The sequence below is a fragment of the Streptomyces sp. NPDC001450 genome (assembly GCF_053597295.1).
The window spans coordinates 1-57,157 of record NZ_JBSFHY010000050.1 but is presented as its reverse complement, the minus strand read 5'-3'; the positions used below and the strand labels follow the sequence as shown (position 1 = coordinate 57,157).

The window sequence follows — 57,157 nt, the reverse complement described above, 5'->3', positions numbered from 1 at the left end:
TCGGCCTGTGGCTGGCCCGCGCGCTGGCGGCCCGCCTGACCGGCATCGACATCTCCCCTTCGGCCGTCAGTCTGGCCACCGACCGAGTCACGCAGTTCGCCGTCCCGGCCGAGCGCGCCACGTTCCGGGTGGGGTCGCTGGCCGAGACGGGTCTTCCGGACTGCTACGCCCACGGCCTGATCTGCGTGGACGCCCTCGGCTTCGAGCGCGACCGGGAGAAGGCGCTGCGCGAGATCCGGCGCGTCCTGCTCCCCGGCGCTCGTGCCGCCGTCACGTCCGGCCGGTCACGGACACAACCAGCCCTGCCTCCCTGGTCCGAGCAGGCAGCAGCAGCCGGGCTGATCCTCGAAGCAGAACACGAGCGCCCTGATGAACCGCGGATGTGGCAGCGCCTCTACGAGCTATGGATCGCACACGAGACCCAACTGCGCAAGCAGCTCGGCGACGACCAGGCCGACAGCATGCTCACCGAGGCGCGCACACGCGCGCCGATGCTCGAAGACCGCAGCGCCCTCGTCGTTACATTGAGGCGCCCCGAGGACTGAACACCCTCGTGACCAGCGCCAGTTCCCCGGTACTCGGGGCCGAATCTGCAAGGAGAGCCACCGCATGTCACGTCGTGTCGCCGTCTACGGAGCCGGTTCCTGGGGGACCGCGTTCTCCCTCATCCTCGCCGATGCCGGATCCGAAGTGACGCTGTGGGGGCGGCGCCCGGCGCTGGTCGACGCGATCAACGAAACCCGCTGCAACCCTGACTACCTCCCCGACGTGAAGCTGCCGACGAACGTGCGAGCGACGTCCGACCCGGCCGAAGCCGCGCGCGGCGCCGACATCACCGTCCTCGCGGTCAGCGCCCAGAGCACACGCCTGCTGCTGGAGACCTTCACGGATCTGCTGGAGCCCCGCACCATGCTCGTATCCCTGATGAAGGGCGTCGAGCTGGGCACCGGCAAGTTGATGAGCGAGGTCATCGCTGACGCAACCGGCGCCTGGCCCGACCGGATCGCCGTGGTGTCCGGCCCCAACCTCGCCGGGGAGATCGTCGCCAGAAAGCCCGCCGCGAGCGTCGTCGCCTGCGCAGACGCGGCCACCGCGGCAGCCATCCAAGCCGCCTGCCACACGACGTACTTCAGGCCGTACACGAACACAGACGTCATCGGATGTGAACTCGGCGGCGCCATCAAAAACGTCATCGCCCTGGCGGTCGGCGTCACCGACGGCATGGCACTCGGCGACAACACAAAAGCGGCACTGGTCACCCGCGGCCTCGCCGAGGCGACCCGGCTCGGCGTCGCGATGGGCGCAGACCCTCTCACCCTCGCCGGGCTGGCCGGCATGGGAGACCTCGTCGCGACGTGCTCCTCCACACTGTCGCGCAACCACACCTTCGGCGCCCACCTCGGCAGGGGCCTGAGCATCGAAGAAGCCCGAGTACAGACCAAGCAGACAGCCGAAGGCGTCGCCTCCTGCAAGGCCATCAGCGACCTCGGGCAACGCCACGGTGTCGAACTGCCCATCACCAAAACCGTGGTCGACATCATCCACAACGGCCGCAACCCCGAGGAAGCCGTACAGGCCCTGATGTCGCGCGCCACCAAACCCGAGCGCGGGCAAGAGCCGCCCCATCCGGGCTGGTGAGCCGTCAGCACTTGGACGGTTGCGCTCGGTATGGGCGCCCAGGTCGGCTGCGCAGCAGCAATGCGCTCTGAGCCGCTCGATCACTCCGCTGATCAACTCTCATGGAGGGGGTCGATCGAACGCTTCACCGATTCGTCAAGATATCTTGACGGCTACTGATTCGTCAAGATATCTTGACGAAATCTGCTGGCCTTTTCGAGGGGGCGCACATGGGTTGGCTGCACCAAGACGATGACGGTTCGCACGAGGGGTGGGTGGTGGCCGTCCTCTCCGACGGGGCTAACGGGGTCAGGGACACCTTCGGGGACGAGGAGTTCTGGGAGGACAGGGCGTGGGCCTGGAGCGTCAAGTACGACGGCGCTCATGGGTACCCGCGCGCGGCGGCTGTCCGGGCCATCTGCCACTGCGGTTGGAGCAGTGGTCGGCAGCGGCCGACCTGGGATGCCCCGGAGGAAGTCGAGGAGCGGCTGCGCCGGCAGTGGCATCACCACACGGAAGTCGCCATGTCGCGGACCCTGCCGCCGCGCATCCAGCAGTTGATGAACGACTTGGAGGAGGCCGTCACCGGCATGATGATGCCTCCGAGGAACGAGGAGGAGCTGGACGACACCCGCCCGCTGGTCGCCGTGTATGCCGCCACGCTCCTGCGCGGCATGGCTGACACCTGGCAGGACGAGGCGGTGCGCGCTGCCAAGGCCGACTACTCGTGGGAAGAGATCGCGCGCCCCCTCGGCGTTTCGAAGCAGGCCGCGCACGAACGCTTCCGCTGAACCTTCCGCAGCAACGGCGCACAAGACGGCGATGACCCGGACACCCCTGAGCGAGACGCGATTGCCGCCGCACCCGGCGAGCCACGGTGAATCAGACAAGCACGGAGAGGGATGCTCGATGAGCGAGTTCGAGGCGATCGACGCACTGCTCGCGGCCGCGCCGGAGCCGACCGCCCTGCCGCCTGTGGAACGGCGTCGGCAGTTGCGTGAGGAAGTCGGCTTGTCGCGTGCGCAGGTGGCCCGAGCTCTGGGGGTGAGCCCGTCCACCCTTGGTGGCTGGGAGTCGGGCCGCGATCCGAGCGGCGAACCCCGTGCGAAGTACGCGTACTTCCTCGAGCAGGCCGACATGAAGGTCCGCGCCCGCGGCCCCGAGCCTCAGGACACCGGCGTCGACGAACACCCGGATGCCGAACCCGATGGGTCAGGCCCTGACGACAGCGACGCGGACCAGGAGCTCGCCGTTCCCAGCCCGTGCGTCTTGTGCGGGCAACCTGCCCGCCATCAGGTGGCCGGCTACCCACAGCACCTCGACCCGGCCGAGTGCGCCGCAGCTGTCACGGGCAACTCCGCAACGCCTACCGAGTCCGTCACGCCGTCGCCGCCGCCCGCAGAGCCGGCCGCGCCGAGCCCTGCCCGCCGCACCGCGCAGGGCTCGGTACGTGCCCCCGGACAGGGCGTGAAGATCGTCCCCACGGGCAGGCGTGTACAGGCCGCCTCTGAGATGCCCGATCTGATCGGCGACGCGGTGGCCGCCGCGCTCGCGGAGCATTCCGGCGACGTCGAGGCGGCTGCCGCCGCCCTGATCAAGCGAGCCATCCCGGACGCGATGGCGCTGCTGGACGCCACCCGCAAGGGCGGCCGCTACGACATCGTGGCCCACCCGTGGATGCCCGACATCCTGCGCAAACAGAGCGCGCGCGGCTCAGATCAGGTCTGGGAGGCACGCCCGAAGTGGACCCGCTCCGAACTGCCTCCTGGCGCCCATGAGGTGACCGCACTCGACATCAACGGCGCCTATTTGTCCGCGCTCAAGACTCATCTGCCACTCGGCCAGCTGGAACACTCCACGGGCTTCGACCACGACCGCCGCCGCGCCGGTGTCCACCTGATCACGCCACCCGTATGGCAGCACGATGCGTACCTGCCCAACCCGATCGGCAGCCGCGACGAACCCGGCCCGCTGTGGGTCACGGAACCCACCCTGCGCCTGTTGCTGCGCCTGTCGGGCCCGCAGTACCGCCTGTGTGACCCGCCGGAGATCCACGAGTCGTTCACCTCGGGCGCGACCGAGAACCTCCTGGAGAAGTTCCGTATCGCCCTCAAGGACGCCCGGGACAGGGCGATCGCCGAGGACGACGAGGTGACGCTGGAGTACGTCAAGGCCATGTACTCGAAGTTCGTCTCGACGCTCGGGGAGTCCAACTACAACCGCGAGATCTATCGCACGGACTGGATGCACCTCATCCGTTCGCAGGCCTTCGCCAACCTCTGGATGAAGGCGTACAAGGCGCACGATGAGGGCCTCACGGTCGTACGAGCCATGGGTACCGACGAGCTGCATGTGATCGGCGACTGGCGACGTGTCTTCGCCGAGGGCCGTGGGGTTACCGAGGTGAAGGTCAAGGATGTCTACGCCGTCGGGGCTGCCCTCGAGCCAGCCGAGAGGCCGGACGATCAGCCGGCGTAAATTCCCTCACCGGATGGGGAGATCGGCGTCACGAGCCATGCAAAGATCTTGGAGAATGATGTGACTGACCTCGACGCGCTGGCCGACTCCCTGCGCTCGCAGTTGGAGCCTGCCGAACGCGCTCGCCTGGCGCAGAAACTCGTCAGCACCAGGGAACCCGAAGCCCGGGTCGGCTACCTCGTGCCCGACGACGTCGACTGGAGCGCCCACGAGTCGTCGTCACTGTACGGAGACGGAGACCGCGATGCCTGAGCGGAACATCGAGTTCGGAAAGTTCGGTGCCAGGGGCATCAAAGGGCACCTGGCCGTTGCCCGGAAACTCGACAGCCTCGCCGGCTACATCGCCACCCCTATCACTGCCCGGCGCGGTCTGATGGCCCGCTTGCACTACCTCACCCGTACCGAGCACGCCCGCCAGGCCGCGCGCGAAGCCGGCCTGACGGTCACCGACCGCACCCTGAAGGCGTGGCAGGACGGCAAGCGGAGCCCCTCCAAGAAGAATCTGGAGCGCATCGAGAAGGCCTACCGGACCGTCCGCCGCCACAACGTGGCCCGTTACCTCCTCGGCCGCCTCAACCGCGAGGGCCGCGGCACGCGTGTAGAGATCCACCCCTTGAACCAGTCCCAAGTGACCCGGCCTCACCAGCGCGTTATCGAGTACCGCACGCTGAACGTCCGCCACTGGGACGACGTCGTCCAGGCCTGGGCCGACGATGACGACCAGGCGCTGGACGACGCCTGGGTCGAGCAGATCGTGGACCTCGGAAGCCAGTGGGGCCAGTACGAGTACGTGACCAACGTGGGGTTCGCTGCCTGACATGCGTGCTCGCTCCCGTCGCACGTGGGAGTGATCAACCCGGCAGGCCCGTGACTTGGAACGAGGTTTGTCGGGTTGGGCCGGTATGCGAGAGTTGATCTCTGTGGCCGTGATGGCGGCCGCCCTTACCGGAGGCCTGGCTGCCCCGCAGGCCTCGGCCGCTGCCGCGCCCTCGGCGGCCAGTCACCCCGTGGCCAGGAAGTGCACCAAAGTGCAGGTCACCGGGAAAACGGTGGCGGTACGCCGGCCGCCCGACAGTGCCCCGAATCCGGTCGCCAAGCCGGACTCGCCAGTGGTGCGCTACATCCACAGGGGCGACATCCTGACGACCTGCGTCACCGCGATCGCCCGCACCGACAATGGCCGCCCGGCCTACACCAAGTGCGGCAGGGGCGGGTGGACGTGGCATGTCGTGCAGGGCGGGCAGATTCCCGCCACCTGCACGAAGCGGCTGTGAGGCCCCGGCGGCGCACGGCTGTCGTGACCGTGGCCCTGGCGATCGTCGGGATGACGGCGACCGCGACCCCCGCCGTGGCGGACAGCAGCGCGTGCACGCACCACTGGTCCGGGCCGCAGATCTGTATCCGGCTGGAGGGCCGCAACGAGTGGAACACGGTGACCGGAATCTGGACGAACCCGCCGACGAGCGTCAAGAAGAGGACCGTGACGCTGTACATGAACGGCCGGCGCTTCGACTCCGAGACCGCGACCCGAGTGGGGAAGACCCTCAGCTACACGTGGTCGGGTTTTGACACCGGCACCGACACCAGGTTGTGCGTGAAGTTCAAGGGGAGCCAGCGGATGGCCTGCGACAAGACGAAGTACATCGGCAACCGCGCCAGTCTTTGAAGGCTCCCCTCCCTGAAGGGAGGAGATTCTCCACCCTCGAGGGCTGATGTGGGATTCACGGCTCAGGCTGCCTCTTGGTCTAGCGGACCAGGAGGTCTTACGCCCTCAGCACCGTCCGGGTTCCAACCTGCCCGGACCAGCATCACGCGGGCGGAGTTCTTGTCCCTGGGGGATACGGCTCCGCACGCGGTGCAGGCATAGGTTCGTTCTGAAAGTGGTAGTGCGTGCTTGGTTCTCGCTCCGCACTGCGCACAGCCCATCGTGGTGTGCGCGGGGTGTACGAGACGGACGTCCCGTGCGTGCTTGCGGCCCATGTCGATCAGGGCGCGTTTGGTCGCGGCGATGGCGGCGTCGGCGGCTTTGCGGGCCATGGTGGTCTTGGCGAGGAACTTCGGCCGGAAGTCCTCCACCGCCACCCCGTCGTGATCGCGCATGACGGACTTGGCCCACTTGCGGCCGGTGTCCTCACGCTGCCGTGCGATCTTCCTGTGCAGCTTCGCCGTCTGTGCCTGCGCCTTCCGGTAGCCCTTGGATGCGGGCTGTCCCTTCGGCCGGCGGCGCCGGGCCATCATCCGCTGGTAGCGGGCGAGCCCATGCGCGGCCCGCTTGCCGTGCTCGGGGTGCGGAAGGTCGTAGGCGTCGTCGGTGGTGGTGGCCGTCTCGATCACGCCCCAGTCCACTCCCAGGACGCGGCCGGTCTCCGGCAGCGGCTCAACTCGGGCCGGGGCGACGAAGGACGCGTACCAGTGTCCGAGCGTGTCCTGGTATACGCGCACGCTCGACGGGTCGGCCGGAAGGTCCCGCGACCACACCACCGTCACCACGATCCCACCCGCAAGGTGCAGACGACCGCCCCTGAGCCGGAAACCCCGCTTCGTGTAGTTCAGGCTCGGCCGCGCCTCCCGCTTGCGCTTGAAGCGGGGCATCCCCGCCCGGCGGTGCATCGGCAACCGATCCTTGATGTCCTTCAGCGCCTTCGCCCTCGACGTGGCGAAGTCCCGAATCACCTGCTGCTGCGGCACGCTCGCCCCCTCGGCCAGCCACGGCGTCACCCCGCGTGCCTCGGTCAGCATCCTGTCCAAATGGGCTGGACCACACGTCAGCTTCTCGCCCGTGGCCTTGCCGAGTTGGTACGTCTGCTTCGACTTGGCCACGCATTCATTCCACAGCCACCGGCAGCGATCCCACTCCGCTTCGAGTGCGCGCCGCGCGGTAGACGACAGGCGCACACGGAAGGTGTACCGGGCATGCCCGGCCCCCTCCGTGATCGCGTCTGTCGTCATGCATCCGAACCTACCCGGGAGCACTGAAAGTTGAGTCCACTTGATCGCCACGGGCTCGCTCACCTCGTCGCGGGGTGGACGGTCTTTCGCCCCTGGGGGCGAAACCCCTATTTCCAGTCCTGCTCCGCAGGAGTCCGATTCCTCCCCGGCCTGAAGGCCGGGGCATCCTCGGAGGAACCCGGTGACGCTGCTCCGGGCGGCGCGCGTCGGCCCCGCGGAGGCAGCCGCCTTGGCGGCGGTCTCCGCGGAACCCGTGTGACCGTCTACGCTGGCGCGCGCGGAACGGTCTCCCGCACCGTGGGACGCCGCATGCCGTGGCGGGGTACCTGCTTGACACTGCGAACCACCGTCGGCGGCCTCAGACGTCGGATGCTCTGGGCAGCCTCTCGCTCCCGCGGTGACAGCACGTGAGGCTGGTCCCCAGGGATCACACCGGCCTTCGATTCGGCCTCGCCGTATTCACTGCTGTGGAGCCAGACGGCGGTGGGCTGCTGTCGGACCGCCCTGGAGCCGCCCAGTCGCCGCTCCTCCGCCCGGTCCCACGCCTGCCCCCATTCGTCGAGGGCGACCCCCTTCAGCCCGCACGCAGCCGCGAACGCGAGGACGAACTGGCGCGTGGGTCGCCCGGTCTTGCCGCTGATCAGACGCCCGACCGTGGCGTGCGCGAGGACTCCTGCACTGTCTCGCTCCAGCTCCTCGTACGGGCGCGAGCCGTCCTTTTGGTACAGGTCGACCAGGGCCTCGCGCAGTTCGAAGAAGTCGCGCGCGTAGCGCACGTGCGGCACGGGGTCGGACTTGCTGCGAGCGGCCAGGCTCTGCCGGTAGCGGGCCCGTTTCCACAGCCGTTCGCCCTCGCGCCGGTCGGCTCCGCAGGCAGCGGCATAGGTCAGGACCGTCTGCAGCCTGGGCATCACCGCGCCGGATGCGGCCCGGGACAGGGTGTCCGCGCTGCACCGGGCCGACACGGCGCCGACCTCGACCATGCTCGCGGTGAGCGCGGCGAGCTCGTCGTAACTCAGCCCCGCCTCGGCTCGCTGGACGCGCAGCCAGCGCGCCAGTGACTCCAACGCCTTGTCACAGGAGGCGATGGGATTCTCCCGCCGGCCCATGGTCACCCCCGACCTGCCGGAAGGGGCTTGGCACCGCGCAGACGGCCGACCAGGCGAAGACCCGTATCTGCCGATTCGGCCAGCAGCACCAGCACGGACAGGGACGGCATCCCCGCCAGGGCGAGGACGGCGGCGAGGACCAGGACGACCACGACGATCGTCACCTCGGGAACGGTCAGCGGCAGCTCACCGGACGTCACGCACGCGGCGTGACCAACAGCAGAGTGGGGCACGTGAACTCCATCGGTTGTGGCTCCAACTTGCGTGCACTCAGGGGTGGTTGCCGTCACCCCATCGAGCGGCACCCCTCGATGTTGGCGCACGCCCGTACCACCGCTGTCTCGCATCACCACAACAACGGGGGTTTAGCCGCACCCGCGTCTCGCACTGGGCGCAACGAGTCCCGCTCACGGACACCAGCGTTCCCGCAGGTGAGAGCCATGGTCCGCCAGCCTTTTCCGCATCCCCCGCTCAATTGCCGTTGAAGCACCACTTCCATGCCGTGATGCTGGGAACCACTCACCGTCCTGGAACTGCCTGGGACGTGCATCCCGTCGGTCTGTGGCTCCACCGCGACTTCGGGAAAACCAGCGGGCGGCCGCGTTGCCGCGAGGGCCCCCGCAGGACTGCCGATGCTTCGCGCACCGGCGCGCTTGTTGAGGGGGCCGGCGATGCACTCTCCGGCCCCTTCGCCGTAGTTGCCCGAGCCGCTGGAGGACAAGAACCAGTTCTTCGCCTGGCTGGTCGCGGAGGTGTTCCTGAACACCAACGGCCACTACATGCACTACGAGCCGGAGGAAGCCTGTCCCTCGTCATGCGTGCCAAGCACAAGGGCGCCGGTGTCCAGGAGATCGCCGCCCAGCTCCGCGCCTGGGCCACGAGCTGAACACCCCTCCCACAGGATGCGCGCAGGACCGAGGCATGTTGGCAGCGCTAGGTGGCGGGCCGCTCTGAAGGCGGCCCGCCGACGGGTCAAGGGGCCGTTGCTGCAATATCAGCCAGCAGGCGCGCGGCGTCCTGGGTGCGCAAGAGGCGCGAGACGTGTGATGCGTACCAGCGGGGTCCTCCTCCAGGAGTAGGTGTGCCGGACTTGTTCAAGTCAGCAGCGATGTCGATCAGCTTCATGCCGCAGGCGCGGGCGACAACCACTCGCGACAGCACCGTGTCGGGGCATGACCGTGGCCTTCCCAGCCGAACGCCCGCGGCGCGTTTGACGGCCAAGGCCTCGATGGTGGGGCTACCGACGGAATGGCTTGACCTGCGGTTTTGCAGTTCTTCGTGTGTGATGGTCCCGTGACGGCATGAGGAGATTCCCGGGCGCTTCAGCTCTCGGTCGTGGTCGCTGATTCGGGTGGATCAGGGCGGGTCCCAGATTGGGAGTCGGCGCGGAGCGCAGCCTTCTGGCGTGGTGGCACAGTCGAAGAAGCCGCGTCCGAAGCGGCCTGCGATCCGGCTCGGTGAGATCAACACGGTCGCCCTCGTAGACCGGCTCCGGGAGCTGTACCAGGCGGGCGGCGATCCGGAGTTCGAACGCTTCCCTGCCTCCGACGAGCTGCTGCTCGTGCTGCGGCACGCGGAGCGGACGGCCAGCCAGCTGCGTGTCGAAACCGCCAAGGTCGACCCGAAGGACGTCATGGGCGAGGCCGCGGTCATCCGCACGAAGCTGTGGCAGTACCTGCGGGAACAGGCAGATGCCGGACAGCTGAAGGCCTCGAGGCGGGACGGGTGGTCGGCATCCCCTGGCACCGGTTCAACGAGGCGCTGTGCGTGAACACCAAGCACGGCGCCCAGCAGAAGGCCCAGAGGCTGAAGGCCGAGCAGGTAAGGCGTCCTGATGAGCGACGGGCTCCCGAGACAGCGCGTGCTCACGAGCTGGTGGACGCCGCCGAGGAGGTGGAGCGGCTGGGCAGGATCGCCCGGAACCTGCCGCACTTCCCGATCGCCCATCGACTGTGCCACGAGCTCCTGGCGCACAGAGACGGTCTTGTTGTCGACGGCATGGCGGAGTGGTGGCTCGACGACATCGCCGAGGTCGTTGACAACCGCACGACCGACCTGGAGAAGGCCAACCTGACGGATCTGCTGGTGAGCTTCGTACGAGAGATCCACAAGCTGGCCCGGGAACGGAACCAGCCCGCAACGACGACAGACGAGGCCCGCCAAGCCTTCACCGCGGCCACCGATTTCATCCACCGCCCAGGGTCGGCGATCCCACGGCAGCGACCACGCTCCCAAACTGGGACCCCCGCACGGCGCTCGCGCCGCCGGACGCGAGGAGGGCGGCCCGGCAGTTGACGCTCGCCTCATTCCGTCATCCCGCAAACCGCATTTCGTTGGTAGCTCAAAGGACTGAGGAAAGGACGCCCAGCGGTGCCCGGTCCCCGAGAACCGGGCACCGCGGCAGGCTCAGCGCCGGCAGCTTCGGGGGACTGTCGTCCATCGCGGCTCTGGCAAGATCATGTGCCTATGGCATCCGGCTGGGGCCACACGACCCAGCGCGGTATCGGTCAACGGGGAGCGAGGAAGTATGCGGACGCGTGCCATCTCGGCATCGGCGGGCGCCCTGGCGCTGGTAGTGATACTGGCCGGCTGTAACGGCGTGGGCTCGGGAAGTTCCGGCGCCCAGCCGTCGGCGGGATCGACGGCGGCCAGGACAACCTTCAGCCTGGGCGAGACCAGCCCGGTGCAGGACAGCGACATGAAGACGTCCGACGGCGCCAAGTACACAGTCACCGTGACGCAAGTACAGACGGGGACCAAGGCCGACATGGACAACTCCGGCCTGGAACAGGACTCGACCGACAGGCCCACTGTCCCGGTCTATGTGTGGACAACCCTCGCCCACAAGAGTGGCCCGCCCATGCGGGTCGGCGACATGACCAAGAACCTGTTGATCAACCACACCATGTCCCTGATGGTGATCGGTGAGCCGAAGTGGCCAAACTGCCCGCTATTCGATCCCGATACGAAGCTGCGCGCGGGCCAGTTGAAGAAGGTCTGCCAGGTCTTCCTGATCCCTGCAGGTGAGCAGCCTGCCTCCGTGCAACTCTTCCAGGGCTTCAGCCGCGATCCGCTGCGGTGGATGGTCCCTGCGAAACAGCCTGCGGGGTGATCCCGACCTGTCTGAGAACTGCGAGAGGCCGCAGATATCGCCGGCAATCCCACGGCAGCGACCACGCTCCCAAACTGGGACCCCCGCACGGCGCTCGCGCCGCCGGATGTCTGTTGACAGCCAACTCAGTCCGGTCGAAGTCTCCGACCTGCGCGGACTGGGTTGGCTGTCACAGCCTGTCGTGCCGATCGCGGCGACTCAGACCCGGCTGATCTGGGACGACTCGGTTGGATGGCAAGGATCGACGTCGACTGGATTCGATGGCAGCGGACACCGGAGGCGAGGAGGGCGCCCCGGAAGCTGATGCCCGCCTCATTCCGTCACCCCGCAAACCGCATTTCGTCGGTAGCTCTGGTGCGGAGGGAGATGAGTTCGTGCCTGCTGCGTGGTGGACGGCGGCTCATGAGCCACCGCCTTCCGCGCCTCCCGCAGGGGTGGTGGCGTCGGCAGGTGCGCCCGGCGCCGGTGCGGACAGTGGGCCTGGCTGGCGGCGGGGAATGAGGACTGCCCACTCGCGCGGGCTGAAGGCCCGGGCAACAGAGGGCGTGGCTTTCAGCCCTTCGACGCCATACCACTTGGCGATGATGAGATTGAACAGCAACCAGGACGCCCACGCCATGAGAACGAGGAGCACTGGTACTGCAAGGACGAGGGTCCAGCGAGGATCCATGAACGTGCTCCGCTTCAGAGACTCAACAGAAGGTGTGTGATCCCTGAAGCCGCCGCGTGTGGCTGGGTTGCCACCGCTGCGCGCACACCGGTCGTGCTCTTTTACCTTTACCTACGGGCGGTGTCCTCCCGCAGAACGGACCACGTGCTGCGCGGCCCGACTGGGCTCAATGCCCCAGCAGTTGACTTCCATGAGGGCATGCTGGCATGGCTGCTCGCCGTTTTCGCTAATCGGTGCGATGTGCAGGAACGACCGGTGAAACCGCTGGGCCGCTGGGGTGCAGCCACCACAAGGCCCTCCATCGGGATTCGCCAGACCCTCGTCCGGGCGGCGGTCTACGGTACGGGCATGCCGCGCTGCCCGCTGCGGTCGTATGAGGAGGAGTCCCGTGTCATCGCCCTGTGACCCCGAGTACGCTCCCGTCGGCGATGTGGGCGCAGCGCTGATGATGATCGACTCTCGGCTCACAGCCGTCTACGACAGCAAGACTGAGGCCGATCCCGAACAGCAGCAGATGGTCGACCAGTTCGCCGCATCCTTGGGTCCTGGGGGAGTCGATGCGCTGCTGGACGGCGCGTGCACGCTCATTTACATGTTCATGGAGTGGCTGCGGACGGCCTGCGAGGACCACGACAAGGACGTCATCGAGTACGTGGTGCCCACCCTCGTGGCCACGATGCGCATGATGCCCAAGACCTTCCGTCCCGAGGTCATCCCCACCATGGCCGGCCTGCTCGTCGCCGCAGGCACCGGCCTGAGCCCCAATTTGTGGCGCGCGCAGTACGGACGCTGGACCGATGCCGAGATGAATCCCCTGGAAGCCACGGCCGTCCTGCTCGCTGAGCACATCAACCGGATTTCCGGCGACCACGACTTCGCCACCCGCTTGATCACCGAGGCTTTGTCCAGGTCGGACCAGGGCTGACGTGCAGCATCTGCGCGCGAGCGTGGGACAACGACCGATTTGCCCTGAAGGTGCGCCTGCCGCACCCGAGTGGCCTTCGGTGTGGGGCTTCTGGCTGGCGAAAGTTCAGTGTCACCAGACGCAGTCACAGCAGGTGTGACTGAGCTCGCTACTTGGCCATTCTGTGCATCACAACTGGCCACGCCCGCTGAACCGCGCACGCAGACTCCCTGGCATACGCTCGGGCGAGCACGATACCGTCCGTCAGCGTCGCTTTGCCGTGCAACATGGCGGGGCATCGACCTGTGAAAACGGCCCTGCAAATTCAGGCCAGGCACCCGGGAACAGGCGCCCCTTCCAGGCACCTTCGTGGACCGTCGTTTTGCTTCCGGACAAGAGGCGTGGCCCCTATCGTGAGCAGAGTGTCCATAGCGCCCGCGCCCCCGTCTGGCGGCCCCCCGCTGCCTGGTCGGTGGCAACGGTTGCGGGCGCAGTGGGCCGACCGGCATGCCCTGCCCCGGTTCAGCTACTGGCTGCTCAGCCGCGGCGCCGTTGTGCTGACGGTGTGCGGGGCGCTGTACGTGCTCGACGGGTTTCTGATCGGCTGGGCGAACGCCTACAACGTGATGACCGGGATCGTCTCCCCCGCCGATGTCCACCCTCAGTGGTGCACATGGCCACTGTCCCTGATCGGCTGGGCCGCAATCCCCGCCATTGTTGGAGCAGCGGCTGGCTACGTCATTACCGAGCAGATCCAGGACCACCATGCGCGCGAGTTGGGCGAGGTCATCCAGGAACTGCGTCGCGTGGCTGAGCAGTCCGATCCACCCCCCTCATCCGGAGGCGGCGTGTGATCTCCCTGCATGATGTGTACGAACAGGGCAGTGATGCCGTCAAGGCCGCGGTCTTAGCCTTCGGCGCCCGCCATCGCCCGGACGGCGCCTCTCCGGACGCCGAACCGGACTGGAAATGTGCAGAGATGCACTTCACGTACCTGATCGAGGTCATCATGGGAACGGCAGCACCCCCGCAGAGCGGCGCCGCAGCCGCCGTACGCCAGGCCGAGAACGCAGCCATCGACTTCCTACTGGCCGTCAACAACCGCCCCGACTACCGCTGTCCCATCTGCGTCAAGCGACAGCGCCGGCCGCGATGAGCCCCCGGACTACCCTGGAGACGTGGTGACGGATGCCGAACGCTCGCAGCGTGCAGCCGCCCTACGCGGACTGCTCTTCCTCGCGTGCCCCGACGCGAGCCGCACTGCAATCATCATGACCGCTGAGGCCATCGCGCAGCGCGCAGACGAAACACCCCGACAAGCAGTTCCCGAAGCCCAAGGGCTCAGGAAACGCCACTCGCCTAAGGACTGGGATTCTGTCATGGACCTGGTCGGCGCAGACCTGGTCGGTGCAGACCTGCGCGGCGCGGACCTGATCTGGGCGAGCCTCACCCGCGCGTTCCTGATCGAGGCGGACCTGGCCAACGCGAACCTGCGCAGCGCGAACCTGACCGACGCCAACCTGACCGACGCCAACCTGACCGACGCGAACCTGGGCGGCGCCGACTTGACCAACGCGAACCTGGGCGGCGCGAACCTGACCGACGCCAACCTGACCGATGCGAACCTCACAGGCGCATGGCTCATCGGCGCCTTCAGCATGCGTCTTCCGCCAGGAGCAATCTGGAACCGGGAAACTCGGTGGCCTGCCGAGTTGGTATCGGATGTTGTCGAGCAGTCCGACGAGGTGAGCCCCGGCGTGTACAGGGTGCGTAGCAGGCCGGCGCCAGACCGATCAGGCGCGTTTCGGGTCTGAGGAACGTCTGCACAGCACCTGCGGCGCCACCCTCGTCTGCTACTGGAGGCGGGTTGTGCGGCTGGCGGTGTGCGCCACTCTGCCGCTGACGAAGTCCTCAAGCTACCAGGGGCTACTTGCCCCCGGTGTCTGAGCCAAGAATCCGGTCAAAACGTCGCGCTCAACCAGCCAACTGAAACGCGCAGCGGCCAAGTAGCGCGCTCAGTCACAGCAGGTGAGCAGGTAATTCGCGGCACGCCGACTTGATTCGTTCGAACGAATGCTCGAATATCGTCCCATGGGTGCAAGACCGGTGGCGAGCGTGCGAGCAGGTGGCGTCGCCGCCGAGTCGGCGTACGCGTCGCCGCTCGGAACCGTGCTGCCGGAGGGACGCATCCGTCCCGGAACCGCGGTCAGCGTGAGTGGGGACATGCCGCTGCTGCTGGCGCTCGCCGCGCAGGCTGCCGCCGGCACCAGCGGCTGGGCGGCCGTGGGGCTGCCGCACATGGGGGCGCTCGCGGCCCAGGCCGCGGGCTTGGACCTCGCCTGCGGGATGCGCATCGACGACCCCGGCCGTCAATGGGCGCAGGTGCTGGCCACCGTGGCCGAAGCCGTCCCGGTGGTCCTGGTGGGTCCGCTCGGCACCGTGCCCGATCGGGTCGCCCGACGGTTGTCCGCCGTGTTGCGGCGCAGCGGATCGGTGCTGTTGGCCGCCGACTCCTGGCAGGGAGCCGAGGTCCGGCTGCGCGTCGTCTCCGCGGCCTGGGAGGGCGTCGGCGCCGGACACGGTCTGCTGCAGGGACGGCGTGTGAAGGTGGCGGCCGCCGGCCGCGGCGCGGCGGCCGCACCGCGGTACGCCGAGATGTGGCTGCCCGGGCCCGGCGGGGCGATCGCACCGATCCACCCCGAAGCGCCCCCGTTGGAGGGCCTGGAGCCGGCCGCCGCGGACGGCGCCCCGCATCAGGGGCGTGCCGTCCTGCGCGTGGTGGGGTGACCCACGGTGGGCGATACCAGACGCATCGTGGGTTGGATTCCCGACTTCCCGGTCATCGTGGCCGGCACCCTTGGCGACGAGCCGGTCGCGGTGATCCACCGCGACGCCGTGGTGGCGTGCTCGGCGGCCGCACGCCAAGCCGGGGTACGACGGCGCATGCGCGCCCGCGCGGCGCAGGCCCGCTGCCCGCAGCTGCGCGTCGTCGAGCGGGACCTCGCCGCAGAGATGCGGGCCTTCGAACCCGCCGTCCGGCATGTCGAAGGCACGGTCATGCCGCGCTTGGAAGTGATCCGCCCCGGGCTGATCGCCGCGCCCGCCCGTGGTCCGTCCCGCTACTGGGGCGGCGAGCAGCAGCTTGTCGACCACCTGGTCGCCGCCTTGGCCGAGCTGCACCTGCCCGCCCGGGCAGGCATCGCCGACACGGTCTTCACCGCGGCGCTCGCCGCCCGGAGCGGACAGATTGTCCCGGCCGGCGGCGACGCGGCCTGGCTGGCCCCCTTCCCGGTGGGCGTCCTGGGTGTGCCGCGGTTGGCGGAGCTGCTGGAGCGCCTGGGCATCCGCACGGTCGGCGCGTACGCGGCGCTGCCCGAGAACAAGGTGCTGGCCCGCTTCGGCAGCGACGGCATTGCTGCCCATCGCATCGCCCTCGGCCAGTACGACCGCCCGCTGTCCGTGCGCACGACCACCGGCGAGCACACCGTGGCGTACGCCTTCGAACCGGCCGCCCACCTCCTCGAACCCGTCACGTTCGCCGCCAAGGCGAGCGCCGAGCAGCTCCACGAGCGGCTAGCCGCAGCCGGGGCCGTGTGCGCCCGGATCGAGGCCGCCGTGCACCTTGCGGACGGCCGCACCCTGTCGCGCACCTTCCGCCACGAGGGTCGGCTGTCTGCGCTGGCCGTCGCCGAGCGCGTGCGCGGCCTCCTGCAGGCCTGGGCTGATGCCGGCCTGCTCGATGCCGGAGGCGAGCAGGGCATCGTCCGCCTGGTGCTGCGCCCCGAGGACCTCACTGCGGCCACGGGTCGCCAGCGTGCCCTGTTCGGAGAGCGCCACACCCCGGAGGAGATCGAACGGGCGGCCGCCCGCGTGCAGGCGATCCTCGGCCATCAGGCGGTCGTGCGCGTCGAGCTCGGCGGCGGCCGCGGGCCCGCCGACCAGGTCCGCCTCATCCCGTACGGCGACCTGGACACCGGCTCGCGCCCACCCGACGGCCCCTGGCCGGGCCACCTCCCCGCCCCGCATCCGGCCACCGTCTTCCCCCGCTGGCTGCCGGCCCAGCTCACCGACACCAGCAGGCAGGACGTGACCGTCTCCGGACGCCTCGCCCTGTCCGCCCGCCCGGCCCGCGTCGCCGTCGAGGGCTACGGCGAGGCCGCGGTCGACGGGTGGGCCGGCCCCTGGCCGGTACTGGAGCAGTGGTGGGACCGCGAGCGCGCCCGCCGGATCGCCCGCATGCAGATCGCGGCCGCCGACGGCCGCGCCTGGCTGCTGGTCATCGAACACGGCCGCTGGTGGGCGGAGGCCCACTATGGGTGATCACCGCGGCCGCGTGCTCCATCTGCCCACCGCCCGCCGGACGCACCCCCAGCGGCAGGAGGAGGACGAGCCGGGCTGGGCCGAACTCCACGTCCACAGCGCTTTCTCCTTCCTGCAGGGTGCCTGCCAGCCGGACGAACTCGTCGCCGAAGCGAGCCGCCTTGGCATCAAGGTGCTGTCCGTCACCGACCGGGACGGCCTGTACGCCGCCCGCCGTCTGGCCGAGGCCGCACGCCCGGCAGGGATCGGCACCGTGTACGGCGCCGAACTCACCCTGGGCGATCCCGAACTGGGCACCCCCGTGGTGCTCGCCCGCAGCCTGGAGGGCTTCCGGCTGCTGTCGGCGACGATCAGCGCCGCCCAGCTGGCCGGCGCCAAGAACGCCCCGGTGTACGACGTGGGCGCACTGTCCGCGGCCGCGAGCAGCGGGCAGTGGGCGGTACTTCCCGGCTGCCCGGCACCGGACGCCGAGCGGCGCGACGTCGCCACGGTCGCCCACCGGCTTCAGCGGCTGACCGACGTCTTCGGCACCGGCAGCGTGTACGCCGAGCTCGTCGACCACGCACTGCCGGAGGACTCCGTCGCCAACGACGTCACCCTCGTCGCCGCCCGCCGGGCCGGTGTCCCCGTCGTAGCGAGTGGCGCCGTCCACTACGCCGCCCCACGCCAGGCCTGCCTCGCCCAAGCGCTCGCCGCGCTGCGCCGCCGCGAAACCCTCGACCGCGCCGCCGGCCACCTCATGCCCGCCCCGACCGCGCACCTGCGCAGTCACGCGGAGATGCAGCGCGCCCTGGCCCGCTACCCCGGCGCCGCGGAGACCACCCTCGACCTGGGCCGCACCTGCGTCATCGACCTCGACGAACTCAGGCCCGAGCTGCCCGGCTTCCCCACCCCGGCCGGGTTCACGGAGGACACGTGGCTGCGCTACCTCGCCGAGCGGGCCTGCACCGCCAGGTACGGAGACTGCGACGAGACGGATCCCCAGACGCGCGCGGCCTGGCGGCAGATCGACCACGAACTCGGCATCATCAGCGACCTCGGGATGGCCGGCTACTTCCTGATCGTCCACGACATCGTGCAGTTCGCCGTCGGCCGCGGCATCTGGTGCCAGGGCCGCGGGTCGGCCGCCAGCAGCGTGGTCTGCTACGTCCTGGGGATCACCTCCGTCGACGCCCTGCGCTACGGACTGCTCCTCGAGCGCTTCCTGAGCATGGAGAAGGCCGGCCCGCCGGACATCGACATCGACTTCGAAGCCGGCCGCCGGGAAGAGGTCATCCAGTACGTCTACCAGCGCTACGGCCGCCAGCACGCGGCGCAGGTCGCCAACGTGATCACCTATCAGCCCAGACTGTCGGTACACGACGCGGCCAGAGTGCACGGCTACCCGGCAGCGCAGATCCGGGAGATGACCCGACACATCCATCACACACCGCCCGGGCCCGACGTCGATCTGCCGACCGAGGTGCGCGAACTCGCCTCCCAGCTCCACACCCTGCCCCGCCACCTGGGCATCCACGTCGGCGGCATGGTCCTCACCCGCCAGCCGCTGGGCGAGATCATGCCGCTGGAGTGGGCCACAGCCGAAGGCCGCTCCGTACTGCAGGGCGACAAGGACGACGTCGCCGCGGCCGGCCTGATCAAGATCGACCTGTTGGGGCTGGGCATGCTCTCCGCCCTGCACACCGCCTGCGACCTCATCCACCAGCACCACGGCGTCCGGCTCGACCTCGCCTCGATCCCACCCGACGACCCCGACGTCTACCGCATGATCGCCCGCGGCGACACCATCGGCGTCTTCCAGGTCGAATCCCGCGCCCAGATCTCCACCCTCCCTCAGCTGCGTCCCCAGACATTCGACGACCTGGCCATCGCCGCCTCGATTATCAGGCCAGGCCCGATTCAGGCTGGCTCCAAACACCCCCTGCTGCGCCGCCGGCGCGGCGAGGAACCGGTCATCTACCCCCACCCGCTCGCCAAGCGCGCCCTGGAGAAGACCCTCGGGGTCGCGTTGTGGCAGGAGCAGGCGATGCAACTTGCTATCGACTGCGCGAACTTCACCCCGGGCGAGGCGGACCGGCTACGCAAGGCCATGGCCGCCAAGCACGCCCCCGACCAGGTCGCCCAGCTCCGCGACCGCCTGATGCAGGGCATGGCCGCCAACGGAATCCCGCCCGCACCCGCCAAGCAGATCGTGGCCATGATCGAGGCGTTCTCCGACTACGGCTTCCCCGAAAGCCACGCCCAGTCCATGGCACACATCATCTACGCCAGCGCCTGGATCAAGCATCACTACCCAGCCGCCCTGATCGCCGGGATCCTGGCGCACCAGCCCATGGGCTTCTACGACTCCCAGACCCTCATCGGCGACGCCGAACGGCACGGCATCACCGTACGACCCGCCGACATCCACACCTCCGCCGAGCACGCCACCCTCGAACCCAACGGCCCGACCGGGCAGATGGCGATCCGCCGCGGGCTGACCAGCATCAGCGGCCTGAGCGAGCAGGCCGCCCAGACGATCGTCACCGCCCGCCGAGAGCAACCCTTCACGGACCTGGAGGACTTCGCCTGCCGCACCCAGCTGCCCGCGAAGCTGATGGAACAGCTCGCCACCGCCGGCGCATTCGACGGCTTCGAAGGCCACCGCCGCACCGCCCTGTGGACGGCCAGCGCCTTCCCCCGCAGCACCCAGCCCTACCTGCCTGGACTCGGCGCCCTGGCGCCCGCCCCCGACCTTGCGCCCATGACCCCCGCCGAGCAGACGGCCGCGGACATCGCGGTCACCGGCGCCAGCACCACCACCCACCCCGTCCGCCACGCCCGCCCCTACCTCGAGCGCCGCGGCGCGCTGACCGCCGCCGTCGCACGCGGCCTAGCCGACCAGACCCGCGTCCGGCTCGGCGGTCTGGCCAAGTACCTGCAGCGCCCGCCCACCGCCAACGGGGTGGCCTTCGGCGCGCTGGAGGACGAGACCGGCATGGTCAACCTGATCTTCTCCCCGCCGGTGTGGGAGCGCTGCCGCCGCACCCTGCTCGAAGCCCCCGCAGTGCTGCTGGACGGCCACGTCGAACGCGCCCACGACGCCGTCAACGTCCTCGTCCACCAGGCCGAAGCCCTGGCCGTACCCGCGCCAGCCGTCCGACGCCGCCAGTACGGTCGGTGAGCGGCCAGGCGACCCGCGGTCCCTCCTAGCCCGGCCAGGAGAAGCGACTCCCGAACTCACCGACATTGATCACGCCATGCTCCGCGAGCCCGCGGCGAAATAGCCAGCCGGGGTTGTCAGTGGGGCAGTGCACACTGGACGGCGTGACAACACCCGACGTCCAGGGACTAGAGCAGCTTGAGCACGCCGTTCTGGACGACACCACCTCCCTCGCCACTGCCCTCCGGCGGTGCCTCATGCTGGGTGGCTACGCCCACCATGAGGAACTGCGCGCCTGGGCGTTGAAGGAGCTCGAGGGGTACGCGTCGGCCGATGAGCTGCCCTCGTACCGGGAGGTACCGGCCGCGCTCGAAGTCACGGTGGATCTCAACCTTCCGGGCCAGATCATCCAGGGCAACACCCGGCGGATCAGCCCGCACCTACTGCCCCAGGACGCTCGCGACCGCGGCATCGGGGAGCGTGCGCCGATCCGGCAAGGAGTCCGGGAGCTCGAAGCTCTGGTCGCCGCCAGCGACCGGATGGTGCAGCTCAGCCCACCGGGATCAGCCGAGTACGTCCTACAGATGACACGCCAGCAACAGGAGCTCGGCAACGACGTCGCGGACATCACGTCCCTGCACTGGGCGATCGCCGTACCCAGCATCCAGGGCGTCCTCGATCACATCAGAACACGTCTGACCCAGTTCGTCGCGGAAGTGAGAGCAGCCATGCCCCCCGGCCAGCAAAACCCCAACCCCGACCAGATCGACTCGGCCGCGCAGCAGGCCCTCAACATCACGGGAGGCGACGGCTCCACCTTCCACATCGTCGCGCCGAATGCGAAGGCGGACCGCGGCGGCACCGCCAGCGCCAACGTCAACGAACCCGCGCCGGCAACTCCTCAGCCCTGGTGGCACCGCACCTCGGTCATCTGGACCGCCATCGCGGCCGTCGCGACGATCGCCGGTGTCATCGCCACCGTTGCCGTGGCGAAGTGACACTCCGCCGAAGCCGCCTCGACCGGCTGGAGCGCGACGTCCTCAACGAGAGCCGCCCGCTCGCCCCGATCCTGCGCCAGGTGATCGCTCTGGGCGGGCACGCTCACTCCGAACCCCTGCGCACCTGGGCACTGCGGGAACTCCAGGGCTACGAAGGCACTGACGTACCGATCCCCGACTACCGAAAAGTCCCGGCACCCCTGGTGATGGACGGCCTCGCAGGGATGTACCAGTTCCGGGAGCAGCCGGTCAGCATGTTCGACCTGCCGGACTTCGCCCGTGACAGTCTGGGCGACGAACTCCGCCTCGGGATGGGTGTCGGCCAGATCGAGTCGCTTCTCGCCAGAAATCCGGGCCAGACCGTGCAACTCGGTCCGGCCATGGCTGCCGAACTGGCCGTGTTCATGAGCCAGAACTCTCGCCGTCAGGTGCTCCGGCTGTACTGGGCCGTGCACCCATCGACCCTGGAGGGCGTCCTGGACCAGGTCCGTACCCGACTCGTCCAACTGGTTGGAGAGTTGCGAGCCGCGATGCCGCGAGGGCAGCACGACCCGACACCGGACCAGGTCGCTCAAGCCCTCCAGAACATCAACATAGTCACCGGTGACAACTCCTCCGTCACCGTCACCGCGCCCGTCGCGGTCGCGCACCCACGCGGAACAGCGCGTGCCGAGATCGGCGGACCCGCCCAGCGCACCTTCCCCCGGATCATGGTCGTCTGGACCGCCCTGGCCACTCTCGTGGCGGCCGCCGCGGTGACGGCCTGGATCGCCACGTGGGTCTGACCTGCACCCCAGCCACACGGACGCGCCGTCCTCTCTGCGGCACCGCCGAACCGGAACCTCGAGGGACCCACGTCGCCGTCACTCGGGCTGCGCGGGATCGTCGTGATGCTGTAATCCCTCGCCAACGCCATCGGTGCTCCGGGTGACCGTGCGATTACGCAGCGTCTCAATGCTATTGAGGACGTTTGTACGCCCTGGGGCGGGCCCAGGGCATCAACTCCGACAACCTGGCGTGGCTCTCCGCCTCGGCACTGGCACGCGTGTCGAACGGGGCCACTGCGTCACCCCACCCACGGCCGTTCTACTCGCGGTAGAGTTGCTGTATGGGAGAGCAGGACACCAGCATCAAGACCACCAAGGACGTCCGCGATCGTCTGAAGGCCCTGGCCAGCGAGCGCGGCACCACCATGAACGAACTCCTGGCGGAACTGGTAACGCGTGAGCTGACCGAAGAGGAGAAGGAGCAGCGTGCGCAGCAGGCCGTGGAGGAGGTTCGGCAGACGACCGGCGTGACCGTCTCCGACGACGCGCGTGCCCGGGCCCGCTCCTTCCTGCAGAGCCTCGGACGGGAGCACCACGCCGCGTGATCCGCGTCCTGCTCGACCACACCTGCATCCAGGCCCTCGCCGAGGGCGACGAATTCCTCAACGGCCTGTACGTGGAGGCCAGCTACGGCTACGCCGAGATCGTGATCCCTGCCCTGTCCGCCACGGTCGCCGAGCGTGTGAAACCCGGCGCAGGCCAGCACATCCTCAGCCGCCGCTTCACCACCGTCGCCGACTTCACTCATGCCCACGCCCTGGTGGCCGGGATGTGGCGGCAGGCGGACTGGCGGATTCTGCACCCGGCCGCCTCCGTGCTTGTGGGCAGGCAGGCTGGTGACGACGCCACGCTGCTGTCCCTGGACCCTGACCTGTATCTCGGCACCGGAGTCACCCCACTCAACCCGCTGAGACCCTAGACGGCGCCGGGCATAAACGCGGGCCAGAGGGCGCCGTCACCTGCCCGTGCCGTTCACCCCACCCTTTGGCGGAAACGGCCGGTCCAACCGGGTGGACCAGACGTGACGGGCCACCGGGCGATGGCACACCGGCTGCGACGCTGTGCGTCATGAGCAGAGCCGTGGAGCCGGCCGTCCGGGAGGCGGCCTTCAACCGTACGTGCCCACAGTGCCGCGCCATTCCCGGGCAGAAGTGCGCGCCCGGTCCCGGCGGCCGGTCGAACCTGCATCGTGACCGGATCTGGGACGCCCGGCGTTCCCTGGAGCCCATGCCGCCCCATCAGATCCTGTCGGAGGACACCGACCGCATCTACATGGAGCTGGCCCCGGGCAGCACAGACACGCTCGTGCTGTCCGTGCACCCGGACGTCATGGGGACGCTCTTCAAGTACCCATACGAGATCGCGGTGCTCTTCTATCTCGCCCTGGCAGAGCGGGGCTTGATCCGTGCCGACGGCGCTGGCCTCACCAACCCCGCTGTCCTGATGATGATGTCACCATTGGGCATCCTGACCTCGCAGGAACGGCAGGAAGCCGGCAATCGACTCGTGGCGCGGGGCTTCGTCCGGCTCACCGCACCCCATGCGGGTCACACGAACCCCGACGCCATTCGGGTCCTTCACCGCAGCGAGCTGCGCGCGCAGTTCTTGATGGAGTGGAACGCAGCCAAGGCACAGTGGCCCCTGCCAGAGGCTGACACCGAGTAGCTCCGTCAGCCGACGACGGTCGTTGGCCCTGGAGCAGTCCACCTTCCGCGACACCGGATTGCTGCCGGCGCCGCGAGAGGCCGCTGGTCCCTCCAACGGGCGAGATTCCACACGTGGGCGGCGTGCCCCCACGAACGCGCGTGCGCCGATGACCAGCATGCCGTCCGGTGAACAGGCCACAAGAACAGCAGAGAGACAGCGTGACGAGTACAGCTCCCTTGGGACGGCACTGGCTGGTCCGGCTCGACCCGTACGGCAAGCCGGCCGCGGGCGTATCGGTGATCCGATGCGTTGGCACCGGCTGCGTCCCGGATCCCACCCGCTACCGTGATCCCGTTCTCGCCCGCACCCAGGCCCTGGCACACGTCCGCGCACACGTCGCGCAGATCGACTCCCTCCGGGAGAACGCCCGTTGCCGCTGCTGCCATGAAGGCTGCACGTGGCACACCCAGCAGCGCGTCGAGTGCTCCGGGCCTATCAACCTGGTACTTATCCCGGACCGGCTGGGCCGCATGTGGATCCTGGCGGAAACCTGTACAGCCTGTGCTCGAGCCGTCCCTCGCATCAAAGTGATCCGTGGCCCGCAGCCCTCCCCGCCCTCGCCCGTCCGGCCAGCGCCGCACCGCCGGAGCGCCACTGGCCGCGCGTCCACGCCCGCGCCGTCCGCGCGTGACGGTGCACCCGATCGCGATCGTGCCCTGAACTGCCCGCTGTGCGTGCAGGAACAAGACTCCTCGGCTCCCGCAGCGGAGAAGAACGAACGGATCGGACCGGAGGGCAAGGAAGTCACTGAGGGTCCCGACAACTGGCCCGTACCCGAGAGCTTCGGCCCCTCCTTGGACGAGGCCCTGCGCTACCTGGAAGCTGTGCAGGCCGGCCGCTCACCGGAAGGCCGCCTCCTGGCCCTGGTCTGCGCACTTCGGGTGCGCCGGGAAGGTCTCTTCCGCATGGTCAGCGACGACCTGGGGCCCAGCCGCCTCGACATCCCCATGTGGGCCGTCGACGAACTCAACGACTGCCGCTGGATCGACCTTGACCCCGATGATGTCCACGCCGCCGTCCGGGGCGCTCCCGCCGCCGAAGGACGCCTGCCCCACCTGGCCGACGGGACCGCCTGCCTGGGAATCACCGGCCTGGCGCGAGGACGCTTCAACGGGTGGATCCAGCGCATGGTCCATCACCCGCTGCTGGCAGGCCAGCCTGCTGCGGTGCGCCTCGGGGCCCTGTACGCAACCTCGCAGTGCGACGACACCGGTCACGGCCGCATCGTGCCGCGCCACATGGCCGAACGGTGCCGCTACGACAGCCGCGACCTCGCCCGCCCCGTTCTGGACGACCTACACCACGCAGGTTGGCTTTCCCGCGTCGTCCCCGGAGGCCGGACCGGTGACCCCATCCGCATCACCGTCGCACGGGCCATCCGCGATCTTGTACCCCGTAAAGGGATCACCCTGGCCGACAGCAACACCGCAGCTCGCAACGCCGCGCAGGCCATCGACCTACGCGGCCGAGAGTTCGCCATCGCGCGCTGGGTCGAGGACTACGTTGCACGCCACCGGCACGGGCCACGCTCCCGGGACGTGATCGCTTCCCACATCGACGAGGACCCGAACAAACCCTGGACGGTGCAGATGATCGCCGAGACCATCAGCCGGCTCACCCAGCAGGGCTGGCTCTACACCGACGGTTGCCGCTGGTACCGCACCCGTCCCGGGCTCACCTACCAACGCCGCCTGGCTCAAGCACGCGCCACCACACCGCCGTCTCCACGCCGTACCGCTGGTGGCGCAAGGAGCCTGGATACCACCACGTCGCCGGTCCTCGAGGCTGCGGCGATGGGCAGCCAGCATGGTCAGGACAGCCCGGCAGGGCAGCCCAGCGGGCTGTGGCTCATCCCGGGCGCGGAAGCGATCCTCGGCCCACGACCGAGGTCCAGCTGACGGTCGGTTCTTGAACGGCGCCAGAGCACGGTACGGCCGCGCGGTTGAAGCCGACGAGGACCACGGACAGCGGCAGTCGGAGACTGCCGCGCCGCTCAGCCCGCTGACTAGCGTGCGGTGCGCAGCAGTTCGCGGCGTGCGGTGACCATGGCCCGCCACCGGGCGCGGGTGGTCCCTTCGCCGTCCAGCCAGCGCGGCGGGGTGTGGTCGGCGGGCAGCGGCAGGTCGGCCATGAAGTGCGCAATGTCGGTGTAGTAGGCGGATGTGCCGTCGCTCGTCTGCTCGCGGATCCGGGCAATGGTGGCGTTCAGCGCGTCGTGGTCGTCGAGGACGGCCTGGTGGAAGGCGACGGCGACTTCGAGGGTGGGCGTCATGGAGGTGAGGCCCGCGACGTCGAGTTCGGTGCGCAGCGTCTGGACACGGTCCTCGATGGCCGGGCTGCCGGCGTCGCGGATGAGGGCAGCGAAGCGGGCGTTGATCGTCGTGGCGCGCAGGTCGAGGCCAGTGAGGAGCTGCTCGGCTAGGTCGAGTTCGTCGTCGGCCTGACGGGGGTCGACGAGGGCGAGGGCGAGGGCGAGCTTGGCCTGGTTGTGTGCGGCCTCGCCTGCTTTGGCGTGCTGTTCGGCTTCGAGGCGCCCGGCCAGGTACGCCTCGGCCGCGCGCTGTGCTTCTCCCTGGATCCAGTACAGGTCACCGAGGACGCGCTGGTGACGGCCCTCCCACCCGAGGGTCTGTGCGGCGGCGAGCGCGGTCGGGAAGTCGCCGGCCAGCCGGGCGGCCTGCGCCAGTCCGCGGCGGGCGGCCTGCGCCAGGCGGCCCCCGCCGTCGGCCACCTGCTGGTAGTCGCGGCGTGAGTCCTCGGTGCGTCCGATGTCGCGGAGCGCTTTGGCCCGGTAGTAGACCGGCATCTCCTGCAGTTCGGCGGGCAGCAGGTGGGAGTCGATGACGGCGGTGAGCCGCTGGACGGTGTGGGCACGGTGTTCGCGCTGGCGGCGGGCCAGGGCGCTGAGGGTCTCGACCAGGGCGTCGGCCGGCGTCGACAGCACGGCACGCTCGGGCCCGTGGGCGGGCGGTGCGAGCGGCTCCCACACGGAGTCTGAGACGTAGGAGTAGGCGGCCTCGGTGAGCCAGCCCAGCTCGGTGAGGTTGACGTCGCGGGCCAGGCGCAGCCCCTGGCGTAGGACGCCGATCAGTACGGCGCGGTCCCTGCGCGGCCCGTGGGACCACTCCTGTCCCAGGGCGGCGTGCGCGCGCAGGGCGGCGCGGTGCCAGTCCTGCTCGGACCACCGGTCGTCGGTGTGGTCGTCGGCGTTACGGATCGCGGAGCGGACAACCTGGTGCAGGTGGAAGGGCCACAGCCCGGTCAGGTCCTCGCGGATGAAGGGGCGTTCGGTCAGCCGCAGGGCCGCCGCATCGTGGGTGAGCCCAGCCACCTGGGTGGCCAATGACACGGAGAAGGCGTCCAGCAGGGACACCGAGCGCAGCACGTGGCGTTCGTCGCTGGTCAGGTCGCTGAGGGTGCGGGAGATCAGGGCGGGGAAGTCGCCGAAGTCGTCCGGCTGTGGCACGCGTCCGCTGCGTCGTATTTCCAGGAACCGCATGACGGCCAGGTCGAGGTAGAGGGGCAGGCCGTGGGAGCGGTCGGTGATGGCCCGGCGCAGGTCCGGCCCGATCAACGGCTGACCGTTGGCCGCCAGGCGGCGGGCGAGGTGGTCGTCGCAGTCCTCAGGGGAGAAGTCGCCGACCAGGATCTGCCGCGCTGCCGCCGGACCGACGTGCGTGCGGGCGCCCGGCAGGTGTGCGGCCAGGCCGGGCCACGCGGCGGGGCCGGTCCAGTCGAGCTGTCCCTGCAGGCCGTCCTCGGCCCACTGCAGCCGGTCCCGGCCGGTGATCACGAAGAAGGCGTTCGGCATCAACCACACGATGCGCTGCAGCAGCTGCTCGAATTCTCGGTGGGTGCGGTCCCCGACCTCCTCGAAGGCGTCGAACAAAATCACCGGGGTCACCCGCTGGGCCCCGGGGAGTTGGGCCAGGTCCCAGGCGAGCAGATGAGAGGCGAAGCTCAGCGTCTCCAGGTCCGGTTCGGCTTCCAGGATGTCGGCCAGGCGGCTGCAGTCGGCCAGCGCGCGCACGGTCTGTCGCCGCTCGCGCAGCGCGCCGACCAGGGCGGTGGTGAGCTGACCGATGGCGCCCCCGATGGTTCCGGGCAGGGCCAGGGCCTGGGCGACGTCAGCCAGCGCGGACTGCAGCTGGCTCGGCAGATTGACCGCGTTGCTGAACCGGCTGAGCATGCCGCCGCGCCGCAGATATTCCTCCAGCGGCTCGCCCGGGTGATTGCGGTCCCAGTGCCGGCGCAGAGCCAGGTCGAAGGCGGGCATCGGCCGCCCCAGGGCGGCGACGGCCAGGCGGATCGACAGCATCACCCGCTCGAAGTCGGTGCCGCTGGAGCGGGCCAGGTCGATGCGCACCGGCAGCAGCCGCTCGATCGGCCATGCCGGCGCGGCCCACTGCGTGGGGCGCCCGCCCGGGTGGGTGAGCGATGCCTCGATCTTGCGGGAGAACGTCGACTTCCCGATGCCGCCGACCCCGTGGGCGACCAGCACGTTGTGCCGCGGGCCGGCCAAGTCCTCGACGTCGAACGACGGGCTGGCAACGCGCTGCAGATGGTCGCTGAGCGCTGCGACGACGGCCTGCCACTGGGCCTGCCGGTTCGTGAACGCCTCCTCGGCCGCCACCGAACCGTCATTCGCACCGAACAGCATCCGCAGATCCCGCGCCACGACACCCCCCCATGAAAGATCACCAGCGCTAGCAACCTATGCCCGCTGGCAGTGCTCGGCGGCGCCTTTCGGCAACCCGGGCACCGGCCCCCACATCCTCTCAGCCAGGGACAATGACGGGCCCATCAACCCGAGACCGAAGGACACCCCTTGTCTGAACACGTGACCCCCGAGGCCGTCGAGCAGCTGGTGCAGGAGGTCAGCGCCTGGTACGCCGAGCAGATCATCAAGGAGCGGCGTGCCGGCGCCGATGCCGAACGCCTCCAGACCCTGAAGGACCAGCTGGCGGCGTGCGCCGCCGACCAGCAGACCCTGGAGGACGCCGACGAGGAGGAAGTTGCCGAGATCGCATCCCGCTACGCGGCCCGCGCGAAGGAACTCAAGGGCCAGTAACCGGGCCCTCGGCGCAGGGCGGGCAGCGGCGCCGTAGCGGTCGTGGAGGCGAGGGCACGCGGCTGCAGGTGGACGGGCATCAGCGGCCAGGCCAGCGCGGCGATCTCGACCAGATCCGACCGGTACTGCGGCAGCTCATCCTGCACCTGCTGCAGTGTGGCGAGGAACTGCGTCGCCTCGGCCGGGGTGTACCTGCGCTGCTGCTCCGCCTCCACCACGTCCCCGCCACGGGGCGGCTGTGCCCAGGTGCCGCCCAGGGTGCGCTCGTTGCGGTACACCGCGGTCAGGTCCCTGCGGATGACGGAGACGGAATCGACGACGTACGGCTCGTCCTCGGCCGCGCGCACCACATTGGCAAGAATCCCGCAGGACACCTTGTGGGCGGCGGTCGAGGTGAACCGGGGGGTGCCGCCCATGCGGGCCACCTCTGCGCACCGGGTGGCGATGCCCAAACGGCTGTCCGCGGCCCGTACCCCGAGCACGATCAACTCCACGCGGTAGCCCGCTGCATGGTGGCGCCGGGCTCCATCGAGAAAGTGCGCGACGTCGTCCGGGGCGATCTCGATCAACAGGTCGCCGCGGCGCTCGCGCACGTATGCCTCGGCCTTCTGCTGCCAGGCCCGGTAGTCGGCCCGGATCCGGGCCGACGCCGTGCGCGGCTCCTGCTCGAGGAGGCGGCGATAGTCGGGGTGGACCGCCTTGAACATCCCGCCCTCGATCCGGGTGGGGCGCCGGGCACGCAACACGCGGCGCAGCGTACGCGCGGTGTGCGTCTTTCCGGCGCCCTGCGGACCCATCACGTACAGCACCACCGGTTGATCGTGCGCCGTGATGCTGCCCAGATACATCGGCACGATCAACTCGTCGAAGACGAATCGGTGCTCGTCGACACTCAGGCGGTGGTAGTCGACCCCGGGCGGCACCGTGAGCGCCTGGGCGATGCGGCGTACCGGCTCGGCCAGCGCACGGGCCCGCTCCAGACCGCCGGCAACCGCGAGCCGCCGCTCCGGCGTGCTCACCGCCGGATGCAACTGCTGTTCCATTGCTGCTGCCTGGCGGCCAAACCGCCAGGTCTCCGGCGCCGTCCAGGGCCGGGCCCGCGCCGTCTTCAGCGCCTGGTGCGCGCCCGCCGGGGACGGATCGGCCCCGTTGGTGGTCGGCCCGCTGTCGTAGAGCACTTGAAGGTTGCGTCGGATCACCATGACCCGGTCGGCGAGCTGCTCGGACTCGATGACTTCCAGAGACCGCGGCAGGCGGCGCACGCACTGGTCGTGGTTGTCCCAGGACACGTACCGGCCTGCGCCGTCCTTGGCGACCTGAGCAAGGTAGCGCTCCAGCACGCTCAGCTGCGTCACGGCCTCCGCCTCGGCCAGCACCACCACCTCGACGCGATACCCGGCTCCCCGGTAGGCGCGGGCCTGCTCCGGGTCGACGACCGGGGTTTCCACCAGCGCGTCGAACCGCTGACCGCGCACGTACTCCTCGACCTCTGCCTGCCACCGCAGCACGTCCGGCCGCACCTTTACACCCGCGGTACGGTCGTCGCTGCGCAGGAGACGCCCGTAGGAGGGGTGCACCGACTTGTAGATGTCGCGACCGATCAGCACCGCGCCGCCCCGCCGGTCGAGCATCGCCTTCAACACCTGGCATGCAGTGGACTTTCCGCTGCCCGGCGGTCCGGCCACCAGCACGACCACAGGCTGCTCCTGCGGGACAGCGTTCTTGGTCCAGGCGGGCAGGATCTGCGACACCAGGATCTCCTCGTGCTCGTGCTCGGGCAGCACGACCGGGACGACGTCCGCGTCCTTCACGCAGTTCCTCCAACATGATGGCCGACGTTCGGGATCGGCTCCGACACCGGCCGGTCAAACTCGAAGGCCTCGGGGCGTAGATGCCGGGTGAGGACGCGGGCGATGGTGTCGAGCGCAGTGCGTACGGAGAGGTGGTCGGCACCGGTGAGGTCGTCATCAAGCAGCGTGCTGTCGGTGCGGATCTCGGTCCATCCCGCCCGGGGCTGGCCCTCGCGGGTCTGGGTCAGGTGCACCCGGATGGTCTCTCCGATGGGCAGTGCGAGGGTGAGGACAGCGTCTCCGGCGAGCGCCCGGTCGTGGGAGACATCGGCGGTGGCCCAGGACGCGAGGTCGTCCGGGCTCATGAGACTGCCCCACGTCCGGTGCGCGGCGTCCAGTGCAATGCGCAGCTGCTCGCCGAGGTCCTCGGCCGATTCCGCGTACCGTTCCTCAGCGGCGTCATCGAGCAGGACGGCGATCCTCGCCAGAGCGACGCTCGCGTGCCAGGCCGCCGTCGGCAGCCAGTCGGGCCGTTCGGTGAGCATCGAGGGCCGGACCAGGGTCCAGACCTGCCGGGCGAGTTCGTACAGGGCCTCCGCCGGGATCGGCGCGTAGGGCGGCAGGGCGCCGGGGGGTTCGCTGGTCTTGTCGGAGGTCTCGATACCGCGAGCGCTCAGGTCGTCGTAGACGGTGTCGCGGGAAACGTCCGCGGTACGCGCGAGTTCGGCGATGTTGCGGTTGCCCGCCCACCAGGCGGCAGCCATCAGGTCCCGGCGATCCTCCGCGAGACTGTCGCGGCGTGCGGCCCAGCCGCGCAGGGCGCCCAGGGAGGCACGGCGTACCGCCTCCGGCGAGGTGTCGAATGGGTCGACAGTGGGTTCCATGCCCTGACGGTATGTCGAATGACTCGACATGTCGAGCGGTTCGACACTTCGCGGCCTCCAGATCGACAGCAGGGGCAGCGGTGGTCTCCTTGGTGAGCGGGATCGTCGTCTTCGCCCTCGGCTGTACCGGCGGCGCCGCCTTTCTTGCCATAGCCACCCTGGGCATGGGGGTGTTGGGCTATCTCGTGCCCAGCAATCCGTCGGCCGGGTGAAGCCGGACGCCGCATGCCCGACGGCGGATGGCTACGCCGACGGGCCTGGCGGCCATCGCGACCCTGCGCGATAGAGCCAGAGACAGCTCACTCAAGCCGGCCCGCGGTCCCCGCCTTCCTGCACGGCAGTCTTCCTGGAGCTCTTCGGCGCGGTCTTCTTCTTCGGCTTCGCAGCCGGGCCGGGGCGGCGGGCGTGTGCTGCCTGGAGGCTTTGCTCCAGCGCGGCCATCAAGTCCATGACCCCGCCTTCGACCCGCACCGTCTCCGGGGCATGCGGGGGTTCCAGGCCTTCCAGCCGGGCGGTTACAACCTGTTCCAGGGCGCGACGGTAGGCGTCGTGCTGGTCTTCGAGACGGAAGTCGGCGGTGATGGCGTCCATCAGCGAGCGGGCCATCTGCAACTCCTGGCGGCGCGGCGGCTCGACGTCCGGCACCGTGATGTCCCCGGTCGCGCGCAGTTCATCGGGCCACAGCAGGGTCTGCATGGCGATCACGTGGTCGCGGACCCGGAGGATGGCCAACGACTCGCGGGCGCGCAGCGCCACCCGGGCGACAGCCACCAGGCCGCTCTCGCGCATCGCCTCGCGCAGCAGGACGTACGGGCGCACGGCGCTCGGGTCATCGACCCCGAGGTGGTAGGGCTTGTGCAGCAGAAGCGGATCGATGCGGTCCGCGGGCACGAAGGCCAGGACCTCGATCGCTTTCGGGGAGCTCGGCAGCGGCAGATCAGCAAGGTCCGCGTCGGTCAGGACGACGACGCGTCCGTCGTCGGACTCCCACCCGGGCGCGACTTGGTCGTACGGGATCTCGATGCCCTCCCGCTCGCAGACGCGCCTCAGGCGTACCCGGCCACCGCCGCAGCGGGTGTGGACCTGGTGCAGCGGGACCGGATGCGGCGCGGTCGCGGCGTGCACGGTCACCGGGATAGCGACCAGCCCCCAGGAGATCGCCAGTCGCGCGATGGTCTGCGGCATGACTCCATCGCACTCCTGACCAGCAGTGATCGCCATTCGAAGCGCGCTCGGGCCCCGGCCCCGTAGCTCACCTCGGGATCGCCAACGGCCGCCCTCTCGGCGTGCGGCGCCGGGCGGACACAGGCGGATTGGCTGGCTCGTGAGATCGCGGCCCGGATCCCGTCGGAGAAGTGAGCGGCGCGTCGCCGTCGCCGGCGTCGTCCACGTCCACGCCTCGACTGTAGGCGGCCCGCTCGAGGGCGCGCTGCCGCGCCCCGCGTCCCCGGGCACAGCCTTCGGGATGGGCGCGCCGCCCGCCCGCGAGGTGCGCTGGTTCCCTCTGGGGCGCACGCATGTTCGGTATCTTTTCGCCCCACATCTACCGCTGTGGCCGGATCAGGTGCGTGATCCATCCACCCCCCACGCAGTAGGAAGTACGCAAAGGGGGCGGCATGCGCCACGTTTCGACCCGCGCCACAGTGGTACGCGCCGGAGAGTTCACGACCCTCGTCTCTCTTGATCACTGGTACGACGGCCAGATCCTCGCCCAGGCAGACACAGCGACGATCGTGGAAGCGGTCGGAATACCCCGCCATCGCCTGCCTGATACCCGGCTGTGGGTGATGGCACGGCTTGCTGCCCGGACCGTCGACGAGCTCGACCTGCGGGGCTGGGAGGCGTACGAGCCAACCAGGGCGCGACCCGCGCGGGTCGCGTGAGGGTGGCCCCAATGTAAGAGCCCGCGGCTTCCTACGGTGCGCGCCCATGACGTACATCCCGCTCACCCGCTGCGCCGTGCGGCTGTTCGAACTGTTCCGAGAGACCGCCGTGGACGGCGTGGCCGCCTACACCCGGGGCCCAGCTGCTCGCCGCCCGGGCGCCGGTGACGGCGACAGACTCACCGCCCGCTGCACCTCGTTGACCCGAAGGAGGCATGCTTCTCCGCACCGAGGAGGACCGGACACCGAGGCCAGTGTTGTTGCTGGCCTCGGCTGCGCCTGTCCGGACGGCGTCCTCGGACTGGGCGAGGCGGCCGCCGGTTGGCCATCGCGTCCACTGCCCCGGCTGTTTCCTGCACTGCTGCGATTGGGTGTTCGTCTGTCGTCATGCCCAGGGCGACGCAGATCGCTTACTGCCGGGCCGCGGCCTGTTCGTCAGGGGCGGTCACGGTGGCGGCTTTGCCGTCCTGCAGTTGCTGAAGGCGCTTGAGCGTTGCGGCGAGGATGGCCTGTGTGCCCGAGGGGTCGCCTGCGGTGCCGCCTTCGATCCGTACCCGGATGTTGACCTTGCCCGAGCGGACGTACCCATAGACGGAGTCGTCGCTGAGACCGGGGTTGATGACCAGTGTGTTTTCGTCGCCCACCGGCTTTTTGGGGTTCTGCTGCTTGTTGGTCTCGGTGCCCTTCCATGTCGTGTACTGGCGGTGGGCGTCGTCGGCCGATTTGAAGAGGCAGATCTCTATGTACGCCATGTCGTTCGTGGAGCCGTTGTACTCGTACGCGGAATCGCCGCCGCGGACCCATCCCGCCGGCGCGGACTCGGCCTCCTTCGTGCCGTTGCAGTACTGCCCTTCCGTCACCGACTTGTCGCCGTGAAGGGACCAACCGGGAAGGTTCTCGCCGTCGCCGAGCAGGGCCTGCGTGATCTGGGCCTGGGTGAGTTCCTTCGTGATCGGCTTCGGGGCAGGAGCGGAGCCCGGCTCGTCGCCATTGTGCGTGCCGGAGCCGGGAGCTGGCTTGCCGCTACTGGAGGAGCAGGCGGTGAGCGCGGCAATCCCGACAAGGGCAGTAACGAGGGTGACGCGTGCACGTGACATGCACACAGCCTATCCACTGTTGATCATCAAGCTGTGGGGCCTTCTGCCGTCCGGCAAGTCCGCAGAGGGGAACCAATGGTGGCTGAGCGAGGCGAATACAGGGTCCGCTGAGTGCATCCTCCGCCTTCCCACTGCCCGGCCCGGGCGAAGGTGGACGACGTAGGCCCTGCGGCGGTGGCTGAACCGAGCACGTCGGCCGTAGACCCCGGCTCCGCCGAGGACCTCCGAAGCGCAGTCACACGCTCGCCGAGATGGCCTGCTCATGGGCGTGCGCAGCTTCGATGAGGGCGAGTTCGTCGCCCGCACCGCCATTCTGCCCAGCGCTGGCCTGATGAGCCTGCATGATACGAAGGCTGTCCTCAGGTCGTGTACGACGTCCAGGGCGGTTCAGACGGTGTACAGCCTCGGCCTGCTCGACAGCCCTCGGGTCGCATCCGGCGCCGAAGCCTGCCGTCACCGCCCGGCGCGGGCCCGCGCCTCCAGGGCAGAAACCTGCCCCATGAGCGCTCGCGGGACGCCCGGGATAGCGGCGCGGTGCCACGCGATGCCAGCTGCACAGATCAGCGGGCAGCCGTCCCGTGCAGGCAGCTTGAGGAACGGCTCGCCTGCGACCGCGTGGGGTGAACTCCCCAGCCAGGACCGGGTGCTGGCCTGGGCTGCCAAGCCGGCCACGTACTTACATTCGCTCTGTCACTCTATGGTCAGGTTCGTGTGCGGGTGGTTACTCTGACGTGATGGATCACGAGGGGGCGGGGCAGGGGCCGGGGGGTCCGGTGACCAGCCGAGAGCAGGACGCGGTGCGTCTTTTGCTGCTGATCGACGGGGCGTGCGAGCCGCTCACTGAGGCGGAGAAGACCGTGCCCGGCCTGGAGCGGGCGGTGGGCGTGATGCGGACGCAAGTAAAGCTGCAGAAGTTGGACTTCTGGCTGCGCAATCCGGACTACCTAGCCAACGAACTGCTGACTGCGTACGAGACCGAGCGTGAGGAAGCACTGCTGGAACTCGCCGGTCGCATTCTGGACTCCGAGGAGCCGGAGGTGCGGCGCTATCCGATGCTGCGCCACCACTTCGGCGCCTACGAGTGGCTGGACGACGCCCTAGCGGTGCTCCGCAGCGCCGGGCTACTGGTCCGCAAACGGCGGGGCACGGTCAACCGGGTGCGTCAGCACGACTACTTCCTGCTGGAGCATGGCCGCAACGTCGCCCGGGAGATCATCCGCCAGGAACCGGATTTCGGCTACTACGTGGAGCGCGTCGAAGAAGTCCTGCGGCTCGCAGGGGAGAAGAGCGGCAGCGAGCTGAAGAAGCAGCAGTACCTGACCCGGGAGTACGCCGACACGCCGCGGGGGAGCCGGATCGGATCGATCAGCGAGCAGGCGCGCCGCCGGCTGGCGGCGTTCCGGCAACAGCTGCAGGCACAGGGAGCGGGGGGAGCATGAGCACGGTGCAGGAAGAGGCGCTACTGGAGACGCGCATTGCGGACAAGGCGGGCGTGAAGGTCGACGACGTCCGTGACGTGTTCACCGAGTACGGGCTGCCGCTGGTCATCTCTCCGGCACGTCCGCGGTCACTGCGGGTGCATCGGCTGCGGGTGGCCGGCGAGCGTACGGGCGACGTCGAGCCGGGCCCGTTCGACAAAACCCTGTCCTTCTCTGCAGGTCTGACAGCGCTGGTCGCCTCCAATTTCCGGGGCAAGACGTCGGTGCTGGAACTGCTGACGTGGTGTCTGCGCGGCACGCCGCGCAGTGAGATGCAAAGCCGTGTTCGCAGCTGGCTGCACCACGTCGACCTGGACGCGACCGTCGCGGGAGAGCCCATGGCGTTCCGCCTGGATCTCACCGACGGCGAGATCACTGCGGCCGTCGTCCTGACCGGCAGTGACACGGCCGCACTGGCCGGCGTACGCGGCCCCGCCCCGGACCGGGGAATCACCGTACTGCTGCGAGCCTCCAGCACCGACAGCTACGCGGAGCAGATCGCCGGCCTGATGCTGGGGCGGATGGATCTGCAGCCCCTGGTCAACAGCTTCAAGGAGACCAGCACCCAGACCCACGGGTGGCCCGCGTACTTCGGGGCGGTCTACCTGCCGGCCGGCGGCGACAAGGCGCTGCTGGGCGAGGTCACCTCCAACGGGCTGCCGGGCCGTCTGCTGCAGGTCTTCCTGGACCTGCCCGCGGCCGCCGCCCTCACCCGCGTCAAGACCGTGCACGACGTGCGTCTCGCCGAGGACAAGGCACGCCGCGCGGTAGCGGCCGCCGAAGCAGTGCAACGCGCATCCGAACGCGAACGCCTGGAAACCGAGCTCGCCCAACTCCGCGACGCACTGGCGGCCCTGCTGCCCGGGGACGGCGCGGACGCTTCCCTGACCGACCTGGCCCACGACGCGGTACAGCTCGCCCGGGCGCTGGCCGACGCGCAGGACGCGTGGGACGAGGCCTTGCGCGTCTTCCGCCAGGCGCGCACCGAACGCCAGCAGGCCACCAAGCTCCTCACCGACGTCACCGAAAGCGCCACCGCCCGCCTGCTCTTCCACGGTCTGAACCCGACTAGCTGCCCCCGCTGCGACCAGCAGATCGACGACGCGCGCCGCCAGCAGGAGCGGCACGCCCACACCTGTGCGGTGTGCGCGCGAGAGGTGACCGGAGACGACGAAGACCCGCAGGAAATCACCGCCGAGGCACAGCAGCGGTTGGAGACGAGTACCGCCGCCGAAGCGGCAGCCAAGCAGGCTCTGGAGCAGGCCGAGACCACCGTCGATGGCCTGACACGCCAACTGGAAGGTGCCCAGGAACAGCTGCGACGTGCCCAGTCCGCCGCCGACCTGCCCGTTCGCCTCGCCCTACAGGAGAACGTGCTGCGGCTGGAAGGCGCACTCAGCGTGTTCCGCGAGCCCGAGGAACCGGCCCCCGACGAAACCGAGGCCAAGGCCATCAAGGTCTTGGCGGCCGCCGCCGACCTGCTGGAAAAGGACAGCAAGACGGCCGCCGAGGCGCTGTTCAAAGAGGTCAACGAAGAGACTGCAGAGCTGGCGACTCTGTTCGGGGTTCCCTCCCTGCAGTCGGTGTCGATCGACCGCGGCGCCCGCCTGAAGATCTTCCCCGTCGGTAGCAAGCAGGAATGGTTCAAGGACCAGACCGCCGGCGCACGCCTGCGGCTGCGCATCGCCGTCGCCATCGCCCTGCTCAGGGTCGGCCAGGCAAACGGCGTGTCCACCCACCCCGGCCTGCTGCTGATCGACAGCCCCAAGTCCGAGGAGATGCAGTCCGCCGACGCCCATAAGCTCTTCAAGGAACTGGCCACCGTCGCAGCCGAAAGCGACCTTCAGGTAGTCATCACCACCGCGGACTTCGACCTGGCCCGCGCCGCGCTGCCCACCGACAGCCTCCGGCAGGCCAACCCCGGCGCTTCCCTATGGTGATGCCGCACCCGATAGCACTCAGCAAAGGACGGCTGCCGTGCCGCAACTCGCCGACCGGCTGACCGAACTGGCCGCAGACGGCCAGCCCATCACCTTCCCTGCCCTCGGCCTCGCCCCCGACACCGTCGCCAGCCAGGCCGGCGACGTGGCCGCCGGCCCCTTCGCCCCCTACCTCGCCGAAGCCGTCGCCGACGCATACAACCGCAGCGACACCCAATGGCAGCCCGCAGCCACCGCATTCCCCACAGGACTCGCCGCACAGCGCAGCGTCCTGCACCTCACCGCATCCATGGACGCCCTGCTCCACAGCCCCGCGGCCGCCAAGGCACTGGGCAAGCCCCTGACCGCAGCCCTGCTGGACGGACTGCCGGACCGCATCGAGGCCGCACCTCTCCTGGCCGCCGCCCGCCTCGAAGGCGCCGTACGCCTGGCGGTCGCCGAAGCAGTCACCCCCTTCAAACTGTGGCAGACGCTCGAGGACGTGCCGACCGACGGCCCCGAAGACTTCCTCGAACGCCTGCCCCGCCTCCTCGGCCTCACCCTCGACCGCTGGGCCGACGAGGACACCATCGCCGACACGGTACGCACCCTGTTGCAGCAGCTCACCCACGACGAGGCCACCGACGTGGACGCGATGTTCGAACTCGGCTGCGACCTGCTGCGCCGCGCCCTGTCCTCCCAGGACATCGGCATCGTCACCACCCACCTCGTCCAGGCCCGCCAGCAGTTCGAGACCGCCGCCCAGGCCGAGGAAGCCCGCCACGACGCCCTCACCTACGCGGCAGTCTGCGACGCCATCCTCGCCTTCGGCCGGGCAGACACAGCAGCCATCAACCACGCCGCCGACCAGATCGCCGACACCCTGGACCAGAGCCAGGCCTGGCTCCACCGCACCCACCAGCCCGAATGGCTCCAGCCGCGCCGCTCAGCAGAAGTCGCCTGGCACCACCTCATCCTCCAGCTACGCGCCGCGGCCACCACGCTCCAACAGGATGCCTGGATGGACGCCTGGCAAGCCCTGGACACCGTCCTCGCCGCCTACACCGCCGCCCGCACCGTCTGCCCCTGGGCAGGCGACACCGACCAGGGCCTGGCCCTGCTGGTCCAGCCCGCCATCGAAGACGGCTTCCTGCGCCAGCAGGCCTTCCTAGCACAACTGCGCCGCGCCACCCAGGAAACAGACCAGCACGCCGCCCGCAGCTTCGATGCCGCAACTGCCAGGGCCCTGCTCAGTGCGATCGAAAGCGCAGCCCAGCGCGAGTCGAGCTCCGCCAGCTCCTCCGCTGCCACCGACGACGGCAGTGATGACGATGACCCCGGCGGAGCGGCGCTTGCCCGCGTGCAGCGTCTGGCACCAACCCTGCTGCTCCAGCTCAAAGACCAAGCTCTGAACATCGCCAGCACACTAGATGACCAGCAACTTCTTGTACTGGAAGGCCTTGCTCACGACAGTGACGTCGCCCGGCTCAAAGCCACCGACCCGCTCATCGTGCCCACACTCGACCGGCTCGTGACCGAGCTGTCCGCCCACCCCGCGTTCATCGGGGAAGTCCGCCAGACCTTCTCCGTGTTGGTCGAGCAGACGCTCCTCTTCCTCAAGAGCCGCTCCGACCTCACCCGCACCAACCTCGTCGGCCCCGCCAAAAAGGGTGAGCCCCCCTCCTTCGACTACCGGCGCAAACCCGAGGAAGCGCGCAAGCCCGTCGAAGCCGACCTGCAGCGCGACTTCCATCAGTGGCTCCAAAAAGGCCCCCTGCACAACGTCGTCCTTGTCGAACCCGTCGACGTGGGCATGGGCCGCGCTGACGTCATGGCGCACTTCGGCTCCCTGCGCTACCTCACCGAGGTCAAACAGGACGCCACCGATAACGATCACCAGTACCTCGAAAGCCGCTACCTTGCCCAAGCCGCCGAATACAGCAACACCAATGCCCCCTTTGGACAACTCCTCGTCCTGGACCTCACACCGAAGGACGACACACAAGGCAACCTGCGCGTTGATGAGGTCGCCTGGACCACCACCCACCGGCCTCGCGGGGCAACAACAGACCGTGCAGTCGTCGCCGGCATCGTCGCCGGCAACCGCACCACGCCCTCTGCCTACTCCCGCAAGTAAGCCGAGGCATCCAGCTCGCACCCACTGACCTTGACCAGGAAGGCCGCTCGGCCGTCCGCGCGGTGCCGCGTGGGGAACGCCGTCGAGGGACAGGCCGGCTCGGACCCCTGGATACGGGACGCGCTCGCCACCTGCTCTGGTGGACCACTATGACGACTTTGCAAAGGGACAGAACCCATATGGCTGGCAAGAAGATGATCGTTGGCGTTGTGATTGCGCTGGGGGCGGTCGGCGCCTGCACGGCTCACCGGTCCACCCCCGCCAACAGCAAGCCCCCGGTCAGCAGCCGACGCCCGGCCGCGAGTAAGCACGCGGCTGTGCAAGCGAGACCGAAGGCGAGTAAGTCGCCGAGCACACCGCCCGTGAGAACCGACCTGCGCTTCAGCGGAGACATCAAGGGAACCGCTCGCGGGGCACTGAAGGTACTCCACGGCAAGAGCGGGGCCCACTACGACTACACCGTGCCCGATGGCGCCACGCAGTGCGTGATGCCCGCTGGTGACGGCGCCTGGGAGGCGCAGTTCACCGTGCGCATGAACGGCATCGACTGGGAGATCTCCATCGGAAACGGTGCCTCCTTCGGGTCTCCGAAGCCGGGCAAGCACATTGCGGTGTACGACGCCGATACGAATGGCGAGTCGAACGTGCTGACCTTCGACGTTGCCTCGGACAAGGCTCCGAGCAGCGTCGTGCTCGGCAACGGGCTTGGGAAGTTCCAGTACGTCTACTACCTCCCTGACGACCACAACAAGGGCAAGGCGTTGGTCACGGTCGACCACGGACTGACATCCGGCACGCTGGACGCCTGGCTTGCACCTTGGCAGCAGGAGAACGACCAGGAGAAGCCGCTGTTCCACATCACCGGCCGCTGGGCCTGCAACGGTTAGGGGCTATTGCGAAATTGCTGGTCACAGCCACTCGTCGAGGACTGCGATCTGCTACCGGCCGCCGAACCGGTAGAGGGCCCTGCCCTCTACGGAGAGGGCGCTTGCCGAGTTCCCGCAGGTTGGCGGCGCGTCGAGACGCGTGGCGTTGCGTAGAGGCCGAAGTCGGCAAGCTTCTGTATGACGACGGGCTAGGTTCTGAGTATGTCTGGAGAGCCCAGTTCCTCACCCTCGATGCCAGAAGCGGATCAGTCGACTTCCCGGGCCAGTTGGGTGGACGACTTCATCGCGGCCACACCTGTCAACCCGCCGTTGGCGGGCTCCTTCGACAAGCTGCTGCGCGAGATCCAGCCGCGGCAGGGGAGCTGGCGCCAGCCGGGTGTGGCCCAGGAGCGGCTGTACGACTCGAACAGGACGGTTGAACTGCCGGGCAGCGAGATATATTTCCCGCTGATCGCCAACGGCCTGGACTACCTGGTCAGCGTGGTCGAGCACTTGCAGACAGGCAGCGATCGAGTCAGTGCCCGGGACTTGAAGTACGCCGTTCTCCACCTGGCGGCCGGCAGCGAAGTCCTTCTGAAAGCCAGGCTCCAGCGTGAGTATTGGGCACTCGTCTTCACGGACCCTGCCAAGGCCAAGCGATCTCAGCTGGAGGACGGCAGTCTGAACAGCTGCACGCCTGCTCAGGCCATCCAGCGGCTGCGAGACTTCGCCCAGGTCGGCATCAGCGTCCAGCAAGCTACAGCCCTCGAAGAATTGGCCAAGGTTCGGAACAAGCTGCAGCACTATGGACTGACTGGGACGGACGCTAAAGCCCTGGCGGTGGAGAGCAAGGCCGCGGAGGTCCTTGACTTCCTGGTTGCGTTTCTCGACGAGGAACTGCTGCCCGAGCTGGACGAGCCGGAACGTGAAAGCACCCGAACAGACATGGAGCGTGTCCGCAGCGGTCTGACGGGGATCCAGGGCTTCGTGAAGAAGCGAAGGCAGCGGCTGAGGTCCGTGCTCGACGCACATCGTGATCACACGCTGGAGTGTCCGGGCTGCCACCAGTGGGCTCTGATTGCCCGGCCCGCGGATGCTGACAGGGATCCGGTCGTCCTCTGCCTGTTCTGCGGTAGGACAGGCGGCCCGGCACCCGGCCCCTGGTACGGCGTGGAGCTCCTGGGGCGCGACCCCGACTTCTATCCGGACCAGTACGGCCGGAGAGCGGCCGAGCGGTGCCCTGTCTGCGGGGAGGAAGACCTGGTCCAGGGAGCCAACACCGCTGCCGCGCCCGATACGCCCATCGACTTCTGCTTCTCCTGCGCCACTGTGGTTCCCGGCATTCAGAAGTGCGGCCGTTGCGGGCGGTTGTACCAGCAACAGGATGGCATGGAGACCTGTGCCGCCTGCCCGGCCCACATCAGCTGACGCACACGGACGCCTCAGCAAGCCGGCGACGGGCTCAGCACCATCCCATCGGATTCGTGCGGCACAGATGGCTTTGAGTAGCCGGGCAGGCCTCGTGCGACCCGCTTTCCCCCGTAGCGGCGTGGGGTGTCGGCGAGGCGCCCGGAGCCGATGAGACTGTTCAGTGGCCTGCGCGGCCAGTCAGCCCCTGGTTCGAATGCGCATCCGCTCGGACCGGGCCCCGGCCGTGGGCTGCCACAGGTCCGTGTCAATCAGGTCGCCGAGCCCGGCAGGCCCCCGGTGCGCGCAGCCGGGCTGGAGGCGACATCAAACGTTAGGCGGACATAGCCTGGTCAAGGTCGCTGACCAGGTCCTTTGCGTCCTCAAGTCCGACGGAGAGCCGCAGAAGATCGTCGTCCGGCTTCGCGGAGTTCTCGACGGGGCGGTGGGTAATCGCGGCCGGATGCTGGATGAGGGACTGCACACCCCCCAGCGACACGGCGTGTGTGATCAGCCGCACGGAGTGTGCCACGCGGGTTGCGGCTTCGTAGCCGCCGCGCATCCCGAAGGCGATCATTGAACCGGGGCCCGCCATCTGTCGGCCTGCGCCGACCAGCCCCTGCGGATCACGTCCGGGCAGTCCCGGATAGAGAACCCGCGAGACCCCGGCGTGCGCGGCCAGCCAGTGGGCGACCAGCCGTGCGCTCTCCTGCTGTGCGCGGACCCTGACCGGCATGGTCTGCAGGCCACGGTGAAGCATGTACGCCTCGTCCGGGCTGAGGATGTTGCCGGCGAGCGCCCGCTCGGCGCGAAGCTTCGCCGCCCATTCCTGGGTCGTGGAGATCACGCCGCCGAGAGCATCTCCGTGCCCGCCGATGAACTTCGTGGCGGAGGTGACCACCAGGGCAACACCGTGCCGGGCCGGGGTCTGCAGCACAGACGTCGCAAACGTGTTGTCGACCGCGACCGGTACCCCGTCGGCCTGCCGGACGAGCTCTTCCAGATCGATGAGGTCCAGGGAAGGATTGGCCGGGGTCTCGACGAAGACCAGGCCGCTGTCGGGTCGCAGCGCGCTGTGCACCGTTGCCGGCGTAGACCAGGTGACCTCGATCCCGTGCGGGCCTCGAGCGAGCGTGTGATCGGTACCTCCGTAGAGGGGCCGAACAGCGACGATATGCCGCTTGCCGCTGTCCGCCACGATCTTGAACAGGGTGTTCACCGCGGCCATTCCGGTGGAGAAGGCGGCGGCGTCCTCCATCCCATCCAGGGCAGCCACTGCCTCTTCGAATCGTGCCGCGTTCGGCCCCCACAGGCGCCGGTAGACCGCGACCTGGCCGTCCGCGAGCGCGAGTCCAGCCCCAAGGCTGTCGTAGGAGTCTCCGCCGACGTCGATGTCCGGGAGCGGGGTGAACGCGTCGCGGTGGATGGGCGGTACGCCCACGCCGAGCTCGCGCAGGCGGCGGCGGCCGGCGTGGACGGCGAGCGTGTCAGCCGACATGCGCTCCCCCTTGCCCGGGGGCCGCTCGATAGGGGTGGTGGGGGGTGTGCCGGTCTGCTGGGGAATGTGCTGGTCCATGACGTGACTCCTTAGGTGTAGTAAATGTCGTTCCGGCCCTGGGGAGGAGCACGGAAGGACCTCCTTGCGCGCCGCACCGCACTCAGCAACAGACTTTCGGCCCGTTCACGAAAGGTGTTGTTGCAGGTCAGAGACTGATCGTTGCCGGTCCGCTATTTCGCTACGACGGTCCCGCAACGCCCGGTCGCGTGCGCGCAACGAGGTTGCTACGTTCGACAACGTGACCCGCGTAATGCTGGACGTCAGCGATATCAGCGACGCTCAGCAGCTGATCCGTTACGCGTTGGCTGCCGAGCTGGACTTGCTGGCCGAAGATCACCAGATCACCCAGGTGGCTGTGGCCCGTGCCCTTGGCAAGGACCGGTCCTACCTCACGCACGCCCTCGAGGGACACCCGAAGAATCTCAGCAGCGAGCAGCTGAGAGACCTCGATGAGACGTTCGTAGCTCTGGCCCCGGCCGTGGGCGAAACCGGCGGACTCAGTTCGCTGAACATGCGACTGCGAGGGCTGTCGGACAGCACCTTGTATGTGTCAATGACGACCACCCTCAACGCCTCGTAGCCCGCACCGGGACGCAGCAGGAAGAGCCCGCGATCGTCGTCGAGGCCACCACGGCCATCACCGCCGAATGGCACGGGCCACGACGCCGGCCAGCGCAGCGAGCGCGCTCATCACGGCAGCGCCCACGCTCAGGGGTTGAGCGAGAGCCGGATGCTCGCGCGCGAGGTAGACGGCCGCACCGGTGATCAGCAGCCCCACCACCAAGGTGAGGAGCAGGACCATCAGGCGCAGTTCCCGGTGCTCGCCGTCCTGCGGGCGGGACGCGTCCGTGTCCGTGGTCATCAGCAGTTCCTTTTCACATCGGGCACCAGCGGCGTCCGCGCACACGCGGGGGCCGCGGCATGCAGCTGGGCAACGGCATCTGTGGCTGCTGCGCGACGGCACAACTACGCCGAACAGTCGCCACTTCTCCGCCACTTTGCAGAACGTGCGCCAAAACGACCGGACGAAGGTGGGGGGTCTCCAAAACACGGTCCGCACCTGGTGGTGGGCCGGTACCGTCACGCCATGGCCTCCCGCAAGCCGCCCAGCGCCGCTGACCAGCAGCTCATCGACCACGCGACGCGTCACGGCTTCACCGTCACCGTCAAGCGGCTCGCGGTCTGGCGGCGGGCCGGACTCCTGCCAGGCAACGTCCCCGGTGGAGGCCTCGGTCGGGGACGCGGCAGCACCTCGGCGCCGCCGCGCGAGAGCTTCGACCTGGTGCTCGGCCTCGCCCGCCTCGCCGGTCGGGGCAAGCGGCCGACAGACCTGGCGCTGCTGGCCTTCGCTGAGGGCCTCCCGGTACCCGAGCCGGCGGTACGTGCCGCGTTCCGTGCCTCCGTGGACGCCGTCGCTCTTCCCGGGGAGAACGACGTTCCCGGCGACGGCCTCGGCCTGGACGAGCGGCTGGACCAGATCTCCAACCAGCTCGCCGACCGCGGCCAGAGCGGCACCCTCGTCCCGGCCCGGGTCCGCCGTATCGACGGGCGCATCGCCCGCGCCCTCGGTCAACTCCCGCCTGAGCTTGCGGATCTGGAGCGGAACGCCGAACCGGAGCGGCTCACGCCGCAGGACGCCACGCTAACCGCCGTGACCGCCTCCCTCGGCGGGCCCGTCCCCCTCCAGGACATCGGAGCCCTGCTGCGCGTCATGAGCCCGGGCATGCCCGCCAACCCGTTCGCCTCGCTCGTCGAGACCACGTGGGAAGACGTCCCCGAGGCCGCGTCCAAGGTCCTCGCGGACGATGGGTCTCTGTCCTTCCTTCCTGACGGCGACCTCCGTGATGCCCTGCGGGACCTGGCCGACACGGCGCCGCTGGAAGACCTTGCGGCCGGGTGGCGTACGGCGGCCCAGGTGCGGGAGTGGGCATTGGACCTGTGCCGGCGAGTGGAAGGCGAGTTGGAAGCCAGGCAACTCGGCGAGGCCGCCGAGGAGTGGCTGCACGGCAGGATGTTGCCGTGCGGGCTCTCTGTCATCGAGACCCTGCGCGAGCGCCGGGCGCCGTCGAAGGGCGCCTTCTCGGCACTGATGTGGCTGTTCCAGTGCCAGATGTACGTAAAGCTCGACCGTCTGGCCCCCGGGTGCCAGTGGCACGTCCTCCAGATCCCCGGTGTGCTGCCACCGCCCGTCCGCGACCTGATCCTCACCAAAGTCGTCGGGCCGGAAGCGGCTACGACCGCGGAGGCCGCCGGCTGAACCGGGCGAAGCCGAGCGACGGCTCGCCGCGCCTCTGCAGGACACCGTGTGCTGCGTCGGGCTCGGCTGGGTGGCGTGTCGGCGTCGCCTGCGAGGCGCGGTTCGATAGCGTTGGTCTCCGACAGGCCAGGGACGGTCTGGAGGCGAGCGGTCCGCCCGGGCGGAGGCGCTGAGACCTCAAGGGTGGGATGCCCGGTCCTTCAAGAACGTTTTTGGTATCCGTGCATGCTCTCTTCTCCACGGCTGCCGCCCGGGGGCAGTTGGAGCAGGAGCACTGTGCCGCACACGACCGACAAGCGGATCAGGAAGGAAGTCGGACACCTTCTGTACCTGCCCGAGGCGGGACCGCTCCAGGTGACCGGCAACCGCCCCACTCTGGATCCGAAGGACCGCGGGCAAATGGCCTTCCAGGCCCTCCTTTTCGAGTGCCTGATGAGCAACCGCGAGCACCCACATCCCCTTGAGCAGCCAGGGAAGACCGCGATGGCCGGCATCAGCGGCTATCTGAACTCCATCTGCCACCAGCCGTGCCACCTGGAAATTCACACCAACACGGCATGCCGCATTGCCAGCCGCCTTCTGCCCTTCCGCCACGAAGACCACGGCCTGTGCGGCATTCCTGGTCTGCGGCCGATCAGCCTCACCCGCCGACGGGTACGCCTGATCCACCTGCCCACTGGGGGTCGCCTCGATCTTGTCGACTCCTGCCGCTGGCACGGCACGGACATCATGCGACTGCTCTTCCGGCAGGAAACCGACTGGCATCAGCGCGACGGACGCTCACCTCTGTGGAGTCAGCCGCACCTCACCGACGAGGAGGGGGCACACCGCAAATGTTGGGCGTTCACTTCCAGTACGCCGCTGCGCAGCGCTCTCCTGATGCGTGCCATGCCGTTGTGGTACCGCTTCGACCTCGTACCCGCCTGGGTCACAGGCCACCCCACACGCCCGGACCGGCTCACATGGGACTCCCACTCCGACACCGATCACAGCCGGGTGGTCGACCTGCTGACCCGCTCCGAGGCCCGTATCCCGGAAGCCCGGTATCACCAGAAGACCCCCTGCTCCGGGATCCTTGAGGCTGGCACGGGTAGTGCGCAACTGATCAGCACCTGAGGCGCCATTCCCCCGGGCCGCCGGGGGAGGGCCGACCGTGCGCCGGCCTGAGCATGACCAGCGCAGGCGCGCGGCGACCTGGACATGGAGACGACTGCACGGAGGAATGCGGCCTTTATTACGGCGGAGCTCACAGAAACTCCGTGCGGCCCGCTTCCTGCCGCGCGTACGCTGGCTGTGCCGCAGGCGTGACCACCTCTCCGCCCGGCCAACTCTCGAGGACTTGATGTGAGTACGTCGTTCCCCTTCCTGCAGGACTGGATGAACAACACCCCGCAGGACCACCCGCTGGCCGACCTGATCGCCGAGGCCACCGGGAACAGCCCCGCGGACAGCTTCGCCTCCGTCGTCGTCACGGCCTTCGAGAACATCATCGAGACCCTGGAGAAGGCAGGGCCCGAGCGACGTGGAGGCGTGCGTCGCGACTTCCGCAACGCCCGCACCTTCGACGACGGCCTGATGATCGTGCGGGCCGAGATGGTCGCTGGCGCCAAACTCGCGCGCGCCGGGATCCCGTTCGACTTCGGCCGACGCAACGGCGCCACCGATCCGGATCTGGTGCTGCGCGAGATGAACCTGGGTATCGAGGTCAAGGCCCGCCGCCTGAACGGCCTGCGAGACCTGCACGACGAACTCCAAGCCGCCCTCGCCGACATCGACCCGCCGGTTCTCGTAGGTCTTATCCCCGACTCCCAGCCGCTCATCATCAAGCCCGGCAAACGGGCCGAGGTGGTCGCAGAGACACTCCAGCGGGTGCGCAGCAGGGACTTTGGCACCCGGGTCTCAGTCATAGACCAGCCCTGGTCGGCCCGCACGCGTCTCCTGCTCAACGTCGGGATCCACCAGGCCGACTACCTGCCGAACGGCTCGTTGGTCACCGTCATGAACGGCTTCTGGGGCAGCGAGCCGGGCCACCACCTGACGGACGTGGAGGACGAGGTGCGGTTCGTCCTGCAGGACGACCAGAAGATCCGGCAGGCCGAGTCCATGCCGACGATCCTCCTGGTTGACGCGGCTCGCACCGGCTCCGCCTATATCCGCTCGCCGAAGATCTGGGCGCGGCGCCTGGAGATGCTGCTGCCCGACTCCACCCCGTTCGTCGGCGCCGCCGTGATGATCCCGACGCTCGACGACCCCGATGTGGGCATCTCCCTGGGCGTGCGCGCGAACCTGTCCGATCGGGACCGCGCCGCCGTGGACGAACTGACCCGCCGCCTCGGACTCACCGTCGTGTGACACAACCGACGGCCACCGGTGGCGTGTAACCGAGCCGGGCCAGCAGATCGGGAGGCGTTCCTTGGGGCCGTCAGGCCGGGGGCATGCCGTTCTCGAGGTAGAGGATGGTCTGCTGTGCGCGGGCGTGGGCGCTGTGGTGGACGCGGCGGGCGAGGAGAGGAATGAGACGGTCGGCGATGTGGGGGAGGGAGACGAACTCGTAGCCGCGGAGTTCTTCGGGCTGGAATTGGACGGCGGCGAGTTACTCGCTGGTGAGGTGTCCGCCGTCGTAGATGAAGACGAGGCCTTCGCTGCGGTCGGGCCGGGAAGGTGTCCAGTCGACGGCGAGGAGCCGGCCGGGCGGTAGGTCGAGGCCGAGTTCCTCTTTGATTTCGCGGTGGGCGCTGGCGCGGGGGGATTCGTCGGCTTCGACGGCTCCGCAGGGGATCTCCCCGGGGTCTTTGTAGACGGGGTCGACAAGCAAGACGCGGTCCTGGTCGTCGAAGAAGAGAACGCCGGCAGCGACGCGCTTTCGGGGTAGCGCGCGATCGTAGTCGGACGTGGGAGTGGGCATGCGGTGACGCTAGCCATGGCCTGGCGATCTAAGCGGCGGCTCAGGTGTAGATCTGGGCAAGCGTGGCGGTGACGGCGACGGCCAGTGAGACCACCGTGGCGAAGACTGCAGCAGCCCGTGTCAGGGCGGTCGGGTAGGTGGCGCCGTCGAGACGGGCGAGCTTGCCGGCGATGGCGGCGGCCAGCAGTGCCATCACCATGACCAGTGCGGCAGTGAGCAGGACAAGGGCAAGATTGGGCACGACGACTCCCTGGAGCGATCGGGTGTTGACATGACCGAAGGTCTCGGAATCGGTGTTCGCCGTGGTGCGCCCGTACGAAGATGAACAGTGGTGAACACATCACGGGAAGCGGAGCGTGTGAGCGGCGGGCAGGAAGAGCGTGCGGCGGCGTTATCCGAGCTGCGGGCCAGGATGGAAGATGCCCTTGCTCGTCAGGGGCTGAACAAGACGATGCTGGTTGCTCGCACGGGGCTTGGCCGTACGACGGTTTCGGAAGCCTTCAAACCTGACGGTCCGGTGCCGTCGGCAGCGACTGTTGCCGCGTTGTCCCGTGCGCTGCGGCTCCCGGAGTTGGAACTGCTGGAGCTGCGCAGGGCCTCCGCCGGAGCGGCTGCTGTGGCCGTCGGTCGCACGCCGGGCCCGGGCAAACCGATCGGGCAGTGGGATCCGCACGATCTCGAGGTCCACCCGGCCGGAGCGGTCCTCGCGGGCCGACGCATGCTGCCTGGCTATGTCAGGAGGATTCATGACCAGGCGCTCGTGGAGGCGGTGCGCGATGTCCTGCGGGACCGCAGCCGGCTGGCGATCCTCGTCGGCAATTCCTCAACGGGCAAGACCCGGTCCTGCTGGGAGGCCGTGCAGCCTCTCGCCGAGCAGGGGTGGATGCTGTGGCATCCCTTCGACCCCACGAGGGCTGATGCCGCGCTGGAGGACCTGGTTCGCGTGCAGCCGCGCACAGTGGTCTGGCTGAACGATGCCCAGCACTACCTCGGCGACGCCCGGCTGGGCGAGCAGATCGCCGCTGCGGTGCACGCCTTGATCACCGACTCCCTGCGGGGGCCGGTCCTGGTCCTGGGAACGCTGTGGCCCGCGCACGCCGAGCAGTACACCGCTCTCCCTTCCTCGGGAGGCTGGGATCGGCACAGCCGGGCGCGTGAACTCATAGCCGGACGCACCCTTGCGGTCCCGGACAGCTTCGACGCCAAGGCGCTGAAGGCGGCTGTCTCCCTTGCCGAGGGCGGTGACCGCCTACTGGCCGATGCCCTGGCCCGGCGAGGTGCGGACGGCCGAGTGACTCAGGAACTAGCCGGCGCTCCGGAGCTGCTGCGCCGTTACCAGCAAGCCGGACCCCCTGTCAGAGCTGTGCTGGAGGCCGCTATGGACGCACGCCGTCTGGGTGTCGGCCTACACCTGCCAAAGCCTTTCCTCACCGAGGCAGCGATCGATTACCTCAGCGACGACGACCTCGGTGATCTCACCGAGGACTGGGCAGAGGCCGCTTTCGCCGATCTGGCCCGCCCTGTTCACGGCAGACAGGCACCCCTAGGCCGTGCGGTCGTCCGTCCTGAGCGCAGACCTCCCAGCAGCCAGGCACGGGTCACCGCCAGTGGCCCACCTGCGGAAATGCTGTTGCGGCTTGCTGACTACCTTGAACAGCACGGCCGTACGGCTCGCCGCTTCGCGTGCCCGCCTGCTTCTTTCTGGCATGCTGCCCAAGCCCATCTCACCGACCCCGCTGATCTGAACGCACTTGCCGCGGCAGCCTTCGCCCGGTATCGCTTGCAGTGGTCCGATCATCTCCGCCGCCGCGCAGCCGACGCCGGCAGCGCCACTGCCATGCATGTCCTGGCCCTGATGTGTCAAGACAGCGAGGAGCGTGTGGCGCTACTCCAACGTGGCGCTGACGCCGGGAGTACCGAAGCTGTGTGTGACCTCGTCATGCGGAGGGCGAATGACGGTGACCTTGAGGGCGCGGAAGGTCTGGCCCAGCGGTTCGCTGCCACGGCGCCGGCCGGCCTGGAGCTGATGTCGGATGTGTGGAGGGTGGTCGGGGACCCCGATGGGGAGGAACGCATCCTGCGCCAGGCCGCCGACGTCGGCTATGCGCCCGCGCTGTCGAAGCTGGCTTTGCTGCGTGACACTGCGGGAGACCGAAGTGGCGCCGAGGCCTTCGCACGACAAGCAGCTGCTGCCGGTGTAACCAGTGGCCTGCGCTTCCTCGCCATACGACGGCAGAGCGTCGGCGACCGCGATAGCGCACAGATGCTGTACCGTCTGGCAGCCGACGCCGGGGATATCGACGCCCTGTGCGACCTTATGAAGATGCGGGCGAATGCCGGTGACCTTGAGGGTGCCGCAGCGCTGGCCCAGCAAGCCGCAGCCAACGGCCAGTACAAACTGCTGGTCGCTTTGGCTGTGATGCGGGCGAAGGCCGGGGACCGCGACGGCGCCGAGACCTTGTACCGCCAGGCCGCCGATGCTGGAAACCTAGAAGCTCTGCGTTGGCTGGCTGAACAACGCGAGGAGGCCGGCGACCTCGACGCGGCTTTGGCTTTCTACCGTCAGGCAGCGGTCGTCGCCCCGTCCTCCAACGCCCCGCATCGCCTGGTTTCGATGCTGGAGGAGGCGGGCGACCGCTCAGGAGCCGAAGCAGCGGCCCGGCAGGCCGCCGAGGCCGGTGAGCCATCCGCCCTCCGCCTTTTGGCCCGTATGCGGGAGGTAGGCGACGACCGGAATAGTGCAGAAGATCTGCGCCGCCAAGCCGCCGATCACGGGGATCCTCTCGCCCTGGCCCAGCTGGCCCAGATCCACACCGACGCTGGCGACCACGACCGGGCTGAGGCCCTCTATCGGCAGATCGCTGATGCAGGCGAAGCCCACACCTTTTTGCCTGTCTACTCTCCAGCCGGATCCCAGGACGCGGCTGAAGCAGCGGACCAGGACTTTGCCAATGATGTGAAACATTGGGCTGCCCGGTGGCCGTACGGTCTGGATCCGGACGGTAGCCCCTCGCCGCCTTGGGAATGAGGGCGACCACGCCGGGTCGCCCGCTCTGAACAGCTACACGACACTCGACCCGCCCACGCAGTTCACGAGCCCGGCTGAGCTTCATGCGGCCGGGCTCGCTGTATTCGCAGCGGCCCGCGGACCGATCTTCGGCGCGGCGAAAGGTATCGACGACGTTGGAGGACCACTGCCGGGGGGCGCTGTAGAAGGAGGACGGACGCCCTACCACCGGCGCAGCCGCAGTCGCCGACGGTCAGCTTCCGTAAGTGACGAGGAGGATGAAGCCGACGGTGAAGAGCGCGAACACCAGCAGGCAGCCGAGTAGCTGCCGGGCCTGTGCGTCCGCCCGCCGGGCCTCGTGCCGGGCCAGGCCCCGCGCGACGGCCCGCGCTATTTCCTCCTCGTTCACGTCTGCCTACCCCTTCGATCTGGCTCCAATTGGAGCCGTTGCGTTCGAATATCTGCGTGCTGTCCTGCCTGCGCCTGCAGGACCTCACGGGTGCTTTCTCCGGCGCAGGGCTTACCGGTGCCGGGCCGGGGCGTCAGTGTTCGCGGCGCAGTGACACTCGGAGGTTGTCGTTGTCGTCGCGGCTCAGGAAGAGTCCCGCGCCTTTCACGCTGGTCGCGTAGGGCACATTGGCGCCAGTGCCCAGGACCTTCGCCGAGTCCGGGCCGGCGGTGAGGTCGATCTGGGCGACGACCGGGTCGTTCTTGGCGGCCGCCGTGTCCTCCTGGACCGCGCCGTATGCTGTTCCGTCGTCGCGGATGGATGTGATTGCGATCGACTTGCGGTCTCCGTCCGGTGCCAGGCAGATGCCCTTCTTGTGCTGCAGATCGAAGACGACGGGCCCGGCAGCGAGATAGCGGCCATCGGGCGAGGCGACCATGCCGTACTCACGGTTCGATGCGTAGTTGCCCGCATTAATGTTGTTGTTCAGGTCGTAGCCGCAGGTCATGGATGCCTGAAGACGTCCTGTGCCCAGATCGTGCACTGACCACACCGGATCGGCGGCAGTGCCGTCCTCCTTGTCCGGGGTCTGCCAGCCGGCGAGCACGTGGCCGTCGATGACGCCATAGGCCAGCCCGTTGAAGGGAGCGAGATCGCCGGTCCGCTCGGTACCGCTCGGGCGTACGGAGTCGCTGAACCAGTGGCCCGCCAGGCCAAACCCTCCGTTGTCCACACCAACCAAGGGGCCATCCGGGGTGGCCGCGATGACACGGCCCCCCGCACAGTCGGCCTGACCGCACGGGGACAGCAGGTCATCGGGATGGTCGTAGGCGGTGCTCTGACCCGTCACCACATCCACCGCAAACGAACGTGCCGGGTACAGGCCCGAGTCGACCATATTGCCCAGGCCGACCAGCACCCGGCCACCGTACGGAGAGACCCGCACCGCGGGCTCCCCCTTTACCGGCAGATCGATCTGCCGTAGCGGCTTCACCGACGCGCCTGTGGCGTCGGCGGAATACACCGCCAGACTGACCACCGCGGTGCCCTTGTGCAGGGCGTCCTTGCCGCGCAAACCGTGGGCGTACGCGATGATGTACTCGCGTCCGTCCTGCTCGACGGCCATCACGTCGGGGATCTCTGCTGCCTCTCCTTCCGCCGGGTCACCGGCTGCGCCTTCCAGCGGCGTCGGCGGATTCCACGGGGCCGACGTCCAGCGAACCCGGCCGGTGTCGGCGGCCCGCGCCTGGATGGTGTAGCCGTTGGAGGCAACGTGCATCAGGGCGACCTCGCCCGCGCGGGGCGCCACCGTCACCGGCAGGGTCTTCACCGACCCGGGCACCCAGTTCAGCGTCTCGTCCCATCCCTTGCTCGCATCGTAGGCGGCTGGCACGCTCAGCTTGGCGAGCGGCTTGGCCTGGTGGAAGGGGTCCAGAGCGCCGTTCTTGCCGCTCCCGTGGGTGCCGCCATTCCCACTGTCACAGCCCGCCACCGAGACGGCCAGCAGCAGAACCGTTCCCGCGACTGCACCCGCACGCATACCGTGTGCTTCCCCTCTGCCACCGTGACGGTCTCTCCGACCGTCGGTGATCAATCGATCGCCGACGGTACCAGGGGCCAGGCGCAGATCCGTTGCTGCGCAGGGGAGTTGGCTGTTTCTCAGCCCCGGGGCTCCATGCCCGGGACCCTGGCCTTGCGCCCCCGACAGAACTTCCTCCGGACCGTTGCCGCAGGCGCTGTGCGACACCTTGCCGTAAGTGCAGTATCTTTTGTTGCGGGGAGTCGAGCTCGTGAAGGGCTTCTGTCCGTGTGCCCGCGCGCTGCACGCCATGGAGGCCATCGCCGGCATCACGGTTGAGTTCAGGCTCCGCTGGGTCGGTGGTGCCGGTTGTCCGTGCCATCCATCCTTGTCGGATACCTCGAGGGAGTGACGGGCGTTGATCCATTTCGAGCGGCGGGGTCTGGTGCGGACTCGGGAGTTGTTGGCCCGGGATATGGGGATGTCGATGGGGACGTTCCGGAACAAGAGGCCGTACACGGCACCGGGTTTCCCGGCGCCGGTGAGCTCGGCGGGTGCGCGGGTGCTGCTGTGGGACGGAGAGCAGACCGCGGCCTTCCTCGCCGGCGAGCAGGTTCCCGCGCTTCCGGCCGCCGGAGGCGCCGGGGACCTCCTGGACCGGCAGGAAGCCGCCGCCGAACTGCAGGTGACGCCCAGGACCTGGGACGGCTACAAGACGGACCCCCGTATCGCGCCGCACGTGGTTGAGGTGTGTGGGGTGGAGCACTGGCCGCGGGGCGTTATCGACGCCTTCCGGGACACGCGTCCCGGCAAGGAGGGCGCGGCCGGCAGGCCGAAGGGAAGCGTCAACGCGGTGCCGAGCGGCGAGCTCCGCGGCAGGGTGGCGGCCCTCCTGGATACGTTGCCGGCGGTCACGATTGCCGAGGTCTGCGATGCGCTTGGCGTGGCGCCGGCCACAGCCCAACGGGTACTGGCCCAGCTGCGTGGGGAGCGCATCGCCCGTCTCCTGGAGGCGGAGCCGGGGCTTTCGTTCACGCAGGCCGCGGACCGGCTCGGCTACCCGGCCGCGGTGCGGAGAGCTGCCCGCGGTGTCGTCGGGAATGCTGACAGGGTGAAGGGGGACTGAGGTGCGCACGGTTGTCGCAGTGGATGAGTGGGACGCGCATTACGCGGCCGGTCGGAGGTTCCGCCCCGTCACCAGCGAAGAAGAGGCGGCCTTTGAGCGAAACGTCGGTGCAGGTGACGGGCTGACAGCTCTCGATGTCGGCTGCGGGACCGGAGGGTTCGCCAAGTACCTCAGCGAGCAGGGTTACACCGTGCTGGGCGTCGACTATGCGGAAACGGCAATTTCATTGGCCAATTCCAAATACCGGGAAACCCCTGGACTCTCATTCCAGCACTGGAACGCCGAGGGTCGCAAATGGGAAAAACTCCCCGCCTATGACCTGATTTCAAGCCGTCTCAGCTATGCATTCATTCAGGAAAAGGCGGAATTCCTGAAGAATGTCAGGGATCATCTTTCGCCCGGAGGCGTTTTCCATGTAATGACACCCCATGCCGACCGGCTCCCGCCTCCACGGCGCGGTATCGGAGTGACAGCGGAAGAAGTCGAAGAGCTGCGTCACGGGTGGACTGTGGTCAAGGAATACGACCTGGACTCACAGCATGTCTGCTACACCCTGACTCTCTGATATTCCAGGGAGTTACGATTCAGGCGGGCGTTCGGTCAGGGCATGGTGTTGCCTCGTGGGACCGGACGCCAGTGACGGCCGGCAGCGGGCCGCTAACCCCTTCGCCACCCACCCGGCGAGCCGGCCGTCACCCCACACCCAACGACTGGTGCCCCGAACACCACACCCCCAGCAGGGGCGTGGTGTTCGGGGCACCAGTCGTCTGAGGCGCAGCCGGGCCGCGCGCGTCGAGGCCCAGTCATTGATCGAGTGGTCGGGCGCGGCCGGGCGGGGCGCTGCGCGCCCCTGTGCCGCCCGTGGGGCGGCTCCGCTGCGCTCCGCCGCCCCACGGGGCCGCGTGCCGGGCCGTCGCTCCGCGACAGCCCGGCCGGGCGCTCCGCGCCCTCACGCGCTGCGGGTCATGACAGCCGGTCGCAGGGTGCGCTCCGCGCCCCCAGCTCCCTCGCTCCGCGCTGTCATGACCCTTGCCCTGACGCTGCGCGCCAGGGGCCACGGCACGGGCACGCAGCGCCCCGCCCAGCCGCGCCCGACCCCCCGGCCGTCACGCTGGGTGACGGCCGGGGGCGTTCACTGTGCGTTACGGGGTCCGGCTCAGTGGCCGTCCTCCCCGGGACGGCACGGGGTGCACTTCATGGCGTCCTTCTCCCACAGCGGCCAGTCGACCGCGAAGCCGTTCGCCTCGATGATCTTGGCCGTGTTGAAGACGGAGCCGTCGCCCTTGCGCTCCACCTCGGGGATGTGGTCGAGGAAGCCCCCGTCCATGTGGGCCGCGCAGAACTCGCGGTAGTTCTTGGTGTCCAGGATGAACACGTGGACGCCGTGGTCCACCAGCTCACCCGGACCCATGCCGAGACCGCGCCCACGCATCTCCATGGCCGTGATCAGGTAGGCAACCGCCTGCCCGAAGATCCGCTCGGCCATGACGATGTCGAACGGGTAGTCCCGCATGAGGAGGGCGATTTCCTTCGCCCAGACCTCCGGCGAAACGAACGACTTGGGGTCGCGCGTCTCAACCTGAATTTCGGTTCCCATTCTTTGGGTTCCTTCCGTTGGTGTATTTTCGTGGTGTCCGGGGCCGCTAACCCCTGACAAGAAATAAGATACAGCACTTCAATCACGAAGGCCAGGGGATTAACTGCCAAGGGTTCGCCTATTTTCTGACGAGGACTCAGAAAGCGCGATCCTCGCGCCTGTTGGCGCCTCTCAGGAATTCGCGGAGCGAATTCCGTCAGGTCGAATCGCGGAGCGATTCGAGCCACCGTCACGGAGTGACGGTCTATCAATTCCCTTGCGGAGCAAGGGAATTCCGGCGCGTAGCCCGAACCCGTCGGCCTCCACGACGTCTCCGAAGTCCAAGTCCCCGACCCCGTCCGCGACCGCCACGCCCAATCCCGGCCCGAGCCTCTC

General features: G+C 68.9%; 55 protein-coding genes (1 of these 55 cut by a window edge). 40 read left to right on the top strand and 15 right to left on the bottom strand.

Annotated features, from left to right (window positions below; all coding sequences use genetic code 11):
• From ACWC5O_RS39050 to ACWC5O_RS39015, 8 genes are all read left to right on the top strand, one after another.
• A protein-coding gene (locus ACWC5O_RS39050; protein ID WP_450591360.1) for a class I SAM-dependent methyltransferase crosses the window boundary here: on the top strand, positions 1-545 show its 3' portion. Its footprint begins 244 nt before the window's first position; 545 of the gene's 789 nt are visible here — the last part of the coding sequence; the start codon falls outside the window, past its left edge; it ends in the stop codon at positions 543-545.
• Between the two features lie 64 nt (positions 546-609).
• The gene (locus tag ACWC5O_RS39045; protein WP_450591358.1) at positions 610-1,638 is read left to right on the top strand and encodes an NAD(P)H-dependent glycerol-3-phosphate dehydrogenase; all 1,029 of its coding nucleotides are present in this window, start codon (positions 610-612) and stop codon (positions 1,636-1,638) included.
• A gap of 209 nt (positions 1,639-1,847) precedes the next feature.
• On the top strand, positions 1,848-2,408 hold the full coding sequence (locus ACWC5O_RS39040) for a hypothetical protein (RefSeq protein WP_450591357.1): 561 nt from the start codon (positions 1,848-1,850) through the stop codon (positions 2,406-2,408).
• 118 nt (positions 2,409-2,526) lie between these two features.
• A complete protein-coding gene (locus tag ACWC5O_RS39035; protein ID WP_450591355.1) occupies positions 2,527-4,095 on the top strand; it encodes a helix-turn-helix domain-containing protein in 1,569 nt (522 codons plus the stop codon).
• A 60-nt stretch (positions 4,096-4,155) separates the two neighbouring features.
• Entirely contained in the window at positions 4,156-4,347 is a 192-nt protein-coding gene (locus ACWC5O_RS39030; protein WP_450591353.1) for a hypothetical protein, read from the top strand.
• On the top strand, positions 4,340-4,912 hold the full coding sequence (locus ACWC5O_RS39025) for a transcriptional regulator (protein ID WP_450591352.1): 573 nt from the start codon (positions 4,340-4,342) through the stop codon (positions 4,910-4,912). The genes ACWC5O_RS39030 and ACWC5O_RS39025 overlap by 8 nt, the downstream gene beginning before the upstream one ends.
• Positions 4,913-5,024: 112 nt before the next feature.
• On the top strand, positions 5,025-5,369 hold the full coding sequence (locus ACWC5O_RS39020; RefSeq protein ID WP_450591375.1) for a hypothetical protein: 345 nt from the start codon (positions 5,025-5,027) through the stop codon (positions 5,367-5,369).
• Positions 5,370-5,392: 23 nt separating this feature from the next.
• Positions 5,393-5,761 (top strand): hypothetical protein, encoded by a 369-nt coding sequence (locus tag ACWC5O_RS39015; protein ID WP_450591350.1) that lies wholly within the window; start codon positions 5,393-5,395, stop codon positions 5,759-5,761.
• Between the two features lie 62 nt (positions 5,762-5,823).
• Here the strand turns inward: ACWC5O_RS39015 and ACWC5O_RS39010 are convergent, their stop codons facing one another.
• From ACWC5O_RS39010 to ACWC5O_RS39000, 3 genes are all read right to left on the bottom strand, one after another.
• Complete coding sequence (locus ACWC5O_RS39010; protein ID WP_450591349.1) at positions 5,824-7,044, bottom strand: RNA-guided endonuclease InsQ/TnpB family protein; 1,221 nt, start codon at positions 7,042-7,044, stop codon at positions 5,824-5,826.
• A 263-nt stretch (positions 7,045-7,307) separates the two neighbouring features.
• Positions 7,308-8,153, bottom strand: a complete 846-nt coding sequence (locus ACWC5O_RS39005; RefSeq protein ID WP_450591348.1) for a helix-turn-helix domain-containing protein — start codon at positions 8,151-8,153, stop codon at positions 7,308-7,310.
• A gap of 2 nt (positions 8,154-8,155) precedes the next feature.
• On the bottom strand, positions 8,156-8,353 hold the full coding sequence (locus ACWC5O_RS39000; protein ID WP_450591347.1) for a hypothetical protein: 198 nt from the start codon (positions 8,351-8,353) through the stop codon (positions 8,156-8,158).
• A gap of 1,205 nt (positions 8,354-9,558) precedes the next feature.
• Between ACWC5O_RS39000 and ACWC5O_RS38995 the strand changes: the two genes are divergently transcribed.
• From ACWC5O_RS38995 to ACWC5O_RS38915, 17 genes are all read left to right on the top strand, one after another.
• Positions 9,559-9,924, top strand: a complete 366-nt coding sequence (locus ACWC5O_RS38995) for a hypothetical protein (protein ID WP_450591345.1) — start codon at positions 9,559-9,561, stop codon at positions 9,922-9,924.
• Entirely contained in the window at positions 9,879-10,448 is a 570-nt protein-coding gene (locus ACWC5O_RS38990) for a hypothetical protein (protein ID WP_450781181.1), read from the top strand. The genes ACWC5O_RS38995 and ACWC5O_RS38990 overlap by 46 nt, the downstream gene beginning before the upstream one ends.
• Before the next feature lie 232 nt (positions 10,449-10,680).
• Positions 10,681-11,265: a hypothetical protein gene (locus ACWC5O_RS38985; protein ID WP_450591342.1), complete on the top strand. Its 585-nt coding sequence runs from the start codon at positions 10,681-10,683 to the stop codon at positions 11,263-11,265.
• Between the two features lie 868 nt (positions 11,266-12,133).
• A complete protein-coding gene (locus ACWC5O_RS38980) occupies positions 12,134-12,340 on the top strand; it encodes a hypothetical protein (protein ID WP_450591341.1) in 207 nt (68 codons plus the stop codon).
• Positions 12,324-12,860: a hypothetical protein gene (locus ACWC5O_RS38975; protein ID WP_450591340.1), complete on the top strand. Its 537-nt coding sequence runs from the start codon at positions 12,324-12,326 to the stop codon at positions 12,858-12,860. Before ACWC5O_RS38980 ends, ACWC5O_RS38975 begins: the two co-directional genes overlap by 17 nt.
• 461 nt (positions 12,861-13,321) lie before the next feature.
• Entirely contained in the window at positions 13,322-13,693 is a 372-nt protein-coding gene (locus ACWC5O_RS38970) for a DUF6313 family protein (RefSeq protein ID WP_450591338.1), read from the top strand.
• The gene (locus ACWC5O_RS38965) at positions 13,690-13,995 is read left to right on the top strand and encodes a hypothetical protein (RefSeq protein WP_450591336.1); all 306 of its coding nucleotides are present in this window, start codon (positions 13,690-13,692) and stop codon (positions 13,993-13,995) included. The genes ACWC5O_RS38970 and ACWC5O_RS38965 overlap by 4 nt, the downstream gene beginning before the upstream one ends.
• 22 nt (positions 13,996-14,017) lie before the next feature.
• On the top strand, positions 14,018-14,653 hold the full coding sequence (locus ACWC5O_RS38960) for a pentapeptide repeat-containing protein (RefSeq protein ID WP_450591335.1): 636 nt from the start codon (positions 14,018-14,020) through the stop codon (positions 14,651-14,653).
• Positions 14,654-14,930: 277 nt separating this feature from the next.
• Positions 14,931-15,626 carry a hypothetical protein gene (locus ACWC5O_RS38955; protein ID WP_450591333.1) on the top strand — a complete coding sequence of 232 codons (696 nt, stop codon included), beginning with the start codon at positions 14,931-14,933 and terminating at the stop codon, positions 15,624-15,626.
• A 27-nt stretch (positions 15,627-15,653) separates the two neighbouring features.
• Positions 15,654-17,159, top strand: a complete 1,506-nt coding sequence (locus ACWC5O_RS38950) for a DNA polymerase Y family protein (RefSeq protein ID WP_450591332.1) — start codon at positions 15,654-15,656, stop codon at positions 17,157-17,159.
• A complete protein-coding gene (locus tag ACWC5O_RS38945) occupies positions 17,152-20,322 on the top strand; it encodes an error-prone DNA polymerase (protein WP_450591331.1) in 3,171 nt (1,056 codons plus the stop codon). The genes ACWC5O_RS38950 and ACWC5O_RS38945 overlap by 8 nt, the downstream gene beginning before the upstream one ends.
• A gap of 143 nt (positions 20,323-20,465) precedes the next feature.
• A complete protein-coding gene (locus ACWC5O_RS38940; protein ID WP_450591330.1) occupies positions 20,466-21,299 on the top strand; it encodes an AbiTii domain-containing protein in 834 nt (277 codons plus the stop codon).
• Positions 21,296-22,084, top strand: coding sequence for an AbiTii domain-containing protein (locus ACWC5O_RS38935; RefSeq protein WP_450591328.1), 789 nt, complete (start codon positions 21,296-21,298; stop codon positions 22,082-22,084). Before ACWC5O_RS38940 ends, ACWC5O_RS38935 begins: the two co-directional genes overlap by 4 nt.
• A gap of 323 nt (positions 22,085-22,407) precedes the next feature.
• A complete protein-coding gene (locus tag ACWC5O_RS38930; RefSeq protein WP_450591326.1) occupies positions 22,408-22,671 on the top strand; it encodes a hypothetical protein in 264 nt (87 codons plus the stop codon).
• The gene (locus tag ACWC5O_RS38925; RefSeq protein ID WP_450591324.1) at positions 22,668-23,045 is read left to right on the top strand and encodes a PIN domain-containing protein; all 378 of its coding nucleotides are present in this window, start codon (positions 22,668-22,670) and stop codon (positions 23,043-23,045) included. The genes ACWC5O_RS38930 and ACWC5O_RS38925 overlap by 4 nt, the downstream gene beginning before the upstream one ends.
• A 149-nt stretch (positions 23,046-23,194) precedes the next feature.
• Complete coding sequence (locus tag ACWC5O_RS38920; protein WP_450591323.1) at positions 23,195-23,791, top strand: hypothetical protein; 597 nt, start codon at positions 23,195-23,197, stop codon at positions 23,789-23,791.
• A gap of 200 nt (positions 23,792-23,991) precedes the next feature.
• Complete coding sequence (locus ACWC5O_RS38915; protein WP_450591321.1) at positions 23,992-25,731, top strand: hypothetical protein; 1,740 nt, start codon at positions 23,992-23,994, stop codon at positions 25,729-25,731.
• 107 nt (positions 25,732-25,838) lie between these two features.
• Here the strand turns inward: ACWC5O_RS38915 and ACWC5O_RS38910 are convergent, their stop codons facing one another.
• Complete coding sequence (locus tag ACWC5O_RS38910) at positions 25,839-28,511, bottom strand: ATP/GTP-binding protein (protein ID WP_450591319.1); 2,673 nt, start codon at positions 28,509-28,511, stop codon at positions 25,839-25,841.
• Between the two features lie 150 nt (positions 28,512-28,661).
• Here ACWC5O_RS38910 and ACWC5O_RS38905 point away from each other — a divergent pair, with 150 nt between their 5' ends.
• Positions 28,662-28,904, top strand: coding sequence for a hypothetical protein (locus ACWC5O_RS38905; protein ID WP_450591317.1), 243 nt, complete (start codon positions 28,662-28,664; stop codon positions 28,902-28,904).
• Here ACWC5O_RS38905 and ACWC5O_RS38900 read toward each other — a convergent pair.
• Positions 28,868-30,715, bottom strand: a complete 1,848-nt coding sequence (locus ACWC5O_RS38900; protein WP_450591315.1) for a zeta toxin family protein — start codon at positions 30,713-30,715, stop codon at positions 28,868-28,870. The genes ACWC5O_RS38905 and ACWC5O_RS38900 overlap by 37 nt on opposite strands.
• Positions 30,712-31,578, bottom strand: a complete 867-nt coding sequence (locus ACWC5O_RS38895) for a hypothetical protein (RefSeq protein ID WP_450591313.1) — start codon at positions 31,576-31,578, stop codon at positions 30,712-30,714. The genes ACWC5O_RS38900 and ACWC5O_RS38895 overlap by 4 nt, the downstream gene beginning before the upstream one ends.
• 80 nt (positions 31,579-31,658) lie before the next feature.
• Between ACWC5O_RS38895 and ACWC5O_RS38890 the strand changes: the two genes are divergently transcribed.
• On the top strand, positions 31,659-31,790 hold the full coding sequence (locus ACWC5O_RS38890) for a hypothetical protein (RefSeq protein WP_450591312.1): 132 nt from the start codon (positions 31,659-31,661) through the stop codon (positions 31,788-31,790).
• Between the two features lie 91 nt (positions 31,791-31,881).
• On the opposite strand, the gene ku is transcribed toward ACWC5O_RS38890, so the two are convergent.
• Positions 31,882-32,763, bottom strand: a complete 882-nt coding sequence (ku, locus tag ACWC5O_RS38885; protein WP_450591310.1) for a non-homologous end joining protein Ku — start codon at positions 32,761-32,763, stop codon at positions 31,882-31,884.
• A 431-nt stretch (positions 32,764-33,194) separates the two neighbouring features.
• Here ku and ACWC5O_RS38880 point away from each other — a divergent pair, with 431 nt between their 5' ends.
• Entirely contained in the window at positions 33,195-33,461 is a 267-nt protein-coding gene (locus ACWC5O_RS38880) for a hypothetical protein (RefSeq protein ID WP_450591309.1), read from the top strand.
• A 410-nt stretch (positions 33,462-33,871) separates the two neighbouring features.
• On the opposite strand, the gene ACWC5O_RS38875 is transcribed toward ACWC5O_RS38880, so the two are convergent.
• Positions 33,872-34,558 carry a hypothetical protein gene (locus ACWC5O_RS38875; protein ID WP_450591307.1) on the bottom strand — a complete coding sequence of 229 codons (687 nt, stop codon included), beginning with the start codon at positions 34,556-34,558 and terminating at the stop codon, positions 33,872-33,874.
• A gap of 734 nt (positions 34,559-35,292) precedes the next feature.
• Between ACWC5O_RS38875 and ACWC5O_RS38870 the strand changes: the two genes are divergently transcribed.
• From ACWC5O_RS38870 to ACWC5O_RS38850, 5 genes are all read left to right on the top strand, one after another.
• Positions 35,293-35,997, top strand: coding sequence for a hypothetical protein (locus ACWC5O_RS38870; RefSeq protein ID WP_450591305.1), 705 nt, complete (start codon positions 35,293-35,295; stop codon positions 35,995-35,997).
• On the top strand, positions 35,994-37,976 hold the full coding sequence (locus ACWC5O_RS38865; protein WP_450591303.1) for a hypothetical protein: 1,983 nt from the start codon (positions 35,994-35,996) through the stop codon (positions 37,974-37,976). The genes ACWC5O_RS38870 and ACWC5O_RS38865 overlap by 4 nt, the downstream gene beginning before the upstream one ends.
• 37 nt (positions 37,977-38,013) lie before the next feature.
• The gene (locus ACWC5O_RS38860; RefSeq protein WP_450591302.1) at positions 38,014-40,092 is read left to right on the top strand and encodes a hypothetical protein; all 2,079 of its coding nucleotides are present in this window, start codon (positions 38,014-38,016) and stop codon (positions 40,090-40,092) included.
• Positions 40,093-40,271: 179 nt separating this feature from the next.
• Complete coding sequence (locus tag ACWC5O_RS38855; RefSeq protein WP_450591300.1) at positions 40,272-40,979, top strand: hypothetical protein; 708 nt, start codon at positions 40,272-40,274, stop codon at positions 40,977-40,979.
• A gap of 270 nt (positions 40,980-41,249) precedes the next feature.
• Positions 41,250-42,386, top strand: coding sequence for a hypothetical protein (locus ACWC5O_RS38850; RefSeq protein ID WP_450591299.1), 1,137 nt, complete (start codon positions 41,250-41,252; stop codon positions 42,384-42,386).
• A gap of 313 nt (positions 42,387-42,699) precedes the next feature.
• Here ACWC5O_RS38850 and ACWC5O_RS38845 read toward each other — a convergent pair whose 3' ends face one another.
• Entirely contained in the window at positions 42,700-43,941 is a 1,242-nt protein-coding gene (locus tag ACWC5O_RS38845; protein ID WP_450781179.1) for a trans-sulfuration enzyme family protein, read from the bottom strand.
• A 220-nt stretch (positions 43,942-44,161) separates the two neighbouring features.
• Between ACWC5O_RS38845 and ACWC5O_RS38840 the strand changes: the two genes are divergently transcribed.
• A complete protein-coding gene (locus ACWC5O_RS38840; protein WP_450591297.1) occupies positions 44,162-44,503 on the top strand; it encodes a hypothetical protein in 342 nt (113 codons plus the stop codon).
• Positions 44,504-44,560: 57 nt separating this feature from the next.
• On the opposite strand, the gene ACWC5O_RS38835 is transcribed toward ACWC5O_RS38840, so the two are convergent.
• A complete protein-coding gene (locus tag ACWC5O_RS38835) occupies positions 44,561-44,785 on the bottom strand; it encodes a hypothetical protein (RefSeq protein ID WP_450591296.1) in 225 nt (74 codons plus the stop codon).
• A 225-nt stretch (positions 44,786-45,010) separates the two neighbouring features.
• Here ACWC5O_RS38835 and ACWC5O_RS38830 point away from each other — a divergent pair, with 225 nt between their 5' ends.
• The 3 genes from ACWC5O_RS38830 to ACWC5O_RS38820 all read left to right on the top strand — a co-directional run bounded on the left by ACWC5O_RS38830 (position 45,011) and on the right by ACWC5O_RS38820 (position 48,532).
• Positions 45,011-46,180 (top strand): hypothetical protein, encoded by a 1,170-nt coding sequence (locus tag ACWC5O_RS38830; RefSeq protein WP_450591295.1) that lies wholly within the window; start codon positions 45,011-45,013, stop codon positions 46,178-46,180.
• 276 nt (positions 46,181-46,456) lie between these two features.
• Positions 46,457-47,296: a hypothetical protein gene (locus ACWC5O_RS38825; RefSeq protein WP_450591294.1), complete on the top strand. Its 840-nt coding sequence runs from the start codon at positions 46,457-46,459 to the stop codon at positions 47,294-47,296.
• A gap of 228 nt (positions 47,297-47,524) precedes the next feature.
• Positions 47,525-48,532 carry a hypothetical protein gene (locus ACWC5O_RS38820; RefSeq protein ID WP_450591293.1) on the top strand — a complete coding sequence of 336 codons (1,008 nt, stop codon included), beginning with the start codon at positions 47,525-47,527 and terminating at the stop codon, positions 48,530-48,532.
• A gap of 241 nt (positions 48,533-48,773) precedes the next feature.
• On the opposite strand, the gene ACWC5O_RS38815 is transcribed toward ACWC5O_RS38820, so the two are convergent.
• Both ACWC5O_RS38815 and ACWC5O_RS38810 read right to left on the bottom strand, forming a co-directional pair.
• On the bottom strand, positions 48,774-49,085 hold the full coding sequence (locus ACWC5O_RS38815) for an NUDIX domain-containing protein (RefSeq protein WP_450591292.1): 312 nt from the start codon (positions 49,083-49,085) through the stop codon (positions 48,774-48,776).
• Positions 49,086-49,125: 40 nt separating this feature from the next.
• The gene (locus ACWC5O_RS38810; RefSeq protein ID WP_450591291.1) at positions 49,126-49,326 is read right to left on the bottom strand and encodes a hypothetical protein; all 201 of its coding nucleotides are present in this window, start codon (positions 49,324-49,326) and stop codon (positions 49,126-49,128) included.
• A 117-nt stretch (positions 49,327-49,443) separates the two neighbouring features.
• On the opposite strand from ACWC5O_RS38810, the gene ACWC5O_RS38805 reads away from it, so the two are divergent.
• Positions 49,444-52,113 (top strand): tetratricopeptide repeat protein, encoded by a 2,670-nt coding sequence (locus ACWC5O_RS38805; protein WP_450591289.1) that lies wholly within the window; start codon positions 49,444-49,446, stop codon positions 52,111-52,113.
• Between the two features lie 232 nt (positions 52,114-52,345).
• On the opposite strand, the gene ACWC5O_RS38800 is transcribed toward ACWC5O_RS38805, so the two are convergent.
• A complete protein-coding gene (locus tag ACWC5O_RS38800) occupies positions 52,346-52,501 on the bottom strand; it encodes a hypothetical protein (protein ID WP_450591287.1) in 156 nt (51 codons plus the stop codon).
• Positions 52,502-52,634: 133 nt separating this feature from the next.
• Positions 52,635-54,080, bottom strand: a complete 1,446-nt coding sequence (locus ACWC5O_RS38795) for a hypothetical protein (protein WP_450591286.1) — start codon at positions 54,078-54,080, stop codon at positions 52,635-52,637.
• Positions 54,081-54,477: 397 nt separating this feature from the next.
• On the opposite strand from ACWC5O_RS38795, the gene ACWC5O_RS38790 reads away from it, so the two are divergent.
• Together ACWC5O_RS38790 and ACWC5O_RS38785 are read left to right on the top strand one after the other, a co-directional pair.
• A complete protein-coding gene (locus ACWC5O_RS38790; RefSeq protein WP_450591285.1) occupies positions 54,478-55,185 on the top strand; it encodes a hypothetical protein in 708 nt (235 codons plus the stop codon).
• Between the two features lies 1 nt (position 55,186).
• On the top strand, positions 55,187-55,750 hold the full coding sequence (locus ACWC5O_RS38785) for a class I SAM-dependent methyltransferase (protein WP_450591283.1): 564 nt from the start codon (positions 55,187-55,189) through the stop codon (positions 55,748-55,750).
• Between the two features lie 591 nt (positions 55,751-56,341).
• On the opposite strand, the gene ACWC5O_RS38780 is transcribed toward ACWC5O_RS38785, so the two are convergent.
• The gene (locus ACWC5O_RS38780; protein WP_450591282.1) at positions 56,342-56,782 is read right to left on the bottom strand and encodes a glycine-rich domain-containing protein; all 441 of its coding nucleotides are present in this window, start codon (positions 56,780-56,782) and stop codon (positions 56,342-56,344) included.
• Positions 56,783-57,157: the final 375 nt, after the last annotated feature.

What these genes read in the sequence shown, in the direction of transcription:
- ACWC5O_RS38895 (WP_450591313.1), bottom strand. Translation starts at nt 31,578, where the DNA reads ATGGAACCCACTGTCGACCCATTCGACACCTCGCCGGAGGCGGTACGC.
- ACWC5O_RS38780 (WP_450591282.1), bottom strand. Translation starts at nt 56,782, where the DNA reads ATGGGAACCGAAATTCAGGTTGAGACGCGCGACCCCAAGTCGTTCGTT.
- ACWC5O_RS38845 (WP_450781179.1), bottom strand. Translation starts at nt 43,941, where the DNA reads ATGGACCAGCACATTCCCCAGCAGACCGGCACACCCCCCACCACCCCT.
- ACWC5O_RS38985 (WP_450591342.1), top strand. Translation starts at nt 10,681, where the DNA reads ATGCGGACGCGTGCCATCTCGGCATCGGCGGGCGCCCTGGCGCTGGTA.
- ACWC5O_RS38830 (WP_450591295.1), top strand. Translation starts at nt 45,011, where the DNA reads ATGGCCTCCCGCAAGCCGCCCAGCGCCGCTGACCAGCAGCTCATCGAC.
- ACWC5O_RS38870 (WP_450591305.1), top strand. Translation starts at nt 35,293, where the DNA reads ATGGATCACGAGGGGGCGGGGCAGGGGCCGGGGGGTCCGGTGACCAGC.
- ACWC5O_RS38815 (WP_450591292.1), bottom strand. Translation starts at nt 49,085, where the DNA reads ATGCCCACTCCCACGTCCGACTACGATCGCGCGCTACCCCGAAAGCGC.
- ACWC5O_RS38945 (WP_450591331.1), top strand. Translation starts at nt 17,152, where the DNA reads ATGGGTGATCACCGCGGCCGCGTGCTCCATCTGCCCACCGCCCGCCGG.
- ACWC5O_RS39020 (WP_450591375.1), top strand. Translation starts at nt 5,025, where the DNA reads ATGGCGGCCGCCCTTACCGGAGGCCTGGCTGCCCCGCAGGCCTCGGCC.
- ACWC5O_RS38795 (WP_450591286.1), bottom strand. Translation starts at nt 54,080, where the DNA reads ATGCGTGCGGGTGCAGTCGCGGGAACGGTTCTGCTGCTGGCCGTCTCG.
- ACWC5O_RS39035 (WP_450591355.1), top strand. Translation starts at nt 2,527, where the DNA reads ATGAGCGAGTTCGAGGCGATCGACGCACTGCTCGCGGCCGCGCCGGAG.
- ACWC5O_RS38855 (WP_450591300.1), top strand. Translation starts at nt 40,272, where the DNA reads ATGGCTGGCAAGAAGATGATCGTTGGCGTTGTGATTGCGCTGGGGGCG.
- ACWC5O_RS39005 (WP_450591348.1), bottom strand. Translation starts at nt 8,153, where the DNA reads ATGGGCCGGCGGGAGAATCCCATCGCCTCCTGTGACAAGGCGTTGGAG.
- ACWC5O_RS39040 (WP_450591357.1), top strand. Translation starts at nt 1,848, where the DNA reads ATGGGTTGGCTGCACCAAGACGATGACGGTTCGCACGAGGGGTGGGTG.
- ACWC5O_RS39045 (WP_450591358.1), top strand. Translation starts at nt 610, where the DNA reads ATGTCACGTCGTGTCGCCGTCTACGGAGCCGGTTCCTGGGGGACCGCG.
- ACWC5O_RS38835 (WP_450591296.1), bottom strand. Translation starts at nt 44,785, where the DNA reads ATGACCACGGACACGGACGCGTCCCGCCCGCAGGACGGCGAGCACCGG.
- ACWC5O_RS39025 (WP_450591352.1), top strand. Translation starts at nt 4,340, where the DNA reads ATGCCTGAGCGGAACATCGAGTTCGGAAAGTTCGGTGCCAGGGGCATC.
- ACWC5O_RS38865 (WP_450591303.1), top strand. Translation starts at nt 35,994, where the DNA reads ATGAGCACGGTGCAGGAAGAGGCGCTACTGGAGACGCGCATTGCGGAC.
- ACWC5O_RS38920 (WP_450591323.1), top strand. Translation starts at nt 23,195, where the DNA reads ATGAGCAGAGCCGTGGAGCCGGCCGTCCGGGAGGCGGCCTTCAACCGT.
- ACWC5O_RS38880 (WP_450591309.1), top strand. Translation starts at nt 33,195, where the DNA reads ATGCGCCACGTTTCGACCCGCGCCACAGTGGTACGCGCCGGAGAGTTC.
- ACWC5O_RS38875 (WP_450591307.1), bottom strand. Translation starts at nt 34,558, where the DNA reads ATGTCACGTGCACGCGTCACCCTCGTTACTGCCCTTGTCGGGATTGCC.
- ACWC5O_RS38930 (WP_450591326.1), top strand. Translation starts at nt 22,408, where the DNA reads ATGGGAGAGCAGGACACCAGCATCAAGACCACCAAGGACGTCCGCGAT.
- ACWC5O_RS38955 (WP_450591333.1), top strand. Translation starts at nt 14,931, where the DNA reads ATGGGTGCAAGACCGGTGGCGAGCGTGCGAGCAGGTGGCGTCGCCGCC.
- ku (WP_450591310.1), bottom strand. Translation starts at nt 32,763, where the DNA reads ATGCCGCAGACCATCGCGCGACTGGCGATCTCCTGGGGGCTGGTCGCT.
- ACWC5O_RS38980 (WP_450591341.1), top strand. Translation starts at nt 12,134, where the DNA reads ATGCTGGCATGGCTGCTCGCCGTTTTCGCTAATCGGTGCGATGTGCAG.
- ACWC5O_RS39010 (WP_450591349.1), bottom strand. Translation starts at nt 7,044, where the DNA reads ATGACGACAGACGCGATCACGGAGGGGGCCGGGCATGCCCGGTACACC.